Source organism: Pseudomonas sp. Y3 TE3536 (assembly GCF_053629175.1).
Genome location: NZ_JBRJHU010000001.1, coordinates 6,237,966 through 6,293,775, shown reverse-complemented (window position 1 = coordinate 6,293,775; position 55,810 = coordinate 6,237,966). Strand labels below are relative to the sequence as shown.

Genomic DNA, 55,810 nt, shown 5'->3' with positions numbered 1-55,810 from the left:
CAGCGCCGGCTACAGCCGACAAGGCAACATTTATGCTGGCGACACCATGAACAGCAACGGCGGCAGCAATGTCGATCTGATCTCCAGCCTGTATGGCCACGAGACCAACGTGATGCAGCGCAACACCTACGACCTGACCCACCTGGGCGATTTCGCCTGGGGCACCAGCAAGACCACGCTGGCCTACGAGTACGTGCGCAACTGGCGCCTCAACGAAGGCTTGGCCGGGGGCCCGGAAGGCGCGATCAACGACAGCGGCGCCGCCATGTCGCGGCTGCGCAATACTCGTCTGAGCAGCGAAGTTAACCTGCCATTCGCCATGGGCAGCACCGAGCATGTATTGACCCTGGGTGGCGAGTACCTGTACGAGTCGCTCAACGATCAAGGCTCGTTCCGCCCGCAGAGTTTTGACCCCAGTGGTGGTGGCAACGACGCGATCAGCGGCTTCGACCGCAGCAACTCGAAGATGACCGCCAAGAGCTACGCGCTGTTCGTCGAAGACAACATCATTGTCGGCGACACCACCGTCACCCCAGGCCTGCGCTTTGACCACCACGAGACCTTCGGCGACAACTTCAGCCCCAGCCTTAACCTGTCGCACAAGCTGACCGAGGCGCTGTCGGTCAAGGGCGGTATCGCCCGCGCCTACAAGGTGCCGAACCTGTATCAGTCCAACCCCAACTACCTGCTCTACAGCCGTGGTAACGGTTGCAGCGTGCAGCAGACCAACTCGGGTGGTTGCTACCTACAGGGCAACGCCGACCTCAAGCCAGAAATCAGCGTCAACAAAGAGATCGGCCTGCTGTACGACCGTGGCACCTGGCGCACCAGCGCGACTTACTTCCGCAACGATTACAAGAACAAGATCATCGGCGACACCGATGTGCTCTACACCATCAACAGCGGCCGCCGCGTGACGCAGTGGGAGAACGCTGGCGAAGCGCGCGTGGAAGGGATCGAGGGCAACTTCTTCATCGAGCTGAGCCCGACCCTGGACTGGAACACCAACCTGACCTGGATGCTCGACAATGACAACCGCGAGACGGGCGAGCCGCTGTCGGTGATCCCAGAGTACACGGTCAATACCACCCTCGACTGGCGCGCCACCGACAAACTGTCGTTCCAGGTGGCAGGCACTTACTTCGGCAAGCAGAAGTCGCCGACCTACAACTACCGCACCCAGGAAAGCTACGACCAGGAGGCGCAGCAGGATGTCGAAGCCTACGGCCTGGTGGACGTGAGCACAGGGTACAAGTTCAACGCCAACTATGACGTGCGGGTGGGGGTGAACAACGTGTTCGATAAGCAGATCCTGCGCGGTGGCAATGCCAGCAGCTCGGGCGCCAACACTTACAACCAGCCGGGTCGGGCGGTGTTTGCTTCGTTGAATATCACCTTCTGATCCCGGGGCCGCGGTGCGGCCCAATCCCCCTGTAGGAGCAGCCTTGTGCTGCGAAGCGGTCGATGAAAGCCTCGCGAATCTTCGCAGCTATCACCGGCCTCTTCGCAGCACAAGGCTGCTCCTACAGGGCGATCGGCATGCGCAGCAGCCCACCCAAGACCCTCGAGGAGCTTCCGATGATCCAAGCCCCCGCCTGGCTGCAGATCTTCTCCCGCAGCACCGCGGCATTGCTGGGCGGTTACGCGTTCAGCTACGCCGCCAGTGCCTGCCTGGCCCGGTTGCTGCCGCTGTCGTCCGCCGACGCGGTCATTGTCGCGACCCTGCCAGCCTTCATCTTCTATACCGGCGCAATCCTCTGGGCCTTTGCCAGCCGTGATGCCGTGCGTGCCTGGGCGCCGCTGGTGCTTGCTGCACCGCTGGCACTGATCGGCTTCTGGCCGCAGGCACTGAGGTGGCTGGCATGAAGAATACCTTCACCCAATCGATGGCCTGGTTGCACACCTGGGCCGGGCTGATTTTCGGCTGGCTGCTGTTTGCCATCTTCGTCACCGGCACCCTGGCGGTGTTCGACAAGGAGCTCAATCACTGGATGCAGCCGGAGGTCCCGGCAACCGAGGTGTCCCAGGCCGACGCCGCTCGGCGGGCCGTTGCCTATCTGCAAGCCCACGAACCGAAGGCCGGCAACTGGGGCATCAGCCTGCCCACCGAGCGTTCGCCCGGGTTGCGGGTGTCCACCGGCGAACGTCGCCATGGCGGTGGCGTGCAGCTCGACCCGCGTACCGGCGAGGCCATCGAGGTGCGTGACAGTGTCGGCGGCAACTTCTTTTTCCGCTTCCATTTCACCCTCGACTTGCCGCGCAACTGGGGCATCTTCGTGGTCGGTGCGCTGGCGTTGGTGATGCTGGCGGCACTGGTCACGGGCATCGTGATCCACAAAAAGATCTTCAAGGAGTTCTTCACCTTCCGGCCCAACAAGGGCCAGCGCTCATGGCTGGACTTTCACAATGCCAGCGCCGTGCTGTTGCTGCCGTTCCACCTGATGATCACCTACACCGGTTTGGTGATCTTCATGCTCATCTACATCCCGGCAGGGGTCGATGCATTGTTCGAAGGCGACAGCCGCGCGTACTTCCAGGCGCAGGGCAATGCCCGACTGGAGCAGCCACGGCAACTGGCCAGGCAGCCGGGCGAACTGGTTGATGTGGCGCCGTTGCTGGCCCAGGCCGAGGCGCGGCTGGGGCCGATTGGCGGCTTGAACATCCGCAACCCCAACACCGCAGGCGCGCGTATTGAAATCCGCCCCGAGCTGGGCAACCGGATCGCCCTCGCCAAAGGCCAGGCGATGGTCTTCGATGGCGTCAGCGGCGAGCTGCTTAGCGATGTGCCTGAGTGGCGTGCGGCCCCGCTGACCCAGCGGGTGATGGTCGGTTTGCACTTTGCCCAGTTCGGCGGCTACCCGATGCGTTGGCTGTACTTCATTTGCGGGGTGGTCAGTTGCGTGATGATCGCCAGTGGGCTGGTGCTGTTTTGCGTCAAGCGTGGGCGCAAATATGCCAGCGCCACGGCGCAGCCTTCGGCGCGGCGCTGGTACCGGGTAGCCGAAGTGTGCAATGTCGGCTTCGTCAGCGGGTTGTTACTGGCCTGCGTGGCCCTGCTGTGGGCCAGCCGCTTGTTGCCGGTTGAGCTCGTGCAACGGGAAAGCTGGGAGGTGCGCGTGTTCTTTGGCACGTGGCTGCTGGCGCTGCTGCACGCGGGGGTGAGGCCGGCACGGCGCGCCTGGGTCGAGCAATTGCTGTTGGTGGCGCTGCTGTGCATCGGCTTGGCCGCGTTGGGTGGCATGGCTGACGCGATGCGCCTGGGTGTGGTGGCGTGTGCGATGGTGTTGGGCGTGTTGCTGGGGCTGGTGGCTTGGCGGGTACGTCAGGCTGCGTGGGCGCCGCAGAAGACCAGGGCAGGGCGAAGCGTGGAGGCGGGCGCATGATGATGTGGGTTACAGGCGGTATGTTGTTTGCCTACGTCGGGATGCTCGCGTTGTGCCAGGGCTTGGAGCGGCATTACAAGCAAGTCTGGAATCGGCCCTGCCCACGTGGCCTACGCCTGGGGTTGCGAGGGGCAGGGTGGCTGGCGCTGCTGGTCAGCCTGCTGCTGTGCGCCCAGGCCTGGGGTTGGGCCATGGGGCCGGTGGCGTGGTTCGGGGCGCTGTCGCTGGCAGGGATGCTGCTGGTGATGCTATTGCCCTACTGGCCGCGGCTGGCCGTCGGCTTGTCGGCGGCAGTGCCGGTGTGGGGTGTGATGTTGCTGCTGGCTTGATCCGCACAGGCCAGGCGCATTTCGTCGCGCAAAAAAAGTGGCGGCATGCTAAACCATCCGCTCCCGCCTGCCATGAAGAGAGCACCGGTGAAAGCCGTTCGCCTGACCCTCGTTTGCCATGCCCTGACCCACGCGCAGAAGACCGGCTGCCTGCCCCGGCCGGAGGACGGCATCCTGGCGCTTGAGCAACCGCCCGTGTCAGCTGGGCCTGCCGTGCAGGTGCTGAGTGCGCCGGAGCGGCGGGCCTGTGAGACAGCAGCATTTTTATCGGCGCAAGCACGGGTCGAACCGGCATTGGCGGATTGCGACCTGGGGTGTTGGCAAGGCTTGTCGCTCAAGCAGTTGCAGGCAGCCCATCCACAGGCGTTGTCCGAATGGCTGGAAAACCCCGACAGCACACCGCATGGCGGCGAATCGTTCGCCCAGCTGTGCCAGCGCGTAGCGGTTTGGCTGGCGGCGTTCGACACGCCGGGTGAATGGCTGGCGGTGACTCACCCCATGGTCATCCGCGCCGTACTGGTTCAGCTATTGGGGTGTCCGATGAGCGCCCATCAGCGCATTGATGTGCTGCCGCTATCGTGCCTTGAACTCAGCTTCGCCGGGCAGTGGCGTCTGCGTCTGGGTTGATAGCGGTGGTGGTCAGAAGGCCAGTTTGTAGCCGATCAGCAACAGCATCGCGGCCAGGCACGGGCGCAGCACGCGGTCGGAAATCCGCCCGGTAAGGTGGCTGCCCATGTAGATACCCGGCAGCGAACCGAGCAGCAGGTAGCCCAACAGCGACCAGTCCATGTTGCCCATGCCGGCGTGGCCCAGGCCCGCGACCAGGGTCAGCGGTACCGCGTGGGCGATTTCGGTGCCGACCAGGCGGCGGGTCACCAGGAACGGATAAAGCAGGAACAAGGCCACGGTGCCCAATGCGCCAGCGCCGATGGAGGTCAGGGTGACCATGACGCCCAGCACGACGCCGGTGAGCACGGTCAGCGTGTTCAGGCTGCGGTCACTGAGGTGATAGTGGTCACCGGCATGACGGCTGGCGAATGCCTGCAGGCGCGATTTGAACAGAATGGCCAGTGCGGTGAGGATCAACACCACGGCCAGGCCTTGTTTGATGATGGCGTTGAGCGCCGAGGTGTCGGTATGCAGGGTGCTGAGGAACCACAGGGTGAGTGCGGCGGCGGGCACGCTGCCCAGGCTCAGCAGGCCGGTGATTTTCCAGTCGATGTTCTTGTTGCGGGCATGCACCCAGACGCCACTGGCCTTGGTGATGGCGGCATAGAGCAGGTCGGTGCCGACAGCAGTGGCCGGGTTGATGCCAAACCACAAAAGAATAGGGGTCATCAGCGAGCCGCCACCTACGCCGGTCATACCGACGATGAAACCCACGACCAGCCCGGCAAGGGTGAAACCGAAAGAACCTACATCCATACGCTACTCGACTGCCCAACTTTGCCCGTTATCGGATGGAAGCCAGCATATAGAATTTTTAATAGCCAAATAGACTAGTTCGTTATTAGGTTATAACTGCGTGGTGCCTGTGCGGCACCGCTCAGCGGTCCGTCATGACCACCATCACCTGCGCATCATCGCCGTCTTCGCTTTCCGACAGGTAGATATGCCCCACCTGGCTATTGAAGTAGGCCGTCTCCTGCGGGCCGATGCTGACGGCTTCACCCGTCTCGAACTCGATGCGCACACGCCCGCTGAGCACCAGTGCAAACTCTTGGCCTGGGTGGCGGATAAAGTCGTCGAACTGCCCGCGTTCGCGGGCGATGATGCGGGCATAGGCGGGTGTCATGCGCCGCTCGGGGAATGCACCGGCGATCGGGTGGTAGTCGTAGGTACCCGTCGCGTAGCCCGCCACCGCGGCCAGTGAATCCACCACCACGGTGACCGGCACCGGCGTATCCGCCGTGCCGCTGGCACGGAACAACTGCGCGATATCGACATTCAGCGCGCGGGCAGCGGCGGCCAGTTTTTCGTAACTCACCGATACCTGGGCAAGCTCCATTTTCGACAAGGTCGACACCGGCACGCCGCTGGCTTCGGACAATTGCTTGAGGGTCAATTGGCGCGCCTTGCGCACTTGGCGCAGGCGCCTGCCGACGGCGGCGCGGTCTAGCAAGGGCAGTGCATCGGGACGGTCATCGGGCATTCGGGGCACTCGGCATACGGCGTTGGTCGGGCATATTACCTTGGACCCTTGCGCATTTCTAAATTCTCATATATTAGAATTCTCATAAATGATAATTATCGAAGCAGGAGCGTGCATGAACCCGATCTACGACACCCTGATCATCGGCGCAGGCATTGCCGGCGCCTCCTTGGGTTATCGCCTGGCTGGCCAGCAACGGGTGCTGCTGCTCGAGCGCGAGTCACAGCCGGGCTATCACTCGACCGGGCGCTCGGCGGCCATGTTCATGGAGGCCTACGGCACGCCGCAGATTCAGGCACTGACCCGTGCCAGCCGAGCGTTCTACGAAGCGCCGCCCGCAGGCTTCTGCGAACACCCTTTGCTTGAGCCGCGCGGCTGCCTCTATGTCGCCAGCCATGAACAACAGCAACTGCTCGAACAGACCCATGCGCAGAACCTGGCCAATGGCACCGAAGTCAGCCTGCTCGACCGCGACGCGGCGCTGGCGCTGGTGCCGAGCCTGCGGCCCGAGGTCGTGGCCGGCGCGGTGCTGGAGCCAGGCGCCATGGACTTGGATGTACACGCGCTGCACCAAGGGTTTTTGCGCAGCTATCGGGCTGCCGGGGGTGAACTGCGCTGCAACGCGGAATTGGCCAAGGCCCGCTTGCTCGATGGGGTATGGCAGGTGGAATTGAGCGATGGCAGCTGTGTCCAGGCTCATCAACTGGTCAATGCGGCAGGTGCCTGGGCCGACCGCGTCGCCGAGCAATGCGGCGTGGCGCCCATCGGCCTGCAGCCGTGCCGCCGCAGCGCGTTTACTTTCCCCGGCCCCGCCGAGCAGGACTTCGCCCGCTGGCCAGCGGTGATTGGCGTTGACGAGAGCTTCTATTTCAAGCCCGACGCCGGGCAACTGCTCGGCTCGCCCGCCAACGCCGACCCGGTCGAACCCCAGGATGCCGCGCCCGAAGAGCTCGATGTGGCGTTGGGCATCTACAACATCGAAGCCATGACTACGCTGACTATCCGCCGCCCAAGCCACAGTTGGGCCGGTTTGCGTTCGTTTGTTGCCGATGGCGACCTGGTGATTGGTTTCGATGCGCGCATGCCTGCGTTTTTCTGGCTGGCGGCGCAAGGTGGCTATGGCATCCAGTCGGCCGCGGGTGCTTCGCGCCTGGCGGCTGACCTGCTGCTCGGCCAGCCGCTGTGCCCTAGCCTTGTCAGCCAGGGGGTGGCGCCTGAACGCTTGTCCCCGGCACGTTTCCAGCAACCCTGAAAGGAGCTTTTTATGAGCAATGAAATCCAGCGTTTTCCCAGCAGCCTGCCATTTCCGTTTTCCCGTGGGGTAAAAGCCGGCGGCTTCCTGTTTCTGTCTGGCCAAGTACCGATGAGTGCCGGCGGCGAAGTGGTGCGGGGTGATATCCAGACCCAGACCCGGGCAGCCTGCGAACGCATCGTCGAGAGCCTGGAGGCGTGCGGGGCACGCTTCGACCAAGTGGTGAAAGCCACGGTGTGGCTGTCGGACATGAGCCACTTCGCCGGCTTCAACGAGGTTTACAAGGAATTCTTCGGCGCCGCCTTGCCGGTTCGTTCGACGGTGGCCTCGGCGTTGGCGCTGGGGGTGGATGTGGAGATCGAGGTGCAGGCGTTTATCGGTCAAGCGTAACCGTTCACTGATCCAGCAGGAAATTGTAGGCGCCGCCTTGTGCTGCGTAAGGGGATTGCCCATGGCATTGCTGTGGTGCTGCTGGCCTCTTCGCAGCACAAGGCTGCTCCTACAGGGGTTCTTTGCCGCAGTGACACACAACAACAATAAAACCAGAGGTTCACATGCAAGAGCAGCTGAAAATCGCCGGGGCCTTCGTTGGCGTGATCGTGGGGGCGGGCTTTGCTTCGGGGCGGGAACTGTTGTTGTTCTTTGTCGATTTCGGGGTGTGGGGGCTGGTCGGCGCGCTGGTCAGCGCCGCCTTGTTCACCTTCCTCGGCATGGCCCTGGCGGGCTTGGGCAACCGGCTGCGGGCCACATCGCACAAGGACGTGATACAGGCCATCTGTGGCCGTCACCTGGGCCTGTTCGTCGACTGGCTGATCACCTTCTTCATGTTCGCCGTCACCGTGGTCATGCTGGCCGGTGGGGGGGCACTGCTGGAGCAGCAGTTCGGCATCCCGGCGTTGACCGGCAGCGTGCTGATGACGGTCGTGGTGGTGGGCATCGTGTGCCTGGACGTGCGCAAGGTGATCCTGGCCATCGGCGCGATCACCCCGTTGTTGATCCTGGTGGCGTCGGCGATTGCACTGTACGCAGTGTTTACCCGCGAGCAGAGCTTTGCCGACCTCGATCACCTGGCGAGCCAGCAGCAGGCCGGTACCCGTCATTGGCTGTTGGGCGCGTTCTTGTATGTGTCCTACAACATCGTTGCCGGTGCGCCGATCCTGGCCATTCTGGGGGGCTCGGCCAAGGGCGAGAAGACTGCGGTGTGGGGCGGGTTGCTGGGCGGTGCAGCGCTCGGTGGCTTGATGTTGGTGATGAGCGCCGGGCTGTTGTCGCGCCTGGACAGTGTTGCCGATCTGCCGATGCCGATGCTGTCGATTGCCAATGAGGTATCGCCGCTGTTGGGGCTGGTGATGTGCCTGATCATTTTCGGCATGATCGTGAACACGGCGGTGGGCACTATGTTCTCGTTCCTTTCGCGGCTGTTGCCGGCGGGCACGGCGACGTTTCGCTGGGGCTCGGTGGTGACCGGGGTGGTGGCGTTTGGCTGTAGCCTGGTGGGGTTCATCAGCCTGGTGGGCGAGGTGTATCCGCTGTTTGGCTACCTGGGTTTTGTGCTGATGGCGGCGGTGTTGCTGGCCTGGGTGCGGCGGGGTAAGGCGGTAAAAGCGGTGGTGGTGTAGCGGGGTTGCTGCGCAGCTCATTCGCGGGCAAGCCCGCTCCCACAGGGGTGTGGAGAGGGCTTGCTGGCGAACGTGACAGTTAGATTCTGAAGCTGCCCACCAGCTGCTTCAATCGGCCAGCCTGTTGGGCCAGCTGATCGCAGTGCAGCAGTGTCTCGTTGAGGTTCTCGACGCCTTGCTGGTTGAGGGCGTTGATCTGGGTGATGTCCAGGTTGAGGCTCTCGACCACGGCAGTCTGCTCTTCAGTGGCAGTGGCCACCGACTGGTTCATGCCATCGATCTCGCCAATGCGCTGGGTCACGCTGGCCAGGCGCACACCGGCCTGGTTGGCCACCTGCACGGTCTGTTCGCTGGAGACCTGACTGGTGTTCATGGTATGCACCGCCTCGCGCGAGCCCACTTGCAGGCTGGTGATCATGCGATGGATCTCTTCGGCCGACTCCTGGGTGCGGTGCGCCAGGTTGCGCACCTCGTCGGCGACCACGGCGAAGCCACGGCCGGCTTCACCGGCACGCGCGGCTTCGATGGCGGCGTTGAGCGCCAGCAGGTTGGTCTGCTGGGAAATGCCTTTGATCACATCGAGGATCTTGCCGATTTCGTCGGTGCTGGCGTTGAGCGTTTCAATCTGCGCGCACGATTCGCTGATGCGCTGCGACAGGGCGGTCATGGCACTGATCGCTTCCTCGACCACTTCGCGGCCACCGTGGGCCTGCTCGCTGGCGCCGCTGGCATGCTGCGAGGCGTCGGCGGCGTTGCGCGCGATCTCTTGGGTGGCAGCGCCCAGCTCGTTGATGGCTGCCGCCACACTGTTGGTGCGCATGCTCTGTTCTTCGGAGCCGGTGATCGAAGCGTTGGAGGCGTTGACCACCTTTTCCGACAGGTCATGCACCAGTCGCGTGGCCGACGACACTTCACTGATCGAGGCATGGATGCGTTCAACGAACCGGTTGAACGACATCGCCAGTTCGCCGAACTCGTCCTTGTTCTGCACGGCCAGGCGGCGGGTGAGGTCACCTTCACCTTCAGCGATGTCGCGCATGGCACGGCCCATGGTGGTCAGCGGTTGCATCAGCACCGGGATCAACAAGCCCAGCAGGCCGGCGATGGCGGCCACGGCGATGAGCATGGCGATGATCGCCGAGGTGCGGAATTGGCTAAGGGCGGCGTAGGCCTTGTCCTTGTCGATCGACAGGCCGATGTACCACTGGGCCGACGGCAGGCCGTTGACCGGGGCAAAGGAGATCAGGCGGTCCTGGCCATTGAGGGTGACATCCTGCATGCCCGAGGCGACGCGCAGGCCACTGCCGGGGTAGATGTCCTTGAGGTTTTTCATCACCTGGTCTTTGTCCGGGCTGACGATGACCTGGCCATTGCTGTCAGCAAGGAAGGCATGGCCGATGCCGCCGAAATCGACCGAGTTGATGATTTCGACCAAGGTGTCGAGGGTCACGTCGCCGCCGACCACACCGATCAGTTCACCGTTGCCTTTGCCCTTCACGGGGGTGGCAATGGTGACCATCAAGCCGCCGACGGCGCCTTGGTAAGGTGCGGTCAAAACGGTCTGCCCGGCGCTTGCCGCGGTGCTGTACCACGGGCGTTGGCGGGGGTCGTAACCGGCGGGCATCTGCGCGTCCGGGCGCTGGGTGAATGCACCGTTGGCCTGGCCCAAGTAGGTGAACAGGAAATTACGCGTATAGGACGGTTGCTCGACCAGGCCGTTCAGGGTATCACCGGCGCCTTGCTGGCCGATGTCCTGGGCCAGGTTTTCCAGCACCAGGATGCGCCCGCTCATCCAGTTCTGCACGCTGCTGGCGGTCAGTGCGCCGGATTGCTGCACCGAGGACTCGATATTCTGGCGAATGGTGTTGCGTTGCAGGTAGTCGTTGTAAAGGGTGAACAGGGCAAAAGCCAGGACCACGACGCCGCACGCGCTGAGCAGGATCTTGTGGCGAAATTTCAGGTTCATGTTTCGAGACCTTGAGCCAATCAGGGGGGAGGGCATAGCGCACTCATGACGCGCTACGCCCTGTCGTCTGGCTATCGGCTTGAGGGGTAAAAAATTGAAACACTTAGCGAAATTTCTTTAGGCCGTTTCGACGAACGGCATTCAGCGTTTACACAGCTGTTCGATCAACAGCCGCGCCGCCTGGCGCAGCGGGTGCTGCTTGCGCCATAGGATGTGCACGGGCAACTGCAGTTCATTACGGGTATTGCGAAAATCCAGCCGCACCAGCCGCCCGGCCGCCAGCAGCGGTGCAATGCGCGAAAGCGGCAGGTCACCCCAGCCGAGGCCGGCCTCGACCATCTGCAGGGCGACGTCGAAGCTGTCGGTGGACCAGTGCGTGGCCCCGATCAGGGCGCGCGGGTCGGTCAGCGGCAGGTCGCGGCTGCGCACCAGGATCTGGCGCACATTGATCAGGTCTTCAAGATAGTGAATGCGTGCGTCGAGCAGCGCCGGATGGGTGGGTGACAGGGTAGCCACCAGCGACTCCATGCCGATGTACTGGAAGCCGCGACGGGCATCGACCTGCAGGCCGGCGAAGGCCACGCAGAGGTCGGCGCGGCCACTGTCGAGCAAGTGCAGGGCTTCTTCCTGGGGGGCGCTGAGCAGCGCGATGTCCAGCAGCGGGTAGCGCTCACCGAGCTGGGCGATGGCGCTTAATAGCGGGCGATGGTCGACGTCGGGGACCACCGCGATGGTCAGGCTGCTCTCAAGCCCCTGGGACAACTCCAGGGCATGCACCTGCAGCAGCCCGAGCTGTTCGGCGATCAACCTGGCGTGGGGTTCCAGGGCCAAGGCCTGGGCCGTGGCCCGCACTTCGCGCGGGCCACGTTCGAACAGGTTGTAGCCAAGCTCTGCCTCAAGGTTGCCGATGGCCATGCTCACGGCCGACGGCACCCGGTGCAGGGCGCGTGCGGCAGCGGAGAACGACCCGCGGTCGAGCACGGCGAGAAACAGCTGAATATTGTCGCTGGAAAAGTTCATGGCAGCCTCCTGTCAGTTGATCTGACAGCTGCTGACTTTTACTGTCAAGAAGATTGAAGCATGCTCGCCCCATCGTTTTTTGACTTTGGAGGTAAACCCAGGTGCAGGGGCTCAAACGCAAACTGGTCTATGTGACTTTCTATGAACTGATCGGGTTGTGCATGTCCACCCTCGGGCTGGCGTATCTGTCAGACACCCAGGCTTCCCACACCGGGCCATTGGCCGTGATGATCACCACCATCGCGATGCTCTGGAACCTGATTTACAACACCCTGTTCGAGCGCTGGGAGGCCCGCCAGGCCAAACGCGGGCGCAGCGTGGCCCGGCGCGTGGCGCATGCCATCGGTTTTCAACTGACGTTGGTGGTGTACCTGATTCCGCTGATTGCCTGGTGGCTGGACATGAGCCTGGTCGAGGCGTTTCTGGTGGACCTGGCGTTCATCATCCTGGTGCCGTGCTACACCTTTGCCTACAACTGGGCATTCGACCGGCTCTTCGGCTTGCCCACCTCGGCGCTGGCCACTGCCTGACAGGTTGCTGAAACGCCCCTTGTGCTGCGAAGAGGCCCGCACAAGCAACCCCTAAGGCGGCAGGCGTATCAACAAAGGCGCCTGCCGCTGTTCCGCCTGCGGCGCTATCGGCTGCTCCACCGGCCGCGGCGCACTGGCCAGCAAACTGTCCTCGACCTGCCCCGACAGGTAATACACCCCCGCCATCGCCCCGCTCTGGCGGTTCTCCATCAACTCCTGCCATTCCTGGTTCAGCGCCACGTTGAGGATCACCCGCAACTGTTCGACCATCTGCGGTTGTTCACGGCCGTGGGTGATCATGCCGTACCCGGTTGCCGCCACCGAGATCATCGCCCCAGCCACCTTGCCCACCGCAGAGGCCACGGCACTGGCGATGCCGCGTGGGGCCAGAGTGGCGCCGAGCTTCTCGCTGGCGCGGGTGGCCACCGACGACAGGCCCACGTCGGTCTGCCCCGGGCCTTTGCTGGCTTGTTGGTGCAAATGCTCACGCATGGCTTGCCAAGCCGGTTGTTGGTCCAGCGACTTGGCCCGCAGCAGTTGGTAGAGGCTGGCGTTGCGTGCAGCGGGCGGGCCCAGAGCGATGGCGGGTATCCGGTTGAGGCGCTGGCTGAATTGCTCAGCCGGTGCGTTGTAGCGGGCGATGATGCCAGGCAGTTGCTGGCCGAACAGTTGCACGTACAGTTCACAGGCGCGGTCGCGAATACCCTCGGGGTTGATCTGCTCGGCCACGGGCTCGATCACCCGTTCGTGGTACTGCTCCTGCAGGTAAAGCGCTAGGCGTTTTTCTGCAGGCTCACGGCCCTCGCCACTGTCGATCTTGTACCAGGCGACCTTGAGGGTCAGCCATTGTTGGGTCCAGTAGCCGGTGAACCAGGGGATGAAGTCGCTCTCGGTGCGTTGCTGCACCTGCTCCTTCCACACCCGCATCGAGCGGCGGGCGTAGTCGTTGGCCGACCCGGCGGCACCGACCGAGGCCTCGATCAGGTCCTGGTCGATGCGCTGCCAGGCAGCGGGGGTGAGCACGGCGGGCGGTGGCGGGGCGGGCGGGCGCTTGCTCGCACAGCCGCCGAGGGCCAGCAACAGGCACAGTAGCAGTAAGGGGGTACGCGAGCTCACGCGGCCGCCTCCCTGGGTAGAGGCTGGGGTGGTTTCTCGAGTATAGAGAGATCGCTGCCAGTAGGAGCGGCCTTGCGTCGCGAAAGGGCTGCGAAGCAGCCCCAGGATTTCAGCCTCGCCGAAACATTGCAGGGGGCCGCTTCGCAGCCCATTCGCGACGCAAGGCCGCTCCTACAACGGCGAAAAACTCAGCCCAGGTCGAGCTTGTCTTGCAGGCGGTCCAGGTGCTCGTGCATCAACGCCAGCGCTGCGGGGGCATCACCTGCCTCGACCGCATCGATGATCGCCGCATGTTCTTCCCAGGCACAGTGGTCGCAGCAGGGCGACTCATAGCGGGCGATAATCAGCGAGGTCATCGGCACCAGGCCGTTGAGAAACCGCGCCAGTGGCGCGTTGGCGGCGACCTGCGCGAGCTTCAGGTGAAACTCGCCGCCCAGGCGGATGGCCGCGCAGCGCTCACCGTTTTCGTGGTGTTGGCGCTCCCGCTCGACCAGCAGGCGCAACTGGCGGATCTGCGCCGGCCGGGCGCGTTGCGCGGCGAGGGTGATCAAGGTGGTTTCGGCCAGGCGCCTGGCACTGAGCACCTGGCGCGCCTGGTCGGGGTCGGGTGCCGCCAGGTGCGCGGTGTGGCTGGGGCGCTGAACCACCACCTGTTGGTCCGACAGGCGGCCGAGCACCCGGCGTATCACCGTGCGGCTGACACCAAAGGCATGGCCCAAGGCCTGCTCGGGCAGCAGTGCACCCGGCGGCAAGCGCTGTTCAAGGATTGCGTCGAACAGCCGTGGGTAGATCTGGTCGGCCGACAGGCGAGTCTCGCCGGCGGCGAGCAAGGCAGGCAGGCGGGGGGCGGCGTGGGCGCAGGCGGTCATGGTCGCTCTCCTGGGTCAAGGGCGGGGGTGTTCGTCCGGGATGTTCAGTTGGATGCCCATGCGCTGGCCTTCGGCAAGGATGTGCTGGCGCATCTGGGCGCTGGCCTCGGCGCTGTTGCGTTCGCGGATGGCGCGCACCACGGCATCGTTTTCCTTCAGCCGTGCGGCCAGGTGTTCGGGCGAGTTGCGCAGCATGTCGGCGCTCTGCTTGAGGGCGTTGCTGGTCTGCTGCACCACGCTTTGGAAGATCGGGTTGGTGGTCAGGGCGAACAGCGCCTCATGCAAGGCGATGTAGGCTTTGACCCCGGCTTCGCTGTCATCGGCCTCCAGCGCTTCGCGCATGTCCATCAGCGTCAGGCGCAATTGGCCGATGTCGTGGCTGTTGGCCGATTGCGCGACCAGGCCGACGATGAAGGGCTCGAGGGTGTAGCGCAGCTCCAGTACATCGGCCAGGCTGGCCGACGCGCTGGTGTCGATGCCCGGCTCCAGCAGGGCAGCATCGGCATCCAGCACCAGCACGCCTTTACCGGGCAGCGCGCGCACCAGGCCCAGGGTTTCCAGCACGGTGACGGCTTCGCGCAGGCTGGGGCGGCTGATGCCCAGTTGTTCGGCCAGTTCGCGCTGGCCAGGCAGCATGTCGCCGGAGCGCCACTGGCCTCGGGCCAGGGCTTGGCGGAGTTTTTCCACCACTGAGTTGACGACGGTCGATGAGCTGATCACGGTTCGCTCCTGGAAGGGCCGGCGTCATCGCCGGCCGCGTTCGATCAGAATTCCTGTTGATGGATGTTGGGCTGCTTGCGGGGCGTGTGGGCAAAACCTGGTTTGCCAGCGAGTACGTTTTGCGCGCGCTCCAGGTCGATGTCCTTCTCCCAGCGCGCGATGGCCACGGTGGCCACGCAGTTGCCGATCAGGTTGGTCAGTGCCCGGCCGATACCCATGAACCAGTCCACTGCCAGCACCAGCACCAGGCCCACCACCGGAATGGCCGGCACGGCGGTCAGGGTGGCGGCGAGGATCACCAGCGCCGAGCCTGGGATGCCATGAGCGCCCTTGGAAGTCACCAGCGAGACCAGCAAGATGGTCAACAGGTCGGTCATCTCCAGTGGCGTGCCGGTGGCGTTGGCGATGAACACGATGGCCAGGGTCAGGTAGATGGAGAAACCGTCGAGGTTGAACGAGTAGCCAGTCGGGATCACCAGGCCGACGGTGGAGGTACCAATGCCCAAGTGCTCGAGCTTGCGCATGATCTGCGGCAGCACGGCGTCGGAAGAGGCGGTGCCGAGGACGATGGTCAGCTCTTCACGCAGGTATTTGATCAGGGGCAGCAGTTTCAGGCCCGACAGGCGCATGACGGTACCGAGGACAATCAGCACGAAGCCGGCGCAGGTTAGGTAGAACAGCGCTACCAGGCCACCCAGGTGCTGCAGCGACTCGAGGCCATACTTGCTGGTGGTGAAAGCGATTGCGCCGAACACACCAATGGGCGCCAGGCGTACGATCATGCCCATGATGCGGAAGATCACGTGGCTAAGTTCGTTGATCAGCCGCGAAATACCTGCCGCCGAGTCGCCCACCAGGTTCAGCGCGCTGCCGAACAGCACCGAGAACAGCAGCACCTGCAGGATGTTGTTGTCAGCAAAGGCGCCGATCACCGACGTCGGGATCAGGTCCATGAAGAATGCGGTGGCGCCATGGATGTGCTGGCCGCGCTCGGCCAAGCTGCTGGCGTCGGCGCTGGACAACTGGTCCAGGTGGATGTTGGCACCGCTGCCAATGCCGCTGCTGAAGGCGAACACCAGGCCGATCACCAAGGCGATGGTGGTCAGTACTTCGAAGTAGATGACTGATTTCAGGCCGATCCGCCCGACCTTTTTCAAGTCGCCGGCACCGGAGATACCGCTGACCACCACACAGAAGACGATCAAGCCGATGAGCATCTTGATCAGCTTGATAAAGCCGTCACCGAGGGGTTTGAGTTGCAGGGAGACTTCGGGGAAGCTGAGGCCGCAGGCAATGCCGAGGGCAAGGCCCAGCACGACTTGCAGGAAGATCGAACGCGAGCACCATTTGAGCATGGGAGTGATCTCTGGTCGGTGTCCTTGCTTCGATGCCGCGAGGGTCAAAGAGCGCAGGACTTAATTATTGTGGTCTTACCGGTTTGTTCAGCGCGAGGCCATAAAAGCGCGAAAAATCCTACATTGCAAGTGATTTTGGCCTTACCGGTCTGACCAGTTGTGGGGCAATTGGCCCTGCCAGGCTCTAATTCGGTGCATGCCATTTATCGGGGCTGAACAGCGCCCCCAGGTAAACCGATGAATCAGGTCAGGGCTTGGCCAACGCCTGGTCCACTGCTGCAATCAGCTTGCCAAGATCTTTGGGCGGGGCGTTGTGGATGACACCGAACAGATAGGCGCGCTGTTCCTCTTCGTCGTCCGGTTCGGCGAAGAAGTCCTTGGGTTTGACACCCAGTACGCCTGCGAAGGCCATGAGCGCATCGACGCTGGGGGTATAGGCGCCGGTCTCGAAACGGCTGATGGTCTTAGGGTCGAAGCCGGTTCGCTCGGCGAATTGTGCCTGGGTCAGACCCGCCAGCTTGCGGTAGCGGCGCAGGGCAAAACCCAGAGCTGATCTCGTCATCACTTAATTCCCATTTAGAATCAAGAACTTAACGATATCTATCCGCATGGCGCAACGCCATGATCGATCACCTTTATTTGATTTATGTGATGAATTTCGTAGAATTCGCGGCTTGACCGGACAGTCATCGTCGAGTTTCCAGTGTCATTCGGCCTCATGCCGGTATGGCTGGAAGCGCATGTGCACATTGGAGCGGATCGCTGCGTATCGGTTCCGATGGTCGTCGATGGGCAGGGTGCCGGTTCGTCAGTGAATGGAGTCTCATCGTGCGTCTCAATCTCCCGGTAACCCCGGTCGAGCAACGTTTCCCCTCGGGTCAGCGGCTGATTTCCGCCACCGACACCGCCAGCCACATTACCTACTGCAACCCCGAATTTGCCGCCATCAGCGGTTACAGCGAGGCCGAGTTGATCGGCAGCCCGCACAACCTGGTGCGCCACCCCGACATGCCGCCAGCGGTGTACGCATTGATGTGGCGCTACCTCAAAGCCGGCAAAAGCTGGATGGGCATCGTCAAGAACCGCTGCCGCAATGGCGACTTCTACTGGGTCAATGCCTACGTCACGCCGATCCTTGAAGACGGCCGGGTGATCGGCTACGAATCGGTACGGGTCTGCCCGACCCGCGAACAAGTCAGCCGTGCCGAGGCCCTGTATGCGCGACTGCGCCAGGGCCAGGCGCCGCTGTCGTACGGCCGCCGCCTGGCGTTGCTGGGCCAGGCCATGGCCTTGCCGCTGCTGGGTGGTGTGTTGGCGGTGGGCGCCAACCAGTTCTGGCCAGGCTGGCCAGGGCAGGGCCTAACCCTTGCGTTGTTCGCGGCCTATGGCCTGTGGATGCGCAACGACCTGGGCCGCCAGTTGCGGCGGGTTATCCAGGGCGCCGAAGGCACCTTCGCCGACCCCACCGCTGCGCTGACCTACAGCGACCTGCCGGGCGCTGCCGGGCAACTGCAGCTGATCTTGATCGGGGAAGAGGCGCGCCTGAAAACCGCGTTGACCCGGCTCAGCGACCTGGCCACGCAGATGGCGGTAGCCGCGCACGATGCCGGGCGTCTGTCGCGCGGTACCGAAACGGCCCTGCTGGAGCAGCGCGCCGAAACCGACCTGAGCGCAACCGCGATGACCGAGATGACCGCCTCGATCGGCGAGGTGGTCAACCATGTGCAACTCACCGCCGCCGAGGCGCATACCGCGCACCTGCTGGCCGAGCAGGGCAGCCGCGTGGCCGATGCCAGTGGCACGGCGATTCGCGCCCTGGCCGGCACCGTGGACCAGATCAACCAGGCGGTCACTCACCTGGCTGGTCAGACCGGTGCCATCGCCGAGGCGGCGGGGATGATCCGGGGCATTGCCGAGCAAACCAACCTGCTGGCGCTCAATGCCGCCATCGAGGCCGCCCGTGCCGGTGAGCAGGGCCGTGGCTTTGCCGTGGTGGCTGATGAGGTGCGGGCGCTGGCCGACAAGACCCGGCAGTCGACGTTGCATATCCAGGCCATCATCGATGGCCTGCGCAGCGGTGCCGAAGAAGCCGTGGCCATTGCCAGCCAAGGCATTCAGGGCGCCGAGCAGGGCGTTGCCCAGGTGCAGGAGGCCCAACAGGCGCTGCACGGTATTCGTGAAGCGGTGCAACGCATCAGCGGCATGAGCCAGCAGATGGCCACAGCCTCGCAGCAGCAGTCTGCCGTGGCTGAAGAGGTGTCGCGGCAGATCAACGGTGTGGCGGGCATTGCCCAGCACAGCGCCCATAGCGCCAACGCGGCCGCCTCGCGCGGTGCCGAGCTGGAGGAGGTGTGCGCCGGATTGCGCGCCCTCGTGGAGCGCTTCAACCGTTAGGGCAGGATGCTTATGGACGATAACTATCGCGCGGCCGTGGACGCGGCCGCGATCTTTTCCGAAACCGACCTGCGTGGCTGCATCACGTACGTCAACCAGCAGTTCTGCAGCATCTCCGGTTACAGCCGCGACGAACTGCTGGGCGCCAACCACCGCATTCTGAATTCCGGCCTGCACGAGCCGGAATTCTTCCTCGGCATGTGGCGGGCGCTGACGGCGGGCAAGGTGTGGAAGGGCGAGATCTGCAACCGCGCCAAGGACGGTTCGTTGTACTGGGTCGACAGCACCATGGTGCCACTGGTCGACCCGCTGACCGGCAAGGTGCGCAAGTATGTGTCGATCCGCTTCGACGTCACCGAGAAGCGCCAATTGCTGCATACCTTGCAATGGCGGGTGGGGCACGATGTGCTGACCGGGCTGCCCAACCGCGCCTACCTGTCCGACCTGCTCAACCAGGCACTGGCGTTCTCGCGCCGTGAAGACATCCCGCTGGCGGTTTGCATGCTCGACCTGGATGGTTTCAAGGCGGTCAATGATGGCTACGGGCATGCCACCGGCGACCTGTTGCTGGTCGAAGTGGCGCAGCGCCTGAAGGGCATCTTGCGCGGGGGGGATGCCGTGGCCCGGTTGTCGGGTGACGAGTTTGTGCTGATCCTGCGCAATGTCAGCGACGACCGCCAGTTGCATGCAGCCCTGCGCCGGGTGCTGCGGGCGCTGGCGGCCACCTATGTGGTGCGCGAGCACACCCTCTCGCTGAGCGCCAGTATTGGCGTCACGCTGTACCCGCTCGACGATGAGGACGCCGATACCCTGGTGCGTCACGCCGACCAGGCCATGTATGTGGCCAAGCAGCGTGGGCGCAACCGTTACCACCTGTTCGATGTGTCCCAGGAGCAGGAACTCAAGGCCACCCACCAAACCGTGACACGGGTGCGTCGGGCACTGCGCAATCGCGAGCTGTGCCTGTATTACCAGCCCAAGGTCAACCTGCGCAGCGGCGAGGTGCTGGGTTTCGAGGCGTTGCTGCGCTGGCAACGGCCGGGCCGTGGCCTGGTGCCGCCGGGCGAGTTCCTGCCGTTGGTGGAACAGACCGACCTGATCATCGAAATTGGCGAATGGGTCATCCACCAGGCGCTGAGCCAGTTGCAGGCCTGGCAAGGGCAGAGGCAGCCGTGGTCGGTGAGTGTCAACATTGCTGCGCGCCATTTGCAGCGCAGTGATTTCGTCGAACGCCTGGAACAGTTGCTGGCGGAGCACCCCGGGGTTGACCCGGCCCGGCTGGACCTGGAAATCGTCGAGTCGGTGGCCATCGACAACCTGCAGCATGTCAGCCAGTGCCTGGATGCTTGCCGGGCCTTGGGCGTGCGCTTTTCGCTGGACGATTTCGGCACCGGCTATTCGTCGCTGAGCTACCTCAAGCGCTTGCCGACCCAGACCATCAAGATCGACAAGTCGTTCGTGCGCGACATTCTCCATGACCAGGATGACCTGGCCCTGACCGGGGCGGTGATCGGGCTGGCGCGTGCGTTTGGCCGCGAGGTGGTTGCCGAAGGCCTGGAGAGTGTCGAGCATGGGCGGGTGCTGATGGCACTGGGTTGCGAGCTGGCGCAGGGGTACTTCATTGCCAGGCCGATGCCGGCGAGTGAAGTGCTGGCCTGGGCGCAGGGGTATCGGCAGCCTGAGCAATGGCGCAGCGGTAAAGGCTGAAGTCGAAGCGCTTGCAGCCGAATCGGCTGCGGGCGACACGCCCTGCAGGGGGCCTGCCACCCGCTGTACGTCAGCCGGCCTGGAACAGAGCCTGGGTCAACTGCCGGTAGAGCTGGTCTCGCGCCTGCTGGCGCGTGCTGAGCAGCAGGCGGCCAGCCAGCGCGTAAAGCTCGTCTTCGCCTCTGTAGCGCCCCGACACCAGGTCGATGCGCTGCAAGGTGCCCTCCACCCGCCATGCCAGCCCCGGTACGGTGTGGGTCTCGCGCTCCAGCGCGGTGATAAACGCCAACGGAACAGCGGGCCCGCGGTAGGCCCCGGGCGCGGTGGTGGGTTCACTCAACTCGGTGTAGTACTCCGAGGCGGCCTCCCAGTCACGTGCGAGCGTTTCGAATGGCTCAGGCCGTAGCCGCCGAACCCAGGCGCGCCAGAAGGGTTGCTCGCTCGCCCAGCGTGCCAGGAAGGCAGCATCCGCCTCGGCCTCAACTGCCTGGGCCAGGCGTTGCAGGGTGGCCTCGCTCAGTTGCGCCAGGTAGCCGAAGGCGATCTGCCCAGGTTGTTCGGGCAGGCCCAGGCGTTCGCGCAGGGCGATGCGTGCGACCAGGGCGATTTCAATTTCGTCGGGCGGGGTTTGCGGGTCGCTCAGGTGCGCATCGCTCAAGTCGTCTTCCGCCACCAGGGCCGGTGCGGCCTGGCGTTCGCTGTCGTTTTGCGCATCGCTCAAGGCCTGCCGGCGTGCCCGGCGAGCGTTGTACAGGGCGCCTATGCGTTCATCCAGGCGGCCCTGGCGGGCCAGGCCAGTGGCGACGGACACAGCGACCGCTTCGTCGGTGGCGCCGGGGTGCGCGGCGGCCACGCTACGCCATACCGACACCTGCGTTTCGACCCGCTGGAACAGCAGGCTGGCCTGGTCCACGCAGGCCTCGGCTGCGTCGTTGATCTCGGTGAGTACTTGCTCACGCAGCTCGGCGAGGCCCCAGCCCGCGTCACCGACGTCTTCGCGGGTGAGTGTGCGCAGTACATGCACGATGCGCTCACGCGTGCGCACCGGGTTAGCCAGGTACTCCGGCGTTTGCGCCATGCGTTCGGTCAGGCGGTACACGGGCGCCCACTCAGCGTCTTCGGCATTGGCCTCGCGGTGTGCCTCAAGCTCGGGGGGCAGTTCGATCACCCAGGCCTCGTCCTCCAGGGCTTCCATGTCAGGGATGGCCGTCAGGCCTGCGCCGAACAGGCTGCGTTGGGCCTGCTCACTGAAAGGGTTGTCGTCGAAGTCGTAATAGGTGCCTTCATCCCCGTTGCGTATCGCTTCAGCGAACGCCGTGTCGTGCAATTCGGGTGCATCGACCAACCGGTTGCCACTGAGGTCGAGCGAGCGCAGCACGAGTGGGCGTTGATTCATCAAGCCTGGCAGGCCTTCGGGCCATTGGGTGATACCGACGCGGTCGAGGTCGAGGGTATGCAAGTGCTGCCAGCCGGTCACGTCGGGTGTCAATTGCAGTGGGTTATCCCCTAAGCGCAGCGAGTGCAGCTGGTTGAGGCGGCCCAGCGCCGCGCGGCTTTCTGCGGTGAGGGTGATCTCGCATGAGCCCAGGCTCAATTCGGTCAGCGCGGGCCAGCCTTGTAACGCATCGAAGTGTTCGGCTTGCAGCGCGAGCCTGTTCAAGTCGGCCCTCAGCGCGTACAGGTGCTGCAACTGGCCGAGCCGCTGCAGAGCGGCGACAGGCAGGCTCTCCAGGCCGCCAGAGAGGTTGAGCCGCTGCAGGCGGGGCAGGCGTGTCAGTAGATCGATATTGTGTGCTTCCTGCAAAGCCACGATGTTGCACTGCAGGTCCAGGGTTTCCAGCTCGCTCATCTGGGCCAGGGCGCCAGGCAGCAAACGCAGCCTGTTGTTGGCCAGGTCCAGGTTACGCACGCCAGGGAAGGCCTGCAGGAAGCCATCGAGGTTGATCGCTTCGCCATGGGGTGAGTCGACGACAGTCAGCCACCGGACGTGCTCCAGGCGCGTGGGTAAGGTCGGCAAGGCGCCCAGGTCCTGGGCTTCCAGTACCAGGTCCAGCTGATCGGCCTCCACGCCCTCCCTGCGCCAGGCCTGGCGTATGCGCCGTGCGGCCTCCGTCCGCGCAGCGGTGCGTTGTTCGAGGGTGTCCACCGCCAGGCCTTCTGTGTCATTTACCCAGCCATCCAGTGTGGTGTTCAGGCGCTGGTACGCTTCGCGCAACTGTTCGAGCAGCCGGGTAAAGGCGCCTGGGCTTTCACCGGCCTCCAGGCGCAAGCGCTGGCGCAGCCACTCGCGGTCACCGGGGTGGCGGCTGGGGTACAGTGTGTCGAACAGCTCGTCGTCATTCAGCCAGCCCCGGCCACGGCCGCTGAGGGGGTAGCCGACACGGCCGCCCGGCGCGAGCCGTGTGGGCCGCCGATACAGGGTGCGCACAGGCGCCATACCTAATTGCTTGGCGGCGTACGTGCGATTGCCGGCGGCCTGTTCGAACAGGGCGTCACGCAAGGGCAGAGGGTCATGTATCTGCAAGCCCAGGGCGATGCGCTCGCTGTCAGGCAGGGCGTTGAGAATGGCCTGGTAGAGCGTCGTGTGGCTGGCCAGCGGTTGGCCGTGTTCGTCGTAGGGTTGGTAGCCCCGATCATCGCGCACCACGGTTTTGCCGGCTCGTCCCTGGGCGTCAGTGCCCTGCAGTCGTGGGCCTTGCAGGTTGCCCTCTCGCAATTCGAGGTGTACCTCGCCCGTCCAACCCGGTAGCCGTCGCAGAAAACCCACGGCCAGGGCATCACGGTCCTGCACCGGGCCGCTGTGCTGATAAAAGCGCAGCAGCGCGCGGTCGAGGCGTGCTTCGTGCTGGTAGGCGCGGGCTGTTTCGGCTACCGAGAGCGGCAATCGGCCCCTTCGTTGGCCAAGGGCCAGGTCCTTGGTACGGGTATTGGCAAGGATCTCGGCCTTGGCTCTGCGGCTAAGGGACGGGAAGTCCCGGCCAAGCAGCAGCGTGATGGCGTCGGTGCTGGCCGCTGTGGGGGTATCGGTGGCGCCCAGTGCTTGCAAACAGTCGAGCAGCAGGGCGGGGGTGGCTTCCTGATCGACCACCACGCGGCGCACGGCTGCTTCGCTGAAACCACTGCAGCGCAGTGCGCGCAGCAGGGTTTCATCACTCACCGCCGGGCCGCTGTTGGCGATGCGCCGCAGCAGTTTGGCCGCGTCCCACGCCAAGGGCTGTTCGTGCTCCAGCAACCACGGCACCTGGCCATTGCCGAGCAGGCGAGGGGCGCGTTGATGGCCTTTCGCGTGTGCCAGCTGCCAGCGACTGTCGGGGGCTTTTTCCAGCGGCATGGCCTTGCCCTCCAGGTTGATCCACGGTTGGCCCTGCCAGTGGTGCAAGCCATCCGCTCCAGGGGTGCCTGGCGGCCAGGGCGCCTCGCGGGTGAAGGGGCGCAGGTCGCCGTGCCACAGGCGCTGGCCTGTTCTGCCGGGGAGGCGTGTCCAGTTTTCAAGGGGGCCTGCCAGCTGGCCCGCACTGTGCACGGCACCCAGTGCCGCAACCTGCAGCAGGCTGTTGAGCACACCGAACAGATGGCTGATGGCGGCCTCGGTTTTGCCTTCGTTCAGCGCATGGACGCCTTCGAGGAACTCGCCCACGATTTGCGCCCCGCCGACCACCAGCATCACCTCGCCCAAGGCGGGCACGAAAAAGCTGGCCACATTCAGTACAGTCAGCCCCACACCCAGCCAACCGAGCAGCCGGGCAGTTTGCGCCGCCGCGTCGAACTGCGCCGTGGGCACAGCCAGTGTCACGGCATCTGCCAAGGTGGTTTGCACCTGGTTGCTGGCCCTGGCGGTGAAGCATTCGCCGGGCCACGGCGTGAAGTCCAGTGGCAGGCGGGCGTTCTTGTCCAGGGTTTCTTGCCACAGGTCGTGGGGCGAGGGGAACAGCCGGTTGATCCAGTTGAATGACTCACCTTTCTCCAGTGTAGGTGGGGTCGGGTGCAGCGCTGCGTAGGGGTAGCGCGGGTAGAGTGTGTGCCTTAGTCGCGCGGCGAAGGCGGGTTGCTGCGCGTGGCTGACAAAGCGTTTGAAATACACACGAAAAGGCTCCTCCCATAGCCGCTTCGTGAGTGCTGTGCCGACGGCCTGCAAGGACGAGTACTGGTGCAGGGCGCCTTGGGTGTCCCCAGGCAGGTAAAGCAGGCACGGCTCGGTCTGCCCGTGTGGCTCGAGTCGCAGCAGCAGGGCGCCACTCAGCGGGAAACCGAGCAGGCTCAGGTAGCCACATTGCAGGCGCATCGCCCCACTGAGCGTCTGTACCTCGCGCGCGCCGGCAAGCGCGGCCTCGCCCAAGGCTTCGCCGCGGCTGTCGATGTGCCCTTGCAGCCGCGCTGATAACAATTCGACCGCGAAGGCGGCACGGTCCTGCTCACCCAGCAACGCGCGAAAATCAGCAGTGTCGACGTGCTCGCGCAGGTGGTCAAGGTAGCGCTGGCCAAGGTCGAGGCGCCGTACGCCTTTCACGAATCGCACGGTGTCGAGCTGTTCCAGTTCAGGCGCATCCTGGTTGGCATAGAGGCGTACCGGCGTGTCCGCTTGCAGATTCTGCAGGGCAGCTTCCAGCCAGGACCGACTGCGCAGGTGGCCCGTGGTGCGCTCGGTCAACACGGTGGTATCGAGTGGAGGCAGCGACACCCCGGGGTACCAGTGTGCGAGCGCGCCCTTCAACAACGGTCGGCAGAACGCCTCTACCGATTGCAGCGGGGCAAGGGCCTTCTGCAGTGCACGTGTGGCGCGGTGGCTGTGCAGCAGGTGGGTTTTCAGGGCCTGGCGCTGATGCGGGGAAGTCTGGCGAAGCCAGCCGGGCAGGCGCTGTTGAATCAGGGCTACGTGATGGGGGTGCAAATGGCTCATGGGCTGCTCCTGACAGGTTGGAGCAGCGAGGGTAATGACCCGCATTAGCCCGGCTTCAGTATGCTGATAGCACCTTCAGCGCCCACCCTGCAGGTGGGCGGGTTCGAGCCCCTGTTCACGCAAGCGTTTGTACAGGGTGGTGCGGCTGATGCCGAGCAGGCGTGCCAGCGATGAGATGTTGCCGCCGCAGCTGTGCAGCAGGTTGGCCAGGTCCGTGGCAGGGGCGGGTGGCGAGCATGCGCGAGGTGTGCCGGCCTGGGCAAGGAAACACGCTGAAAAGTGTTCGGTGCCGATGGGCTGGCTGCCAGCGAGGGCCAGCGCCACCTGCACTACGCTGTTGAGCTGGCGCAGGTTACCTGGCCAGGGGTGGTGCAACAGCAGGTCGAGTATGTGCGGGAGCAGTTGCCGGGGTTGCCCGGGGGCGAGATGCCGGGCGTGCACCTGCTCGATCAGCGCGTGCCGATCACTTCGCTCGCGCAAGGCGGGCAACACCAGGGTCAGCCCGGCCACGCGGTAGTAGAGGTCTTCGCGAAACTGCCCGTTGCGCACGGCTTCGGCCAGGTCGCGGTTGCTGGCCGAAACCACGCGGATGTCCACGGTCACCGGCTCGCCGCTGCCCAATGGCTGGATGCTGCGCGATTGCAACACGCGCAGCAGCCGGGCTTGGGTCGGCAGCGGCATGTCGCCGATTTCGTCGAGAAACAAGATGCCGTGGTCGGCCTTGCGGATCAGCCCGGGGTTGCCCTTGTGGTGGGCGCCGGTAAAGGCCCCTTTGTCATAGCCGAACAGCTCCGACTCGACCAGCTCGGCGGGGATCGCCGCGCAGTTGACTGCAATCAGCGGCTGCCCGGCGCGGCGGCTGGCGCGGTGCAGGGCCTCGACGAAGACTTCCTTGCCAACCCCGGTTTCGCCTTGGATCAACACCGGGATGTCTTTTTCCAGTAACAGGCTGGCCTGGGCCAAGGCGTTGTCCAGGCGTGGGTCGATAGGGCCAGGGGCCGGGCGTTTGGGGCCGTGGCGCGGCGCTTGCCACTGGCAGTGGAAGCGGTGGCGCCCGGCGGCTTGCAAGGCGAAGGGCTGTTGCGGCGGCTGGGCTAGCAACTGCTGCAACGGGACTTGAAACAGTTGCTCGAGGTTTTGCCGCAGCGGGTTGTCGCCGAGCAGGCTGTCGGCCCGGTGATTGGCCGCAATGACCTGGCCGCGCTCATCGAACACCAGCAAGCCCGCCCAGGGGCTGTCGAGGTTGTCGGAGGCGCTGTTGAACAGCAGTTGGGCGTGGTGGTCGGCATGCTGCGCCAGTATCAAACGGTTCTCCAGGCTCTGGCCCATCATCCGTACCAGGCCGAGCGTCTGGCTGGCAGGCAAGTACCCGTCGCTGGCCACATCGAGCGCGCCGATCAACTGCCGTTCACCATCGAACACCGGCGCCGCAGCGCTGCACAGGTAGCGGTTCTGGCGCAGGAAGTGTTCATCCTGGCCCACATGAATTGCCTCGGCGCAGACCAGCGCCGTGCCGAGTGCGTTGGTGCCGACGCCGCGCTCGTGCCAGTGTGCGCCGGCACTGAAGCCGTGGCGCTGGCGCGGGTCGACGAAGCGCCGCGAACCCCAGCTGTCGAGCAGGCAGCCACCGGCGTCGGCCAGCATCACCAGGTAGCTGGCGTTGCCCAGCAGGTGTGCGTATTGCGGCAGCACCTCATCGCGTGTCAGGCGCAGCAGGGCCTGGCGGCGCTCCAGCAGGGCGCTCAGTTCGGCCGGCGGCAGGCAATCGAAATCGGGTGGGCTTTGCGGTTGCAGGCCGTGGTCGCGACAACGCGCCCAGGATGCCTGGATCAATTGGGCATGCGGCGAAGCGGATGCGGCCATGGGCCTGTCCTGTGTGATTGTTGTTATCAGCCGACCGCTGTTCAGTGTCGTCCACCGTTGTTCATTGTCAAACCTGCGCGTGTTCAGTTGTCCAGCGAATGTGTTCAGCTGTGAACAGGCCATGGCTGACCTTGCGCGGTGAGGGCGCGCGGCAGAGCGTTCAGGCCGGGCTGGCACGAAACTCGCTCTGCCCAGCGGACAACAATCCTAAAAAGGCCACGCCATGTCCTTGGTGCTGGAGCAGGTCAGCCGCAGTGTCGATAACCAGGCCTGCATCGTCGATGCGTCCCTGCGTTTCGAGCCGGGTTCGTTCAACGTTTTGCTCGGCCGCACCCTGGCCGGCAAGACCAGCCTGATGCGCCTGATGGCCGGGCTCGACCGCCCGGACCTGGGCCGTGTGCTGCTGGACGGCAACGATGTCACCGGGGTGCCGGTGCGCCTGCGTAACGTATCGATGGTGTATCAGCAGTTCATCAACTACCCGACCTTGAGCGTGTACGAAAACATCGCCTCGCCCCTGCGCCAGGCGCGCCTGGCCGAATCGGAAATTCGCCGGCGGGTGCAGGAAACCGCCGAGATGCTGCGCATCGAAGCCTACCTGCAGCGGTTGCCGCTGGAGCTGTCCGGCGGCCAGCAGCAACGCACGGCGATGGCCCGGGCGCTGGTCAAGGACGCCTCGCTGATCCTGTTCGATGAGCCCTTGGTCAACCTCGATTACAAGCTGCGTGAAGGCCTGCGCCAGGAGCTGCGGGCGTTGTTTGCGGCGCGTAATTGCATTGCCGTGTACGCCACCACCGAACCCAACGAAGCGCTGGCGCTGGGCGGCACCACGACGATCCTGCATGAGGGGCGCATCGTGCAGAGCGGCCCGACCGCTGCGGTCTATCAGCAGCCCAGCAGCGTGCTGGCCGCCGAGCTGTTTTCCGAGCCGCCGATCAACCTGGTGCCTGGGCGCATCGCCGGCAACGAGGTGAGCCTGGCGCAGGCGGTGCACTTTGCCCGCAATGCCGACCTGCAGCGCCTGGGCGAGGGGGACTACCGCTTTGGCGTGCGCCCCAGCCACATCACCCTGGTGCCGACCCATGATGATGACCTGGAGCTGGCGGTGCTGGTGGAGCTGGCCGAGATCAGTGGCTCGGAAACCTTCCTCCACGTGCGCAATGAACACTGGCGGATGACCCTGCACCTGCCGGGTGTGCACGAGTACCAGGTGGACACCCCGATCCGCGTGTTCATCCCCACGCACAAGCTGTTTGTCTTCGACGCTGCCGGGGCCTTGGTGCAGGCTCCAGGCGCGCGTCAGGCGAGGAGTCGCTGATGGCCGAGATCCGCCTGCGCCAGCTGGCGCACAGTTACAGCCGTCAACCGACCTCGGAGGCGGACTACGCCCTACACGCGCTGGAGCATGTGTGGGAGCAAGGCGGCGCCTATGCCTTACTCGGGCCTTCGGGGTGCGGTAAGTCGACCTTGCTCAACATCATTTCGGGGCTGCTTACTCCCTCCCATGGCGACGTGCTGTTCGACGGCAAGCCCGTGAACGCGCTGTCGCCGCAGGCGCGCAACATCGCCCAGGTGTTTCAGTTTCCGGTGGTGTACGACACCATGACGGTGTTCGACAACCTGGCCTTCCCCCTGCGAAACCAGGGCGTGGACGAGGGCAGGGTGCGTGCCCGGGTCGAAGAGATCGCCGAGGTACTCGACCTGTCCGCTGTACTGAAAAAGAAGGCGCGCAACCTCAGCGCCGACGAGAAGCAAAAGGTTTCGATGGGCCGTGGCCTGGTGCGCGATGACGTCTCGGCGATCCTCTTCGACGAGCCGTTGACGGTGATCGACCCGCACCTGAAGTGGAAGCTGCGGCGCAAGCTCAAGCAGATCCATGAGCAGTTCAACATCACCATGATCTACGTCACCCACGACCAGTTGGAGGCTTCGACCTTCGCTGACAAGATCGCGGTGATGCACGGCGGGCGCATCGTCCAGTTCGGCACCCCGCGCGAATTGTTCGAGCGCCCGCGGCACACCTTTGTCGGCTACTTCATTGGCAGCCCCGGCATGAACTTCATCGACGTGCGTGCCGAGGCCGATGGCGTCGGTTTTGATGGCTTGCACCTGACGCTGCCCGAGGGCCTGCGCGAACGCTTGGCGGCAACCGCAGGCGGGCGCCTGCAAGTGGGCATCCGGCCGGAGTTCGTGCAGCTTTGGGACAGCCCGCTCGACAACGCGTTTGCCGTGCAGGTGCTGGATATCGAAGACCTTGGCACCTACCGCATCGTCACCTTCCAGCTCGGCAGCGCCACGCTCAAGGCGCGCCTGGGCGAGGATCGCCCGCTGCCGGCGGGGCAGGCCTGGGTCACCCTGCCGAGCCAGTGGCTGATGCTGTATGTCGACGATGTACTGCTGGAGGCCGGGCCATGAACAAGGTGCGCAACAACAAGGCGTGGTGGTTGGTACTGCCGGTGTTCGTGCTGGTGGCGTTCAGCGCCGTGGTGCCGATGATGACCGTGGTCAACTATTCGGTGCAGGACATCTTCGACCAGTCCAACCGCTATTTCGTCGGCGCCGACTGGTACCGCCAGGTGTTGCGCGACCCGGCCTTGCACGATGCCTTGCTGCGCCAGTTCATCTATTCCGGCTGCGTGCTGCTGATCGAAATTCCATTGGGCATCGCCATCGCCTTGACGATGCCGACCAAGGGGCGCATGGCTTCGATCTGCCTGATCGTGATGGCTATTCCGCTGCTCATTCCCTGGAACGTGGTCGGCACCATCTGGCAGATCTTCGGCCGCGCCGACATCGGCCTGCTCGGTGCCACGCTGGCCAAGCTTGGGGTCAACTACAACTATGCCGGCGACCCGTTCGATGCTTGGCTCACGGTGCTGGTGATGGACGTCTGGCACTGGACGTCGCTGGTGGCGCTGCTGTGTTATTCGGGCCTGCGCGCCATCCCGGATGTCTATTACCAGGCTGCCCGCATCGACCGGGCTTCGGCCTGGGCAGTGTTCCGCCATATCCAGCTGCCAAAGCTGAAGAACGTGCTGCTGATTGCGGTGATGTTGCGTTTCATGGACAGCTTCATGATCTACACCGAGCCGTTCGTGCTGACTGGTGGCGGGCCTGGTAACGCCACCACCTTCCTCAGCCAGACCCTCACGCGCATGGCGGTAGGGCAGTTCGACCTGGGGCCGGCCGCGGCGTTTTCGCTGGTGTACTTCCTGATCATCCTGCTGGTGTCGTGGCTGTTCTATACCGCCATGACGCACGCCGACAAGGACTAGGCCATGAGCGCGCGCAAAGCAGTGCCACTGTTGCTGTACTTCTTCTTCCTGCTGGTGCCGATCTACTGGCTGCTGAACATGTCGTTCAAGAGCAACACCGAAATCCTTGGCGGTCTGACCCTGTGGCCGCAGGCATTCACGCTGGACAACTACCGGGTGATCTTTACCGATGCGAGCTGGTACAGCGGCTATATCAACTCGCTGTACTACGTGTGCCTGAACACAGTCATTTCGCTGGCGGTGGCGTTGCCGGCGGCCTATGCCTTCTCGCGCTATCGCTTCCTCGGCGACCGTCATCTGTTTTTCTGGTTGTTGACCAACCGCATGGCACCGCCGGCGGTGTTCCTGCTGCCGTTTTTCCAGCTGTATTCCTCGATTGGCCTGTTCGACACGCACATTGCCGTGGCGCTGGCCCACTGCCTGTTCAACGTGCCGCTGGCGGTGTGGATTCTTGAAGGCTTCATGTCGGGGGTGCCGAAAGAGATCGACGAAACGGCCTACATCGACGGGTACAGCTTCCCGCGCTTCTTCGTAAAGATCTTCATCCCGCTGATCGGCTCCGGCATCGGTGTGACGGCGTTTTTCTGCTTCATGTTTTCCTGGGTCGAACTGCTGCTGGCGCGCACCCTGACTTCGGTGAACGCCAAACCTATCGCAGCGGTGATGACCCGAACCGTGTCCGCTTCGGGGATTGACTGGGGCGTGCTGGCGGCGGCCGGGGTGTTGACCATCCTGCCCGGCATGCTGGTGATCTGGTTTGTCCGCAACCATGTCGCCAAGGGCTTTGCCCTCGGCCGAGTGTGAGGAGGGGAGCACATGGAATGGATGGCCTGGACCTTGCCCACGGCGCTGTTCTTCGCGGCCGTCGGCATGCTGCTGTTGTGCATGACCCTGCTTGAACTGCGCCGCCCCTGCGTGGAGCGGCGCGGCTTCCTGCCGATCGTCACCAGCCGTGGCGACCGGTTGTTCATCGGCCTGCTGGCCAGCGCCTACCTGCACTTGCTGGTAGTCGGGGTCAGCGACTGGCCTTTGTGGGTGGCCTCGCTGCTGTCGCTGGGCTGGCTCGTGGTGGTGTTGCGCTGGGGCTGAGCGACGGCTCCGGGAATAACTCAATCGGGAGATCACAATGTTCCACAACAATCATAAACGGCGACATTTGACCCTGGCCGCGTTGCTGGTGCTGGCCAGCGTGCACGGGATGGCGTGGGCCGACCAGTACGAAGACGCGGCGAACAAGTGGATCGGCAGTGAGTTCAAACCGTCGACCCTGACCCCAGAGCAGCAGTTGGCCGAACTCAAGTGGTTCATCAAGGCCGCCGAACCGTTTCGTGGGATGAAGATCAACGTGGTGTCGGAAACCATCACCACCCATGAATACGAGTCCAAGGTGCTGGCCAAGGCATTCAGCGAGATCACCGGCATCCAGCTGACCCACGACCTGCTGCAGGAAGGCGACGTGGTGGAGAAGCTGCAGACACAGATGCAGTCGGACAAGAACATCTATGACGGCTGGGTCAACGATTCGGACCTGATCGGCACGCACTTTCGTTACGGCAAGGTCGAGTCGATCACTGACCTGATGGCCAACGAGGGCAAGGCCTACACCTCGCCGACGCTGGACTTGAAAGACTTCATCGGCATCTCCTTCACCACCGCGCCGGATGGCAAGGTCTATCAACTGCCTGACCAGCAGTTCGCCAACCTTTACTGGTTCCGTGCCGACTGGTTCGAGCGGCCTGAGCTAAAAGCCAAATTCAAGGAAAAGTACGGCTATGAACTGGGCGTGCCGGTGAACTGGTCGGCCTACGAGGACATCGCCCAATTCTTCACCGAAGACGTCAAGGAAATCGACGGCAAGCGCGTGTACGGCCACATGGACTACGGCAAGAAAGACCCCTCGCTGGGGTGGCGCTTCACCGATGCCTGGTTCTCGATGGCCGGTGGTGGCGACAAAGGCCTGCCCAATGGTTTGCCAGTGGACGAGTGGGGGATTCGCGTCGAGGACTGCCACCCGGTGGGCTCGAGCGTTACCCGAGGCGGTGACACCAACGGCCCCGCGGCGGTCTATGCGACGCAGAAGTACGTGGACTGGATGCGTGCCTACGCGCCCAAGGAAGCCCAGGGCATGACTTTCTCCGAAGCGGGCCCAGTGCCGGCCCAAGGCAACATTGCCCAGCAGATCTTCTGGTACACGGCTTTTACCGCCGACATGACCAAACCCGGCTTGCCGGTGGTCAATGCCGATGGCACGCCGAAGTGGCGCATGGCGCCGTCGCCGAAAGGGCCGTATTGGGAGGAGGGGATGAAGCTGGGCTATCAGGACACGGGGTCGTGGACCTTCTTCAAATCCACCCCGGAGAAGCAACGCCTGGCCGCCTGGTTGTATGCGCAGTTCGTAACCTCCAAGACCGTGTCGCTGAAAAAGACCATCGTCGGCCTGACGCCGATTCGTGAGTCGGACATCAACTCCCAGGCCATGACGGACCTTGCGCCCAAGCTGGGTGGGTTGGTGGAGTTCTACCGCAGCCCGGCGCGGGTGCAATGGACGCCCACCGGCACCAACGTGCCTGACTACCCGCGGCTGGCGCAGTTGTGGTGGAGCCATATCGCCGAAGTGGCCAGTGGCGAAAAGACCCCGCAGGAGGCGCTGGATGGCCTGGCCCGCGATCAGGACCGCATGATGGAACGGCTGCAGCGTTCCAACGCACAGGCGACCTGTGCACCGAAGCTCAATCCGGAAAAGGATGCCCAGTATTGGTATGACCAGCCGGGTGCGCCGAAGCCGAAGCTGGCTAACGAGAAGCCCAAGGGCGAGACGGTGAGCTACACCGAGTTGCTGAAGTCGTGGGAGGCAGCGCGCAAGTAATCGGCTGATGACCGCGTTGGCCTCTTCGCGGGGCAAGCCCGCAGGTTCATCGCTGTCTTGAAGACAGGTGCCGAACTTGTGGGAGCGGGTTTACCCGCGAAGAGGCCGGTGCAGCGAGCCTAAAACCTTCAGGCAAAAAAACGGCACCTGCAGCAGGTGCCGTTTTCATGTCACGCCTTGTTACTTATGCAGCTCTTCCGCCGCATACAGCGTGTTTTCCAGCAAGCACGCCCGGGTCATCGGCCCGACACCACCCGGCACCGGGGTGATCCAGCCCGCGCGCGGCAAGGCGGTCTCGTAGACCACATCGCCGACCAGCTTGCCGTCTTCCTGGCGGTTGATGCCCACGTCGATGACGATGGCGCCTTCCTTGACCCACTCACCCTTGACCAGCCCCGGCTTGCCGGCGGCCACGACCACCAGGTCGGCACGGCCGACGTGGCCGGCCAGGTCCTTGGTGAAGCGGTGGCAGACAGTGACGGTGCAGCCTGCCAGCAGCAGTTCCATGGCCATGGGGCGGCCGACGATGTTGGACGCGCCGACGATCACTGCGTTCATGCCGTACAGGTCCTGACCGGTGCTTTCGAGCAGGGTCATGATGCCTTTGGGCGTGCACGGGCGCAGCAGCGGGATGCGCTGGGCCAAGCGACCGATGTTGTAAGGGTGGAAGCCATCGACATCCTTGTCCGGACGAATACGCTCGAGCAGCAGCGAGGCGTCCAGGTGCGCGGGCAGCGGCAGCTGCAGCAGGATACCGTCGACAGCCGGGTCATCATTGAGGCGGTCGATCAGGTCGGTCAGGGTTTGCTGCGTGGTTTCGCTGGGCAGGTCGAACGCCTGGGAAATGAAGCCGACCTCTTCACAGTCCTTGCGCTTGTGCGAGACATAGACTTGGGAGGCGGGGTCGGTGCCGACCAGGATCACAGCCAGGCCTGGGGTGCGCAGGCCTTGCTGGCGACGCTCCACGACACGTTGAGCGATCTGCTGGCGCAGGCTGGCGGCGATCGCCTTGCCATCGATTAGGTGTGCAGTCATAGACGCGTGATTAACCATCGAGAAGGAAACAATAAAGAGGGCACATTCTCGCACGACACGGCCCGAGGGCAAAGGCGGGTGGTCGGGCAAATCCCCTAACCCCTTAAATAATTTAAATTTTTTTGAGAAAGATGTTGACGACCCTGCGCCTCGACTATAACATTCGCCGCACTTGTCGGGCACTGCCTAGCACTGGTTGGCAAAGTCGGGCAGAATGAGTGGTTTAGCGGTTCTCTGCTAAAGCATCGTTCGGTTAGGCTGATCGCTTATGCGCCCGTAGCTCAGCTGGATAGAGCATCCGCCTTCTAAGCGGATGGTCGCAGGTTCGAGTCCTGCCGGGTGCGCCATCAGGCAGCTTAGGCAAGCAAGTAGATGTACCGCAATATGGTGGGCGTAGCTCAGTTGGTAGAGCGCCGGATTGTGATTCCGGTTGTCGTGGGTTCGATTCCCATCGTCCACCCCATATTTTACAGAGGCGCCTTGATAGTATCTGGCGCCTTTGTTTTAAGCGTTACGCGGACGTGGTGAAATTGGTAGACACACTGGATTTAGGTTCCAGCGGCGCAAGCTGTAAGAGTTCGAGTCTCTTCGTCCGCACCATGCTTCTGTAAGGTTGTACCGCAACACCGCAATATGGTGGGCGTAGCTCAGTTGGTAGAGCGCCGGATTGTGATTCCGGTTGTCGTGGGTTCGATTCCCATCGTCCACCCCATATTTTTCGAAGGCGCCTTGATCGTAAGATCGGGCGCCTTTGTTTTTTGCGTTTCATGTTGGCGGGTGGGGCGTCTTTTTGTGAAGGGGCTGCCTGCAGCGGCCTCTTCGTCGTGTTTTTTGCCTGGCAGGTCAGGGGCAGGTCGTGCTCACGCCGGGGTGTGTTCCTTGTCTGGCACCAGTCGCACCTCCACACGCTGCCCAAGGGCTCTGGCTGCACTGGCCAGGGTGGCCAGTGTCATACCTGGGTCGTTCTGGTCTAATGCTCTGTCAATCGCTGTTCTGCTGGTGTGCATGCGTTCAGCCAGCGCCTTCTTGCTCATCTTTTTGGCTTTCATGGCCTCGGCTATCTGCCAGGCAATGACGCGTTTGAGTGCGGTTGCGGAAACCTCTTCTGCAAGGTCCTGCTCTGCCAGGAAGTCTTCGAAGTTGGAGCCGATGTGTGGGTTCATCTGTTATCCCTCTTTAGTGCAGCTTTACGCTGCCTGGCAGTTTCCAGGTCGATCGTGGGTGTTTTTCGGCTTTTTTTGATGAAGCCGTGGAGCAGGATCATCGTCTTTCCTGTTGTGGTGAAAAGCACGCGGGCAATGGTGTCGACGAGATTCACCCTGATCTCCCAGAGGTCTTTCTCAAGCTTTCTTACGAGTGGCATGCCGATTGGCCATCCGATTTGGACTGTTTTGATCTCGGTGCCGATCAAGTGCTTGTAAGTGCGGGGCAATGAGGTCAGCCAATCGCGTACCGGCTCGTTACCTGCTTCGGTGCGATAGAAGTGAGCCTCCAGTGGCATGATTTTCTTGTTCATGGAATAGTACCAAAAAAGGTACTCCATTCAACCTGCAGAAGCCCTCTCGCGGTATAGGCGTATTCCTACGGCCTGGTAGGCGCAGTCTCTGACGTGGGGGCTTTTGGGTGGGATCTACATGCACCCCCTTGCAATCCTCTGGTGACACCCCAATAAAAGCTGATAGATTTCAGCCGGTTGAAACACCGGCCCCGCGGTCGGCAGAGGATAACCCCATGATTGCAAAAGAAGCCCGTCAGGCCCTGGCGCTGCAGCGCTTCGCCGAAGCCAATCCGCAACTGCTCGAAGAAATCCGCGAGTTGGATGCGCGTGAGCAAGCTCAGCAGATCGAGTGGGCGTTCGAAGATGCGGCGCAGGAGCAGGGCGTCGAGCCTTGGGAGCTGGCGCTGCAACTGATCGCCGAAAGCCCCGAGCAACTGCAGGCCATGCGCCTGGAGACCCATCGCGAGGTCGCTGAGGCGCTGGGCATGGCGTGGGAAGAGTACTGCCAGTTCAACGAGATCGACCCTCAATAAAGGAAGCGATTTCGTAGGCTGCAGTTGTTTGACAAGTTATTACGGCTGCGCGTCGCCAAAGGCGTTGCGCAGCCTCAATTGAAAGGGGCTCGGCGGTAAGCCGTGCGGGCCTTGCAAGTTAATCGACCGGCGTGGTTTCCCGTCGTCCCGAGTGGGGTGACTTCTGCTGCGCGACTCACTAGAATGCTTGCCCTTGATTCTGGAGTCGGGCTAACGCCGGCTAACGTCTGTGCAACGAGGAATATCCATGCAAGTTTCTGTTGAAAACACTTCCGCTCTCGAGCGCCGCATGACCATCGCCGTCCCGGCCGAGCGCGTCGAGACCGAAGTCAACAAGCGTCTGCAACAGACTGCCCGTCGTGCCAAGGTTGCAGGCTTCCGTCCTGGCAAGGTACCGATGAGCGTGATCCGTCAGCGTTTCGAAGCTGACGCCCGTCAGGAAGTGTTCGGTGATCTGGTCCAGTCTTCGTTCTACGAAGCCGTGGTCGAGCAGAAGCTGAACCCGGCCGGCGCTCCAGCCGTCGAGCCGAAGTCCTTCGAAAAGGGCAAGGACCTGGAATTCGTCGCAATCTTCGAAGTGTTCCCAGAGTTCACCGTTGCTGGCCTGGAGTCGATCAACGTCGAGCGCCTGAGCGCCGAAGTGGCTGATGCCGACCTGGACAACATGCTGGAAGTCCTGCGCAAGCAGAACACCCGCTTCGAAGAAGTTGATCGCGCCGCGCAGAACGACGACCAGGTCAACATCGACTTCGTCGGCAAGGTCGACGGTGAAGTGTTCGCTGGCGGTTCGGCCAAGGGCACCCAACTGGTTCTGGGCTCCGGCCGCATGATCCCAGGCTTCGAAGAAGGCCTGGTTGGCGCCAAGGCTGGCGAAGAGCGCGTTGTCAACGTGACCTTCCCAGAGGACTATCAGAACCTGGACCTGGCCGGCAAGGCCGCTGAGTTCACCATCACCGTCAACAGCGTTTCGGCCCCTGCGCTGCCTGAGCTGAACGAAGCCTTCTTCGCTCAGTTCGGCATCAAGGAATCGACCCTGGAAGGCTTCCGCGCCGAAGTTCGCAAGAACATGGAGCGTGAACTGCGTCAGGCAATCAAGGCCAAGGTCAAGAACCAGGTCATGGACGGTCTGCTGGCTGCCAACCCGATCGAAGTGCCAAAAGCCCTGCTGGAAAACGAAGTCAACCGTCTGCGCGTGCAGGCTGTTCAGCAGTTCGGTGGCAACATCAAGCCTGAGCAACTGCCGGCTGAGCTGTTCGAAGAGCAAGCCAAGCGCCGTGTGGTCCTGGGCCTGATCGTCGCTGAAGTGGTCAAGCAGTTCGAACTGAAGCCAGACGAAGGCAAGGTTCGCGAAATGATCGAAGAAATGGCTTCGGCTTACCAAGAGCCTGAGCAGGTCATCTCCTGGTACTACAAGAACGACCAGCAACTGAACGAAGTCCGTTCGGTTGTGCTGGAAGAACAAGTTGTAGATACTGTTCTGCAGAAAGCGACTGTGACCGACAAGTCGGTCTCGTACGAAGAAGCCGTAAAACCAGCCCAGGCACCTGCCGAAGCCGAGTAATACGCTACTCTCGTAGGAAACCCCCACAAGCCAGCCTTCGCGCTGGCTTGTGCGTATTCAAGCCATGACTATTTGGGAGTGAGCGCAGGACATGTCCCGCAATTCTTATATTCAGCAGAGCTCTGACATCCAGGCCGCAGGCGGCCTGGTCCCGATGGTTATCGAGCAGTCCGCCCGTGGCGAGCGCGCTTACGACATCTACTCGCGCCTGTTGAAGGAGCGTGTGATTTTCCTGGTTGGCCCGGTAGAGGATTACATGGCCAACCTCGTCGTAGCGCAGATGCTGTTCCTCGAAGCGGAAAACCCGGACAAGGATATCCATCTGTACATCAACTCGCCGGGTGGCTCGGTCACCGCTGGCATGTCGATCTACGACACCATGCAGTTCATCAAGCCGGACGTTTCGACCATCTGCATCGGCCAGGCCTGCAGCATGGGCGCGTTCCTGCTGACTGCCGGTGCCAAAGGCAAGCGTCACTGCCTGCCGAACTCGCGCGTGATGATTCACCAACCGCTGGGCGGCTTCCAGGGCCAGGCTACCGATATCGAGATCCATGCCCAGGAAATCCTCAATATCAAGGCGCGTCTGAACGAGCTGCTGGCCTACCACACTGGCCAGGATCTGGAGACCATCAAGCGCGACACCGAGCGTGACAACTTCATGAGCGCCTCGCGCGCGGCCGAGTACGGCCTGATCGACTCGGTATACGACAAGCGGCAACTGGCCTCCTGATCCCAGGGGCCAGAGCAGGTGGGTGCCGAAAGCGCCTACCTGCGGACTTGAAAAAGCCCGCAATTGCCTTCATCTTGTGTTGCAAGCCTACCGGATTGGATCGATCGAATGACTGACACCCGTAACGGCGAGGACAGCGGCAAATTGCTCTATTGCTCCTTCTGCGGCAAAAGCCAGCACGAAGTGCGCAAATTGATTGCCGGGCCCTCGGTATTTATCTGCGACGAGTGCGTCGACCTGTGCAACGACATCATCCGTGAGGAGGTGCAGGAAGCCCAGGCCGAGAGCAGCGCGCACAAATTGCCTTCGCCGAAAGAAATCAGCGGCATCCTGGACCAGTACGTGATTGGTCAGGAGCGCGCCAAGAAGGTGCTGGCCGTAGCGGTATACAACCACTACAAGCGCCTTAACCAGCGTGACAAGAAGGGCGACGAAGTCGAACTCGGCAAGAGTAACATCCTGCTCATCGGGCCTACTGGCTCGGGCAAGACCCTGCTCGCCGAAACCCTTGCACGCCTGTTGAACGTACCGTTCACCATTGCCGATGCCACCACCCTGACCGAAGCCGGTTATGTGGGTGAGGACGTCGAGAACATCATTCAGAAACTGCTGCAGAAGTGCGACTACGACGTGGAAAAGGCCCAGATGGGCATTGTCTACATCGACGAAATCGACAAGATTTCGCGCAAGTCGGACAACCCGTCCATCACCCGTGACGTCTCGGGCGAAGGCGTGCAGCAGGCGCTGTTGAAGCTGATCGAAGGCACCGTTGCTTCGGTTCCACCGCAAGGTGGGCGCAAGCACCCGCAACAGGAATTCCTGCAGGTTGATACCCGCAACATCCTGTTCATTTGCGGTGGCGCGTTCTCTGGCCTGGAAAAGGTCATCCAGAACCGCTCCACCAAGGGTGGCATCGGCTTCAGTGCAGAAGTACGTAGCAAGGAAGAAGGCAAGAAAGTTGGCGAGTCCTTGCGTGAAGTCGAGCCGGACGATCTGGTCAAGTTTGGCCTGATCCCAGAGTTCGTCGGCCGTTTGCCAGTACTGGCGACGCTCGATGAGCTGGACGAGGCTGCGTTGATGCAGATCCTCACCGAGCCGAAAAACGCACTGACCAAGCAGTATGCCAAGCTGTTCGAGATGGAAAGCGTCGACCTCGAGTTCCGCAGCGATGCGCTCAAGGCCGTTGCTCGCAAGGCTCTGGAGCGCAAGACGGGCGCCCGTGGCCTGCGTTCCATCCTCGAAGGCGTGCTGCTCGACACCATGTACGAGATTCCTTCGCAGAAGGATGTCAGCAAGGTGGTGATCGATGAGAGCGTCATCGAAGGGACTTCGCAGCCGCTGATGATCTACGAGAACAGCGAGCCGCAAGCCAAGGCCGCACCCGACGCCTGATTCAGGTGATGCTTGGGTGATGGTTGCAAGCAAGAAAGGGGCCTACGGGCCCCTTTCTGCTTTTCCTGCGCAAGCGCTTGTAATTTCCCAAGCGTGCCCCCACATTAGGTCCAAGCATCATTTCCACCGGTTTCCGGCCATCAAGGCCGCTGTTAGAGGCGAAATCATGAAGACCACCCTCGACTTGCCTCTTTTGCCATTGCGCGATGTCGTTGTTTACCCGCACATGGTCATCCCGCTGTTTGTGGGGCGCGAAAAATCCATTGAAGCCCTAGAGGCCGCGATGACGGGCGAGAAGCAGATTCTGCTGCTGGCCCAGAAAAACCCAGCCGATGACGATCCAGGCGAAGATGCCTTGTACCGAGTCGGCACCGTTGCCACCGTACTGCAATTGCTGAAGCTGCCTGATGGCACCGTCAAGGTGCTGGTAGAGGGCGAGCAGCGTGGCGCGGTAGAGCGCTTCACGGAAGTGGAAGGGCACATCCGTGCCGAAGTCTCCCTGATCGACGAAGTCGACGCCGCCGAGCGCGAGTCGGAGGTCTTCGTGCGCACGTTGCTGTCGCAGTTCGAACAGTACGTGCAACTGGGCAAAAAAGTCCCTGCCGAAGTACTGTCCTCGTTGAACAGCATCGAAGAGCCTGGGCGCCTGGTCGACACCATGGCCGCGCACATGGCGCTGAAAATCGAGCAGAAGCAGGAAATCCTCGAGATTGTCGACCTGGCGACACGCGTCGAGCACGTGTTGGCGTTGCTGGATGCCGAAATCGACCTGTTGCAGGTCGAGAAGCGCATCCGTGGTCGGGTCAAGAAGCAGATGGAGCGCAGCCAGCGCGAGTACTACCTGAATGAGCAGATGAAGGCCATTCAGAAAGAGCTCGGCGATGGCGACGAAGGCCACAACGAAGTCGAAGAGCTGAAAAAGCGCATCGAAGCCGCTGGCCTGCCCAAAGATGCCCTGACCAAGGCCCAGGCCGAGCTGAACAAGCTCAAGCAGATGTCGCCGATGTCGGCCGAGGCTACGGTGGTTCGCTCCTACCTCGACTGGCTCGTGCAGGTGCCGTGGAAGGCCCAGAGCAAGGTGCGCCTGGACCTGACCAAGGCCGAGGAAATCCTCGATGCCGACCACTATGGCCTGGAAGAGGTCAAGGAACGCATTCTCGAATACCTTGCCGTGCAAAAGCGCGTCAAGAAAATCCGTGGCCCGGTGCTGTGCCTGGTCGGCCCGCCTGGCGTCGGTAAAACCTCGCTGGCCGAGTCGATTGCCGCTGCTACCAACCGCAAGTTCGTGCGCATGGCCCTCGGCGGTGTGCGTGACGAGGCCGAGATTCGTGGCCACCGTCGCACCTACATTGGCTCCATGCCAGGCCGTCTGATCCAGAAGATGACCAAGGTAGGCGTGCGTAACCCGCTGTTCCTGCTCGACGAAATCGACAAGATGGGCAGTGACATGCGTGGCGACCCTGCCTCGGCGCTGCTCGAAGTGCTCGACCCTGAGCAGAACCACAACTTCAACGACCACTACCTGGAAGTCGACTACGACCTCTCGGACGTGATGTTCCTGTGCACCTCCAACTCGATGAACATCCCGCCAGCGCTGCTGGACCGGATGGAAGTCATCCGTCTGCCGGGCTACACCGAAGACGAGAAGATCAACATCGCAGTCAAGTACCTGGTGCCCAAGCAGGTCAAAGCCAACGGCTTGAAGAAGGAAGAGCTCGAGGTCGATATCTCGGCGATCCGCGACATTATCCGCTACTACACCCGCGAAGCCGGTGTGCGGGGCCTGGAGCGGCAAATTGCCAAGGTCTGCCGCAAGGTGGTCAAGGAACATACCGGCCAAAAGCAGGTCAAGGTCAAGGTGTCCAGCGAGCAGCTCGAGCACCTGCTGGGCGTGCGCAAGTTCCGCTACGGCCTCGCCGAGCAGCAGGACCAGATCGGTCAGGTAACCGGCCTGGCATGGACCCAAGTGGGCGGCGAGTTGCTGACCATCGAGGCCGTGGTCATCCCTGGCAAGGGCCAGCTGATCAAGACCGGTTCCCTGGGCGATGTCATGGTCGAGTCGATCACTGCCGCGCAGACCGTGGTACGCAGCCGCGCCCGCAGCCTGGGCATCGCAGCCGACTTCCACGAGAAGCACGATGTGCACATCCACATGCCTGAAGGTGCTACGCCGAAGGATGGCCCGAGTGCCGGTGTTGGCATGTGCACCGCACTGGTGTCGGCGCTGACGCAGATTCCGGTGCGTGCCGATGTGGCCATGACCGGCGAGATCACCCTGCGTGGCCAGGTGCTGGCCATTGGCGGCTTGAAGGAAAAACTGCTGGCGGCACACCGTGGTGGTATCAAGACGGTGATCATTCCCGAGGAGAATGTTCGCGATCTGAAGGAGATTCCGGAAAATATCAAACAGGATCTTCAGATCAAACCGGTCAAATGGATTGACGAAGTCCTGCAAATTGCGCTGCAATACGCCCCGGAGCCCTTGCCAGATGTGGCTCCGGAGATTGTCGCGAAGGAAGAGAAGCGCGACAGCGACGCGAAGGAAAGAATCAGCACGCATTAGTAGTTTTTGGCTGGGGGGCTTTCCTTGACAGTTTTTTCGGGGCCTTGCTATAAAGCGGCACGCTATTGTTATCAGGCCACCCAGCACTCGTTTGATACGCTTTTCATTACATACTTAGAAACAAACTCAATAGAGAAATAAGGGGACTTAGAGTGAACAAGTCGGAACTGATTGACGCTATCGCTGCATCGGCTGACATTTCCAAAGCTACCGCAGGTAAGGCTCTGGACGCTGTGATCGACTCCGTAACGGGTGCCCTGAAAGCAGGCGACGACGTCGTTCTGGTTGGCTTTGGCACCTTCTCGGTCAAGGAGCGCGCCGAGCGCACCGGCCGCAACCCGCAAACCGGCAACGCCATCAAAATCGCTGCTGCCAAGGTTCCAGGTTTCAAGGCTGGCAAAGGCCTGAAAGACGCCGTCAACTAAGTCGTCTCTTTCAGCCGGGCCCGGCTTCGCCAGGTCCGAGCACGTTAAGGCGGGTCGCAAACGTTCCCGCCTGACACGTTTGCTAAGAAAAGGCGCATCCTCGGATGCGCCTTTCTTTTATCAGGATTCTACCCACGCTCCGCGGTTGTCGACGCAGTGGTACAGCCGTTTCTGGGGGACGCATGCTGCAAAATATCAGGGACAATTCACAAGGTTGGATTGCCAAGACCATCATCGGCCTAATCGTCGTGTTGATGGCGTTGACCGGCTTCGAGGCCATTTTCCAGGCTGCCAGCCATAGCCAGGACGCCGCCAAGGTGAACGGCCAGACCATCAGCCAGAACGAGCTGAGCCAAGCGGCCGACATGCAGCGCCGCCAGCTGATGCAACAGCTGGGCAAGGATTTCGACCCTGCACTGCTGGATGACAAGCTGCTGCGTGATGAGGCGCTCAAAGGCCTGATCACCCGCAAGCTGTTGTTGCAAGGTGCTGAAGATGCCAAGTTCGCCTTCTCCGAGGCCGCGCTGGATCAAGTGATCCTGCAAACCCCGGAATTCCAGGTTGACGGCAAGTTCAACGCCGATCGTTTCGACCAGGTCATTCGCCAGATGGGCTACGGCCGCCTGCAATTCCGCGACATGCTCGCCGAAGAAATGCTCATTGGCCAATTGCGTACCGGCCTTGCCGGCAGCAGCTTCGTCACTGACAAGCAGGTCGAGGCGTTTGCACGCCTTGAGAAGCAGACCCGTGATTTCGCCTCCCTGACCTTCAAGGCCGACCCGGCCGCGGTCAAGGTCAGCGAAGAAGAGGTCAAGGCGCACTACGAGAAGCATGCCAAGGAATTCATGTCGCCCGACCAGGTGGTCATCGATTACATCGAGCTGAAAAAGTCGGTGTTCTTCGACCAGGTCAAGGTCAGCGACGACGAACTCAAGGCCCAGTACGAGAAAGAAATCGCCAACCTCGCCGAGCAGCGCCATGCGGCGCACATTCTCATCGAGGTCAACGACAAGGTCACCGACGCCCAGGCCAAGGCCCGTGCCGAAGAGATCGAGCAGCGCCTGGCCAAGGGTGAAAACTTCGCCGCACTGGCCAAGGAGTTCTCCCAGGACCCAGGTTCGGCCAACAGCGGTGGTGACCTTGGCTTCGCCGGCCCGGGCGTGTACGACCCAGCCTTCGAAGATGCTTTGTACAAGCTGAAGGATGGCCAGGTATCGGCCCCGGTTCGCACCGAGTTCGGTTACCACCTGATCAAGCTGCTGGGTGTCGAGGCGCCGGAAGTACCGAGCTTTGCCAGCCTGAAAGACAAGCTCACCCGTGACCTGAAGATCCCGCTGGTGGAACAGCGCTACGTCGACGCCAGCAAGCAGTTGCAGGATGCCGCGTACGAGGCGTCTGACCTGGCTCAGCCGGCACAGGACCTGAACCTGAAGGTGCACACCTCCGCAGCCTTCGGCCGTGAGGGTGGCGAAGGTATCACCGCCAACCGTGCAGTGGTCCAGGCGGCGTTCTCGGAAGAAGTGCTGGAAGAGGGTGCCAACAGCACCGCCATCGAGCTCGATCCGGAAACCACCGTGGTGCTGCGCGTCAAGGAGCACCGCAAGCCAGAACAACTGCCGCTGGAAGCCGTGGCCAAGAACATCAGCGAACACCTGGCCAAGGAGAAGGCGACTGCCGAGCTCAAGACCAAGGCGGACAAGCTGATTGCCGGCCTGCGTGATGGTTCTGTTGCCGCTGGCAGCGTCCATGAAGGGCAGGGCTGGAAAGCCTACGAGGCGGTGACCCGCGGTGAGGAGGGTATCGACCCGGCCGAACTGCAGGCCGTGTTCCGCCTGGGCAAGCCGCAAGCCAAGGACAAGCCGGTATACAGCAGCGTGGTCCTGGGCGATGGCAGCCTGGTTGTCTTGCAGCTCAAAGGTGTCAACGAAGGCGCCGCCGCCACCGACGAAGAGAAGCAGCAGATTCGCCGCTACCTCGCGTCGCGTGCCGGCCAGCAAGACTTTGCGGCTTACCGCAAGCAGCTCGAAGCCAATGCTGATATCACCCGTTACTGAGTGATCACTGCATGACAAGACAGGCCGCATAATGCGGCCTGTCTTGTTTCTGGCCTTTTGTACGAGCGGTCTCCTAGCGCTTCACCCCTTCGTAGTTGTCCAGCGTGTCCCGCGCAATCTCCCGCCCCAGGGCGATCAGCTCGGGGGCCTTGTAGAACTCGAAGAACCGGCACACCCGCTTCGGTACGTTGATCAACACATCTGGCGGGTAACCGGCGATCTTGTACTGCGCCAACGACGTCTGCATCACCTCGAAGCTCTGGTTGATCAGGTCCAGCAGCGAAGCCGGCCCCACGTTGTCGATGATGAACGAGCCGGTGGCCGACTTGGGTGCGCCTTCGCGCTCGGGCGCGGCTGCGGGCTGCTGGCCTTCCGGGTCGGCGACATCCGCCAGCCATGGGCTGGGTGGGGCCAGGCCTTCGGCAACGATTTCCTGTTCGATACGTATCAGTTCTTCCGCCGGCTTGCGCCGGAACGGAAGGCGCGAACCCAGTGAGCTAAGTAGCGAATCGAAGCGCATCTTGAAGGCTGCCGGGCGTTCGATCACCGGCAACTGGTACTGCTTCTGGTTGGTGGCGTTGAGGTTGACCGCGATGATGAGGTCGCAGTGGCTGGACACCACCGGCACGATCGGCAGCGGGTTGAGAATGCCGCCATCGACCAGCATGCGGTTGCCCTGCATCACTGGGGTGAACAGGCTAGGGATCGCCGCCGAAGCGCGCATGGCCTGGTGCAGGCAACCTTCCTGAAACCAGATTTCCTGCTGGTGGGTGAGGTCGGTGGCTACGGCGGTGTAGGGAATGCGCAACTGTTCGATGTTGATGTCGCCGACGATTTTGCGGATCTGTCCGAAAACCTTGTCACCGCGGATCGCACCGAGGCGAAAGCTGACGTCGACCAGGCGCAGTACATCCAGATAGTCGAGGCTTTCGATCCAGTTGCGATACTCGTCGAGTTTGCCGGCGGCGTAGATGCCGCCAATCACTGCCCCCATGGAGCAGCCGGCAATGCAGGCAATGTCGTAGCCACGCCGCTCTATTTCTTCGATCACCCCGATATGTGCATACCCTCGTGCACCCCCCGACCCCAACACCAGCGCCACGCGTTTACTCATGATTATCCCTCAGCCTGTGCAACCATGGTTTAACAATGCACCCATTGCTGCCTGTGCTTCAATGTAGACCGCGCTGATCTACGCTAAGCAAAGCCCACACGCGGGCACTTTTTGCTTGCCCATGCGTCGAACAGCCACTCTTTTGACTTTGAGGAATTACCGATGAAAGCCTGGATCTGCCTTCCACTGATTGCCCTGGCCCTTGCTGGCTGTGCGGGCAAGACGGCCTACCGTGACAGCTGCGCGACCCAGCTGGATGCCGCCTGGAAGGAGCTCGACCTGGCCAAGGCCGAAGGGTTTGCCGGTACTGTCAGTTATTCGAAGGCGTTGTCGCTGCTGACGGGGGCCAAGACCCAGCAGCAGTTCGAAGGTTTTGAAGGGTGTACCAAGAAGGCCGAGAAGGCGCGTTTCTACATTCGTGAGTCGCGCGCTGGCCGCTGACCGAGGAGCGTCCCATGTCTGCCATGCTCGATCATGTCGTGTCACAAATCCTGGCCTTGCAAGTGCGCCTGCTGGCCTGCCGCGAGCGGCTTGCCGCGGATACCGACAGCGAGGCACTGCACGACCTGCGCATCGCTGTACGGCGCTTGCGCAGCCTGCTGCGGCCGCTGCGGGGGTTGCCGGGTGTCGAACAGCTGGAGGGCGCTGCCAAGTCCCTGGGCACATTGACGACGCCGTTGCGTGACCGGGAGGTGCTGGCGGCCGAGTTGGTCGAGCGGGGCTTGGTCGAGGCCGGGCAGCGGCGGCTGGCAGGGCGGGGCAAGGCCTTTGCCAGTGTCGCCGGTAGCCCGCAACTGACCCGTCTGCTGGCGATCGTGGATGCGTTTCCGTTGTTCCTGCGTGCGGCGGATCGCGAGGGCCTGGCGGATGCGCTGGAAAAACGCGTCGACAAACGCCTGGTTCAGCAATGGCGCAAGCTGCGTAAGGCGCTGGCAGACCCGGCCCACGATCGGCATCGGCTGCGGCTGTTGATCAAGCGTGCACGCTACGGTGATGAGGCGTATCCGCAGCTTGAGCATGCCGGAAAAAAACTGCAACGCCTGCTGAAAAAGGCTCAGGGCGACCTGGGCACTTGGCATGACCGCCTGCAATGGTTGCTGCAAGCGCGCGAGCACGCCGACCTGGCGCCGTGCAAGATCGACTGGGAGCAAGAGCTGCATGAGGCGGAGCGTCAATCCGACCTCACGCTGGAGGCTTTGCAGGTGGCGTTGAAGCAGCGATAGCCCGGCATATGACCGATTTAGGGCCTGATCGGTGTAGGCGGGCTGGTTAGTATGTTTCGATGCAGGGCGCGTGCAGTACGTGCCCACGGATCGATACGCTGCAGGAGCCTACGTGCGATGAACTTCACTGAACTGCTCGACGCCGTGCGAGCGAATGCTGAATCGGTAACCGTCCCCCCGACATGGGCCCAGGGCCGCGCGGCCTTCGGCGGGTTGATGGCTGCCATGGTCTATGAAGCAATGCGCCTGAAATTGACCGATGACCGCCCTGTACGCTCCTTGGCCATCAGCTTCGTGGCGCCTGCGGCGGCGGATGTACCGATTCGTTTCGAAGTCGACGTGCTGCGTGAAGGCAAGGCTGTCAGTACCTTGCTTGGCCGAGCGGTGCAGGAAGGGCAGGTGGTGACGCTGGTACAGGGCAACTTCGGTGCAGGCCGCCCCTCGGTGGTCGACATCCCGGCGCAACCGGCGTTTGCCATGAAGCCGCTGGAGCAAGCCGCCCCAGAACTGCCTTACATCAAAGGCGTGACCCCGGAATTCATGCGCCATGTGGCCCTTCGCTGGGCGGTGGGCGGGCTGCCGTTCAGTGGCAACGATTCACGGCAGATGGGCGGCTGGGTACGCTTGCGCAACATCGCCGACGAAGCGTTGAACGTGTCTCACCTGCTGGCTTTGGTAGATGCTTGGCCACCGAGCCTGTTGCCGCACCTGAAACAGCCGGCAGCCGGCAGTACGCTGACTTGGACCATCGAATTTATCCAGCCCACGCCAAAGCTGTCGACGCTGGACTGGTGCCGGTATTGCGTCGAGACCGAGTACGCGCGTGATGGTTATGGGCATGCCGCCGCCGCGCTCTGGTCGGAAAAGGGCGAGTTACTGGCGCTAAGCCGTCAAACGGTAACAGTTTTCGCCTAGAGGTCCTCTTCAGCCTTCAGTGGCGATGCTTGTGCCGTTCGCGCCAGGCCCGCCACCAGGCACCGCTCAGTACAAAGCGCGGAAAGGTGATGAACTGTTCCGTCAGCAGGCGCTGTACGGCGTCCTTGCGGTTGGCAAACGGCTCGGGTTGTTGAGCTTCCAGTCGATGCCCGTGTCGTTGCAGGCCCAGGCCAGCGATTAGAGAAATGATGCCAACGGCAATCTGACCCAGGTCCAGGGCAAACAGGCCGGACAGCACCAGCAGCACACCGAGAATGAACAGAGGTACGGCAATCAGGTGCAGCGCCAGGTTGGTCGGGTGGCGATGGTTATGGTGATAGCCACGCCATTGCCAGGCGGGCAGATTGGGCAGGCGTTTGCTCATGGGCATTTCCTCTCGGTCATGCCCAAAGCTTAGTGCGGCCCAGGGGAGGGGGCCAATCGAGCCTGGCTATCGTGACACGCTAAAGTGACTATAGCTTGAGCTGGCCTATGGCCTTGTTCAGCTCGCCAGCAAGGGTCGCTAATTCGTTGCTGGTGGTGGCCGAGCCGACGGTCTGTTGCACGGTGTGTTCGGTGACATCACGGATGCTCACCACCGCCCGGTTCATTTCTTCGGCCACCTGGCTCTGCTCTTCGGCAGCCACGGCGATTTGGGTATTGCTTTCGCGCATCTGCGCCACTGCACCGGTAATCTCGGCCAGCGCCTCACCGGCTGCCTGGGCCTGTTTAACGCAATCGTCGGCCTTGTACGAGCTTTCCTGCATGAACTCCACTGCATCGCGGGTGCCGGACTGAAGCGCGGAGACCATGGTGGTGATCTCGTCGGTCGAGGTCTGCACGCGTTTGGCCAGGTTGCGTACTTCATCGGCGACCACCGCGAAGCCGCGGCCCAAGTCACCCGCGCGTGCTGCTTCGATGGCGGCGTTCAGTGCCAGCAGGTTGGTTTGCTCGGCAATGCTGTGGATCACCCCCACCACGCCGTTGATCTTCTGGCTGTCCTCGGCCAGTTGGCGGATCATCTCGGCGGTCTGCTGCACGCCGCTGGACAGCCCGGCAATCGAATCCTGTACGCGGCTGACCACTTCCTGGCCGCTGCCGGCGAGCGTATCGGCCGTCTGCGACAGGTCGCGGGTAGCGCCGGCATGCTGGGCAATGTGGTGCACCGTGGCCGACATCTCGTTGATGGCCGTGGCGGCCTGGTCGGTTTCACTTTGCTGGCCGAGCATGCCGTGGCGCACGTCGTTCATGCTAGACGCCAGGCGCGCTGCACCGGCGTCGAGTTGCGCGGCGGTGAGGGCCACGGTGCTGACCACACGGTGGTAGGTCGACTGCATGGCATTGAAGGCCCCGGCCATCTGGCCGACTTCGTCGCCACATGCCAACGGCACCCGCGCCGACAGGTCGCCGGTCTTCTCCACGTGCAGCATGACGTCCTTGAGGGTGTTGAGCTGGCTGAGCAGGAAGCGGATCAGCAACTGCGAAGCACCGAGCATGGCCAGCATCAGGATCAGTACGCACACGGCGTAGTTGGTGAAACGTTCGAAGAACACCTGGCGCACGCTTGGCGACTGGGCCAGTACACCAACCTGCTGGTCGCCGTGTTGCAGCACCTGGGCGCCGCGCAGCGGGTTGTCGCCCAGCAGCCACGCGGCGGGCAGGTCGACCCAGCCCTGGGCGTTGCGCAGGGCTTCGATCGGTTCGCCAGCAAAACTCGGCGTCTGGCCCGGCAACCAGCTGATGACATTGGCTTGCCGGGGCAGCGCTTGCCCGGCAGGCCAGGCGGACAACAGCTGGGCTTGTGCCGCAGCTTGCGCCTGGGCCGCGTCGGCGCGGGCGCGTTGCTCCAGGTGCACGGCGTAGAGCACCAGCAGCAAGGTCGTGACAAAGGCCACCGCGTTGACGGCCCAGAACTTGTACTTCAGGGAAACATTGCTAAGCCAGGCACCCATGGGCAGGTCTTCTCTGAGTTGAGCGGAAACAATATTGGCAAGGTGCCATCATTGTGCCTGCACCCGACAGAGGCATTCTTGATATGTATCAAGAAAAAACAGGGCAGGGGTTAATGCCAGTCAGTTAAGCTTCATCCGCCTTAATTGGGGCTCCAGCTCCTACAGGTGAGCGAGATTCTCAAGAAATACGCTACATCTGTAGGAGCTGGCTTGTCGGGGCGCCGAACCGCTGCGATGGGCCGCGCAGGGGCCCCCTAGGCCCTAACTGACTGGCATTAGGGCTGGGGCCAGCTTAGGCTAGCCGAAAGAATGCCCGTGCAGCCGCCGTCGTATGGGCTGCCGTGTGCTCCACGGGCTCGCCCCGGTGCAACGCCACTTCCCTCAGCACCTCCGGCAGAAACGCCGGTTCGTTACGGCCGTTTTTCGGCTTGGGCCTCAGGCTGCGCGGCAGCAGGTAGGGCGCATCGCTCTCGAGCATCAGGCGGCCTTCCGGGATGTTGCCGACCAGGGGATGCAGGTGCGTTCCGCGGCGTTCATCGCAGATCCAGCCGGTTATGCCGATGTGCAGGTCCATGTCCAGATAGGCGAACAATGCTTCACGCTCGCCGGTAAAACAGTGCACCACGGCACCGCTCAGGTGGTCGCGGTAGCCCTTGAGGATGGCCAGTAAGCGCTCGCTGGCATCACGTTCGTGCAGAAACACCGGCAAGCCCAGTTCGGCAGCCAGCGCCAGTTGAGCTTCCAAGGCCTTTTCCTGCAGCGGGCGAGGGGAGAAGTCGCGGTTGAAGTCCAAGCCGCATTCGCCCACTGCCCGTACCCGTTGCTCATTCAGCAATTGGCGCAGCTGACGCTCGCTGTTGGCATCCCAGGATTTGGCATCGTGAGGGTGCACGCCAGCGGTGGCGAACAGGTGTTCAGCGCTTGCATCCAGCTGCTGGCACAGCTCCAGCGCCTGCTCGCTGACCGCCAGGCTGGTGCCCGTCAGGACCATCTGCGCCACGCCTGCCTCGATGGCGCGCTCGACGATGGCCGCCTGTTGGTCGTGGAAACTGCTGTTGGTCAGGTTGACGCCGATATCGATCAGTTGCATGGTGCTATCTCGTGCCGCGGGGCGGCCAGCATAGCAAAATCCGCGTTTCTCGGAAAAAACCAAGAACTTCATGCTGTTGCCGTGGTCTTCTGCCGTCATTTATCACGAAGCGGCGATGCCACATGAACGCCGCCCACCGACCTCGGACACGCTTTCGCATGCTGCGATACCTGCTGACCTTCCTGCTGATGCTTGGGCTGACCACTGCCGGTGCTGCCCACGCACGCCTGCCAGGGCCGCAGCAGAATATCCCGCCCAGCAAGCTGCGGGACCTGCAGCAGATCCGTAGCAGCAAGGTGCTGCGGGTGTTGGTCAATCAAAGCCGCAACAGCTCTGGCGAGGTCAAGGGCGAGCCGGTCGGCATCGAATACTATCGCTTGCGTGCGCTTGAGCATTACCTGAATGCCCGGGCTGGCGATGGGCAGCAGATTCAGTTGAAACTCATCCCCCGCGCCAAAGAGCAGTTGCTGGGTGCCCTGCAGCGCGGCGAAGGGGACTTGGCTGCCCCAGGTGAACTGCTCGACCCGGTGGTGGTGCGGGGCGTCAGCAGTAGCGCGCCGGTGCTCGACCAGGTGCCGCTGATGCTGGTCGGGCGCAAAGGCGAGCGCAGCTTCAGCCATGTCGAGCAGTTGTCGGGGCGTACGGTCGCCTTGACCAGTGCCAGTGCCGCCGGGCCTTTGATCCAGCAGGTGAACCAGCAATTGGCCTTGCGCAAGCGTGCGCCGATCAAGGTGGAGTGGGTCGACTCGACCCTGGCGGTGGAAGACGTGCTGGAAATGGTCCAGGCCGGTATCTATCACCTGACAGTGGTCGAGCGCCCGATTGCCCTGCGTTGGGCCAGGGTGATGCCGCGTCTGCGCCTGGACAGCCGTGTGCACCTGGGGGCGCCGCAAGCCATGCGTTGGTACGTGGGGCGCGACGCGCCGCAGCTGCTGGCCAGCGTCGATCGCTTTCTGCAGGGTTACCGCGCACCGGATAACCAGGATGCCGCGTTCGAGCGCATCTACCGTCGCCAGTACCGCGTACACAACCCCTTGGCGAGCAAGGATCGGCAGCGGCTGAGCGCAGTGCGTGCGGTGCTGCAGAAGCATGGCGAGGCGCAGCAGATCGACTGGCTCAACCTGGCCGCGCTCGCCTTCAAGGAATCGACACTCAACCCATCGGCCCGCGGCACGGGCGGCGCCCATGGCCTGATGCAGATTACCCCGTCGGCCGCGCAACGGGTCGGGGTGAGCAATACCGCCACGGTCGATGGCAACGTCCAAGCCAGTGCCCGCTACCTGGCGCTGATCCGGCGCAAGTTCTTTGCCAGTGCCCAGATCAACGAGCGAGAGCGCATGGCGTTTGTGCTGGCGGCCTATAACCTGGGGCCTGAACGGGTCCAGGCGATGCGTGCCGAAGCCCGCCGTCGGGGGCTCAACGGCAACCAGTGGTTCTTCCAGACCGAGCGCATTGCGATGGAGCAGGTGGGCATGGGGCCAGTCAACTTCGTCAACAGTGTCAACAAGTACTTCCTGGCGTTCAACCGTGAGCGTGCTGTTCTGGAGCGAGTAGCCAAGCGCTGACAAATCGATTTTGTCGATTGTTATGTTGGGGTTTTTGCGATTTTCATATTCATTGAATTGATTATGATGGCGCCATTCCAACACAACTTCCCGGATTCAAGGACGCCACATCATGAACACCACCTCCCTCAACGCAGTGATCGCAACCCGTGCAGGCGCTGGCCTCAGCGTGATCCGTATCCTGGTCGGCATCATCTTCATGGCGCATGGCGCGCAGAAGCTGTTCGGCCTGTTTGGCGGCTATGGCCTGGAGGGCACCGGCCAGTGGATGGAAAGCATCGGGCTGGCACCGGGTTACCTGATGGCCTTGCTGTCTGGCAGCGCCGAGTTCTTCGGCGGCCTGGCCCTGGTGATCGGCCTGCTGGCACGCCCAGCGGCCCTGGCGCTGACGGTCACCCTGGTGGTGGCGATCTTTTCGGTGCACATCGGCAACGGCCTGTTCATGGCCAACAACGGTTATGAATTTGCCCTGGCGCTGCTGGCCGGCACCCTGGCGGTGATGATCGAAGGTGCAGGTCGCTTCTCCCTCGACCGCCTGATCGCCCGCTGACAGGCCCCGGGCCTCAAGCTGCATCGTGCAGCTTGAGGCTTGAATCTTTGCGCTTGTAGCTCTAGCATACCGCCTGCGCCGATTTAAACAGCTACTTGCGGGGCGCAGGAGAGGCCCCCTCCGGGTCATCCGAAATACCGCTAAAGCGCTGGTTCGGTGACGCCTCCCACCGCTGCCCAGCGGGATTCGCGAGGCGGAGAGAAGCACCATGAGTTGCCCACGTAGCCCACGTACTAGCGTCTGTTTGAGCCCGTTGCCTGCAAACGAGGCCTCCCGCACACCGCGCATCCTGCTCGGTGGCCAGCATCAGCCTACCCTTTTGCGTCATCTCGAAGGCCTTTCACGTCGCAAGGGCCAGGCGCGTGCCTTTCTAATCCAGTTCACCGAAACCTGCTGCCATCTCGCGCAGTACGGCAACGACCGTTTCGACTTGGCGGTCATTCAGGCCCCGGCCTCTGCCGAGGCCGCCGAAGTCATTGGCCATCTCACCCGCATCGCTCGTCAAGGCCTGATCACCCGCCGTTGAGGAGAACGCAGTTGAGCACCAACATCATCACCACCGAAGGCCATGAGGCCCTGAAAAAAGAGCTGGATCACCTGTGGCGTGTCTACCGCCCCGAGATCACCCAGAAGGTGACCTGGGCGGCATCGCTGGGTGATCGCAGCGAGAATGCCGATTACCAATACAACAAGAAGCTGTTGCGCGAGATCGACCGCCGGGTCCGGTACCTGCGCAAGCGCCTTGAGGATGTAAAGGTCGTGGCGTATTCGCCAGAGCAGGAAGGGAAGGTGTTTTTCGGTGCCTGGGTCGAGATCGAGAACGACGAGGGCGAGACCAAGAAGTTTCGCATTGTCGGGTATGACGAGATCTATGGGCGTAACGACTACATCTCGATCGACTCACCCATGGCCCGTGCCTTGCTCAAAAAGGAGGAGGGCGACGAGGTGGTGGTGCAGACCCCGACCGGCGACGCGGCCTGGTACGTCAACAGCATCAGCTACGTGTAGGAACGGCCCTAGGGGTATAACGCGGTCGATGTGGGAGCCGCCTTGTGCCGCGATGGGCCGCAGAGCGGCCCCAGCATTCTTAAGTGAACAGCATTACGCTCCTGTAGCGGTTTTTTCACCCCTCCCGCAACACCGTCAACGGGCTGGCATTGAGCGCCCGCCGCGTGCCGAGCACCCCAGCACCCCCCACCAGCACTGCCCCCGCCAGGGGTAACACGAGCAGCCACGGGTGCGGGTTCCATTGCAGGTCGAAGGCATAGCGGTACAGCACCAGCGTGATCAACTCGCAACCCAGTGCAGCCAGCAACCCGCTGGCTGCGCCCAGCAGGCCAAACTCGATACGTCTTGCCTTGACCAGCAATGGCCGTGCCGCGCCCAGTGCCCGCAGCAGGGCGCCTTGGCGAATGCGTTCGTCCAGTGTTGCCTGCAAGCCGGCGAACAGCACCGCCAAGCCTGCCGCCAAGACGAACAGCAGTACGTACTCGACCGCCAGGGTGACCTGAGCAAGGATGCTGCGCAGCTGATCCAGCAACGCGTCAACCTGCAGGATGGTCACCGCCGGGAAAGCCCGTGACAGCGCGACCACATCCAGGTCATGGCCTGGGGCCAGATAGAAGCTGGTGAGGTAAGTCGTGGGCAACCCCTGCAGCGTGCCAGGCTGGAAGATCATGTAGAAGTTCGGCTGGAAGCTGTCCCAGTGCACACTGCGCAGGCTGCTGACCCGGGCCTGGCGTTGCTGGCCACCGATGTCGAAGGTCAGCAGGTCACCCAGTTGCAGCTTCAGGCTCGTGGCCAGTTCGGCTTCCACCGAAACGCCCGGTATCTCGTCGCCCGACGGCAGTGCCTGCCACCATTCGCCTGCCGTCAGTGCATTGCCATTGGGCAGTTCGGCGGCCCAGGTCAGGCTGAGGTCGCGTTGCACGGCGCGCTCGCCGGCGGAGTCTTTGCTGACGATCTGCTGCACCGGTTGCTGGTTGATCTGGATCAGGCGGCCGGGCGTTACCGGGTACAGCGGTGCCGAGGCCGCATTGACCTGCTGCAGGTGTTGAGCGAAGGGCTCACGATCATCCGGCAGGATGTTCAGGGCGAAGTGGTTGGGTGCATCCTTGGGCAATTGTGCCTGCCAGGTGTCGAGCAGCTCGGCACGCAGCAATGCGACCAGCGCCATGGCCAGCAGAATCAGGCCAAAAGCCAGGGCCTGGCCAGCGGCAGCCAACGGATGGCGCAACAATTGCCCGAGCCCAAGGCGCCAGGCCAGCGGGGCACCGACCAACAGTTGGCGCAAG

The 55,810-nt window shown here is 62.7% G+C and carries 50 protein-coding genes, 4 tRNA genes and 1 pseudogene (2 of these 55 only partly in view); 36 read left to right on the top strand and 19 right to left on the bottom strand.

The window, feature by feature from the left end:
* From AB7M33_RS28130 to AB7M33_RS28110, 5 genes are all read left to right on the top strand, one after another.
* Positions 1-1,402: the 3' portion of a TonB-dependent siderophore receptor gene (locus tag AB7M33_RS28130; RefSeq protein WP_454244179.1), read on the top strand. It extends 839 nt beyond the left edge of the window; 1,402 of the gene's 2,241 nt are visible here — the last part of the coding sequence; the start codon falls outside the window, past its left edge; its stop codon occupies positions 1,400-1,402.
* A 176-nt stretch (positions 1,403-1,578) separates the two neighbouring features.
* On the top strand, positions 1,579-1,866 hold the full coding sequence (locus AB7M33_RS28125) for a hypothetical protein (protein WP_027593983.1): 288 nt from the start codon (positions 1,579-1,581) through the stop codon (positions 1,864-1,866).
* Complete coding sequence (locus tag AB7M33_RS28120) at positions 1,863-3,383, top strand: PepSY-associated TM helix domain-containing protein (protein ID WP_454244178.1); 1,521 nt, start codon at positions 1,863-1,865, stop codon at positions 3,381-3,383. The genes AB7M33_RS28125 and AB7M33_RS28120 overlap by 4 nt, the downstream gene beginning before the upstream one ends.
* A complete protein-coding gene (locus AB7M33_RS28115) occupies positions 3,380-3,712 on the top strand; it encodes a DUF3325 domain-containing protein (RefSeq protein WP_454244177.1) in 333 nt (110 codons plus the stop codon). Before AB7M33_RS28120 ends, AB7M33_RS28115 begins: the two co-directional genes overlap by 4 nt.
* A gap of 87 nt (positions 3,713-3,799) precedes the next feature.
* Entirely contained in the window at positions 3,800-4,339 is a 540-nt protein-coding gene (locus tag AB7M33_RS28110) for a histidine phosphatase family protein (RefSeq protein WP_454244176.1), read from the top strand.
* Between the two features lie 12 nt (positions 4,340-4,351).
* On the opposite strand, the gene AB7M33_RS28105 is transcribed toward AB7M33_RS28110, so the two are convergent.
* On the bottom strand, positions 4,352-5,137 hold the full coding sequence (locus AB7M33_RS28105; RefSeq protein ID WP_027593979.1) for a sulfite exporter TauE/SafE family protein: 786 nt from the start codon (positions 5,135-5,137) through the stop codon (positions 4,352-4,354).
* 121 nt (positions 5,138-5,258) lie between these two features.
* Positions 5,259-5,864, bottom strand: coding sequence for a helix-turn-helix domain-containing protein (locus AB7M33_RS28100; RefSeq protein WP_454244175.1), 606 nt, complete (start codon positions 5,862-5,864; stop codon positions 5,259-5,261).
* A 115-nt stretch (positions 5,865-5,979) separates the two neighbouring features.
* Between AB7M33_RS28100 and AB7M33_RS28095 the strand changes: the two genes are divergently transcribed.
* The 3 genes from AB7M33_RS28095 (at position 5,980) to AB7M33_RS28085 (ending at position 8,735) form a co-directional block, all read left to right on the top strand.
* Entirely contained in the window at positions 5,980-7,116 is a 1,137-nt protein-coding gene (locus tag AB7M33_RS28095; protein ID WP_454244174.1) for an NAD(P)/FAD-dependent oxidoreductase, read from the top strand.
* Positions 7,117-7,128: 12 nt separating this feature from the next.
* The gene (locus AB7M33_RS28090) at positions 7,129-7,506 is read left to right on the top strand and encodes a RidA family protein (RefSeq protein WP_454244173.1); all 378 of its coding nucleotides are present in this window, start codon (positions 7,129-7,131) and stop codon (positions 7,504-7,506) included.
* A gap of 164 nt (positions 7,507-7,670) precedes the next feature.
* Positions 7,671-8,735 (top strand): YkvI family membrane protein, encoded by a 1,065-nt coding sequence (locus tag AB7M33_RS28085; RefSeq protein WP_099429949.1) that lies wholly within the window; start codon positions 7,671-7,673, stop codon positions 8,733-8,735.
* A 79-nt stretch (positions 8,736-8,814) separates the two neighbouring features.
* Here the strand turns inward: AB7M33_RS28085 and mcpA are convergent, their stop codons facing one another.
* The gene (gene mcpA / locus AB7M33_RS28080; protein WP_027593974.1) at positions 8,815-10,701 is read right to left on the bottom strand and encodes a methyl-accepting chemotaxis protein McpA; all 1,887 of its coding nucleotides are present in this window, start codon (positions 10,699-10,701) and stop codon (positions 8,815-8,817) included.
* A gap of 141 nt (positions 10,702-10,842) precedes the next feature.
* Positions 10,843-11,721, bottom strand: coding sequence for a LysR family transcriptional regulator (locus tag AB7M33_RS28075; protein ID WP_454244172.1), 879 nt, complete (start codon positions 11,719-11,721; stop codon positions 10,843-10,845).
* 101 nt (positions 11,722-11,822) lie between these two features.
* Between AB7M33_RS28075 and AB7M33_RS28070 the strand changes: the two genes are divergently transcribed.
* Positions 11,823-12,251: a PACE efflux transporter gene (locus AB7M33_RS28070; RefSeq protein WP_027593972.1), complete on the top strand. Its 429-nt coding sequence runs from the start codon at positions 11,823-11,825 to the stop codon at positions 12,249-12,251.
* Between the two features lie 51 nt (positions 12,252-12,302).
* Here AB7M33_RS28070 and AB7M33_RS28065 read toward each other — a convergent pair whose 3' ends face one another.
* The 5 genes from AB7M33_RS28065 to AB7M33_RS28045 all read right to left on the bottom strand — a co-directional run bounded on the left by AB7M33_RS28065 (position 12,303) and on the right by AB7M33_RS28045 (position 16,873).
* The gene (locus tag AB7M33_RS28065; RefSeq protein WP_454244171.1) at positions 12,303-13,367 is read right to left on the bottom strand and encodes a hypothetical protein; all 1,065 of its coding nucleotides are present in this window, start codon (positions 13,365-13,367) and stop codon (positions 12,303-12,305) included.
* A 188-nt stretch (positions 13,368-13,555) separates the two neighbouring features.
* A complete protein-coding gene (locus AB7M33_RS28060; RefSeq protein ID WP_027593970.1) occupies positions 13,556-14,236 on the bottom strand; it encodes a GntR family transcriptional regulator in 681 nt (226 codons plus the stop codon).
* A 15-nt stretch (positions 14,237-14,251) separates the two neighbouring features.
* A complete protein-coding gene (locus AB7M33_RS28055) occupies positions 14,252-14,956 on the bottom strand; it encodes a FadR/GntR family transcriptional regulator (protein WP_099429946.1) in 705 nt (234 codons plus the stop codon).
* 44 nt (positions 14,957-15,000) lie between these two features.
* On the bottom strand, positions 15,001-16,311 hold the full coding sequence (locus tag AB7M33_RS28050; RefSeq protein ID WP_099429945.1) for a C4-dicarboxylate transporter DctA: 1,311 nt from the start codon (positions 16,309-16,311) through the stop codon (positions 15,001-15,003).
* A gap of 247 nt (positions 16,312-16,558) precedes the next feature.
* On the bottom strand, positions 16,559-16,873 hold the full coding sequence (locus tag AB7M33_RS28045; protein ID WP_027593967.1) for a helix-turn-helix domain-containing protein: 315 nt from the start codon (positions 16,871-16,873) through the stop codon (positions 16,559-16,561).
* 164 nt (positions 16,874-17,037) lie between these two features.
* Between AB7M33_RS28045 and AB7M33_RS28040 the strand changes: the two are divergent.
* From AB7M33_RS28040 to AB7M33_RS28030, 3 genes and pseudogenes are all read left to right on the top strand, one after another.
* Positions 17,038-17,469: pseudogene (locus AB7M33_RS28040) on the top strand (PAS domain-containing protein); the annotation flags it as partial.
* A gap of 126 nt (positions 17,470-17,595) precedes the next feature.
* Positions 17,596-18,705 carry a methyl-accepting chemotaxis protein gene (locus tag AB7M33_RS28035; RefSeq protein ID WP_408981370.1) on the top strand — a complete coding sequence of 370 codons (1,110 nt, stop codon included), beginning with the start codon at positions 17,596-17,598 and terminating at the stop codon, positions 18,703-18,705.
* Between the two features lie 12 nt (positions 18,706-18,717).
* Complete coding sequence (locus AB7M33_RS28030) at positions 18,718-20,412, top strand: putative bifunctional diguanylate cyclase/phosphodiesterase (protein ID WP_454244170.1); 1,695 nt, start codon at positions 18,718-18,720, stop codon at positions 20,410-20,412.
* Between the two features lie 70 nt (positions 20,413-20,482).
* Here the strand turns inward: AB7M33_RS28030 and AB7M33_RS28025 are convergent, their stop codons facing one another.
* Both AB7M33_RS28025 and AB7M33_RS28020 read right to left on the bottom strand, forming a co-directional pair.
* Complete coding sequence (locus AB7M33_RS28025) at positions 20,483-25,309, bottom strand: dermonecrotic toxin domain-containing protein (RefSeq protein WP_454244169.1); 4,827 nt, start codon at positions 25,307-25,309, stop codon at positions 20,483-20,485.
* A gap of 75 nt (positions 25,310-25,384) precedes the next feature.
* Positions 25,385-27,172, bottom strand: a complete 1,788-nt coding sequence (locus AB7M33_RS28020) for a sigma-54-dependent Fis family transcriptional regulator (RefSeq protein ID WP_454244168.1) — start codon at positions 27,170-27,172, stop codon at positions 25,385-25,387.
* A 223-nt stretch (positions 27,173-27,395) separates the two neighbouring features.
* Here AB7M33_RS28020 and AB7M33_RS28015 point away from each other — a divergent pair, with 223 nt between their 5' ends.
* Genes AB7M33_RS28015 through AB7M33_RS27990 form a run of 6 tightly spaced genes read left to right on the top strand, consistent with a single transcriptional unit; the run spans position 27,396 to position 33,313 of the window.
* Positions 27,396-28,490 (top strand): ABC transporter ATP-binding protein, encoded by a 1,095-nt coding sequence (locus AB7M33_RS28015; protein WP_454244167.1) that lies wholly within the window; start codon positions 27,396-27,398, stop codon positions 28,488-28,490.
* Entirely contained in the window at positions 28,490-29,587 is a 1,098-nt protein-coding gene (locus AB7M33_RS28010; protein WP_265968924.1) for an ABC transporter ATP-binding protein, read from the top strand. Before AB7M33_RS28015 ends, AB7M33_RS28010 begins: the two co-directional genes overlap by 1 nt.
* Entirely contained in the window at positions 29,584-30,447 is an 864-nt protein-coding gene (locus AB7M33_RS28005; RefSeq protein ID WP_027593961.1) for a carbohydrate ABC transporter permease, read from the top strand. The genes AB7M33_RS28010 and AB7M33_RS28005 overlap by 4 nt, the downstream gene beginning before the upstream one ends.
* Positions 30,448-30,450: 3 nt before the next feature.
* Positions 30,451-31,251, top strand: coding sequence for a carbohydrate ABC transporter permease (locus tag AB7M33_RS28000; RefSeq protein WP_027593960.1), 801 nt, complete (start codon positions 30,451-30,453; stop codon positions 31,249-31,251).
* A 12-nt stretch (positions 31,252-31,263) separates the two neighbouring features.
* On the top strand, positions 31,264-31,536 hold the full coding sequence (locus AB7M33_RS27995; protein ID WP_027593959.1) for a DUF2160 domain-containing protein: 273 nt from the start codon (positions 31,264-31,266) through the stop codon (positions 31,534-31,536).
* Between the two features lie 37 nt (positions 31,537-31,573).
* Complete coding sequence (locus AB7M33_RS27990) at positions 31,574-33,313, top strand: ABC transporter substrate-binding protein (protein ID WP_027593958.1); 1,740 nt, start codon at positions 31,574-31,576, stop codon at positions 33,311-33,313.
* 180 nt (positions 33,314-33,493) lie between these two features.
* On the opposite strand, the gene folD is transcribed toward AB7M33_RS27990, so the two are convergent.
* Positions 33,494-34,348 carry a bifunctional methylenetetrahydrofolate dehydrogenase/methenyltetrahydrofolate cyclohydrolase FolD gene (gene folD, locus AB7M33_RS27985; protein WP_027593957.1) on the bottom strand — a complete coding sequence of 285 codons (855 nt, stop codon included), beginning with the start codon at positions 34,346-34,348 and terminating at the stop codon, positions 33,494-33,496.
* Positions 34,349-34,618: 270 nt separating this feature from the next.
* On the opposite strand from folD, the gene AB7M33_RS27980 reads away from it, so the two are divergent.
* The 4 genes from AB7M33_RS27980 to AB7M33_RS27965 all read left to right on the top strand — a co-directional run bounded on the left by AB7M33_RS27980 (position 34,619) and on the right by AB7M33_RS27965 (position 35,060).
* A tRNA-Arg gene (locus AB7M33_RS27980) sits at positions 34,619-34,695 on the top strand.
* 40 nt (positions 34,696-34,735) lie between these two features.
* Positions 34,736-34,811: transfer RNA gene (locus AB7M33_RS27975), tRNA-His, on the top strand.
* 52 nt (positions 34,812-34,863) lie between these two features.
* Positions 34,864-34,948 (top strand) — tRNA-Leu (locus tag AB7M33_RS27970).
* A gap of 36 nt (positions 34,949-34,984) precedes the next feature.
* Positions 34,985-35,060: transfer RNA gene (locus AB7M33_RS27965), tRNA-His, on the top strand.
* A 148-nt stretch (positions 35,061-35,208) separates the two neighbouring features.
* Here AB7M33_RS27965 and AB7M33_RS27960 read toward each other — a convergent pair.
* Positions 35,209-35,511: an XRE family transcriptional regulator gene (locus AB7M33_RS27960; protein ID WP_027593956.1), complete on the bottom strand. Its 303-nt coding sequence runs from the start codon at positions 35,509-35,511 to the stop codon at positions 35,209-35,211.
* Positions 35,508-35,864: a type II toxin-antitoxin system RelE/ParE family toxin gene (locus AB7M33_RS27955; protein ID WP_454244166.1), complete on the bottom strand. Its 357-nt coding sequence runs from the start codon at positions 35,862-35,864 to the stop codon at positions 35,508-35,510. The genes AB7M33_RS27960 and AB7M33_RS27955 overlap by 4 nt, the downstream gene beginning before the upstream one ends.
* Positions 35,865-36,079: 215 nt before the next feature.
* On the opposite strand from AB7M33_RS27955, the gene AB7M33_RS27950 reads away from it, so the two are divergent.
* The 7 genes from AB7M33_RS27950 (at position 36,080) to AB7M33_RS27920 (ending at position 45,107) form a co-directional block, all read left to right on the top strand.
* Positions 36,080-36,379, top strand: a complete 300-nt coding sequence (locus tag AB7M33_RS27950; RefSeq protein ID WP_238210583.1) for a DUF6388 family protein — start codon at positions 36,080-36,082, stop codon at positions 36,377-36,379.
* Between the two features lie 247 nt (positions 36,380-36,626).
* Complete coding sequence (gene tig / locus AB7M33_RS27945) at positions 36,627-37,940, top strand: trigger factor (RefSeq protein WP_085273229.1); 1,314 nt, start codon at positions 36,627-36,629, stop codon at positions 37,938-37,940.
* A gap of 91 nt (positions 37,941-38,031) precedes the next feature.
* Entirely contained in the window at positions 38,032-38,673 is a 642-nt protein-coding gene (clpP, locus tag AB7M33_RS27940) for an ATP-dependent Clp endopeptidase proteolytic subunit ClpP (protein WP_027593952.1), read from the top strand.
* A gap of 108 nt (positions 38,674-38,781) precedes the next feature.
* Positions 38,782-40,065: an ATP-dependent Clp protease ATP-binding subunit ClpX gene (gene clpX / locus AB7M33_RS27935; RefSeq protein WP_033699106.1), complete on the top strand. Its 1,284-nt coding sequence runs from the start codon at positions 38,782-38,784 to the stop codon at positions 40,063-40,065.
* A 166-nt stretch (positions 40,066-40,231) separates the two neighbouring features.
* On the top strand, positions 40,232-42,628 hold the full coding sequence (lon, locus tag AB7M33_RS27930) for an endopeptidase La (RefSeq protein WP_027593950.1): 2,397 nt from the start codon (positions 40,232-40,234) through the stop codon (positions 42,626-42,628).
* 152 nt (positions 42,629-42,780) lie between these two features.
* Entirely contained in the window at positions 42,781-43,053 is a 273-nt protein-coding gene (locus tag AB7M33_RS27925; protein ID WP_027593949.1) for an HU family DNA-binding protein, read from the top strand.
* A 182-nt stretch (positions 43,054-43,235) separates the two neighbouring features.
* A complete protein-coding gene (locus AB7M33_RS27920; protein ID WP_186679025.1) occupies positions 43,236-45,107 on the top strand; it encodes a SurA N-terminal domain-containing protein in 1,872 nt (623 codons plus the stop codon).
* A gap of 73 nt (positions 45,108-45,180) precedes the next feature.
* On the opposite strand, the gene AB7M33_RS27915 is transcribed toward AB7M33_RS27920, so the two are convergent.
* Positions 45,181-46,221: a patatin-like phospholipase family protein gene (locus AB7M33_RS27915; RefSeq protein WP_027593947.1), complete on the bottom strand. Its 1,041-nt coding sequence runs from the start codon at positions 46,219-46,221 to the stop codon at positions 45,181-45,183.
* A gap of 162 nt (positions 46,222-46,383) precedes the next feature.
* Here AB7M33_RS27915 and AB7M33_RS27910 point away from each other — a divergent pair, with 162 nt between their 5' ends.
* The 3 genes from AB7M33_RS27910 (at position 46,384) to AB7M33_RS27900 (ending at position 48,359) form a co-directional block, all read left to right on the top strand.
* Positions 46,384-46,662 carry a hypothetical protein gene (locus AB7M33_RS27910; RefSeq protein ID WP_027593946.1) on the top strand — a complete coding sequence of 93 codons (279 nt, stop codon included), beginning with the start codon at positions 46,384-46,386 and terminating at the stop codon, positions 46,660-46,662.
* Between the two features lie 14 nt (positions 46,663-46,676).
* Positions 46,677-47,444, top strand: a complete 768-nt coding sequence (locus AB7M33_RS27905) for a CHAD domain-containing protein (protein ID WP_454244165.1) — start codon at positions 46,677-46,679, stop codon at positions 47,442-47,444.
* A 117-nt stretch (positions 47,445-47,561) separates the two neighbouring features.
* Positions 47,562-48,359 (top strand): acyl-CoA thioesterase, encoded by a 798-nt coding sequence (locus AB7M33_RS27900; protein WP_454244164.1) that lies wholly within the window; start codon positions 47,562-47,564, stop codon positions 48,357-48,359.
* A gap of 16 nt (positions 48,360-48,375) precedes the next feature.
* On the opposite strand, the gene AB7M33_RS27895 is transcribed toward AB7M33_RS27900, so the two are convergent.
* The 3 genes from AB7M33_RS27895 to AB7M33_RS27885 all read right to left on the bottom strand — a co-directional run bounded on the left by AB7M33_RS27895 (position 48,376) and on the right by AB7M33_RS27885 (position 51,401).
* The gene (locus tag AB7M33_RS27895; RefSeq protein WP_099453475.1) at positions 48,376-48,744 is read right to left on the bottom strand and encodes an Mpo1-like protein; all 369 of its coding nucleotides are present in this window, start codon (positions 48,742-48,744) and stop codon (positions 48,376-48,378) included.
* A gap of 88 nt (positions 48,745-48,832) precedes the next feature.
* Complete coding sequence (locus tag AB7M33_RS27890; RefSeq protein WP_454244163.1) at positions 48,833-50,311, bottom strand: methyl-accepting chemotaxis protein; 1,479 nt, start codon at positions 50,309-50,311, stop codon at positions 48,833-48,835.
* Between the two features lie 292 nt (positions 50,312-50,603).
* Positions 50,604-51,401, bottom strand: coding sequence for a TatD family hydrolase (locus AB7M33_RS27885; RefSeq protein ID WP_274887040.1), 798 nt, complete (start codon positions 51,399-51,401; stop codon positions 50,604-50,606).
* A gap of 158 nt (positions 51,402-51,559) precedes the next feature.
* Between AB7M33_RS27885 and AB7M33_RS27880 the strand changes: the two genes are divergently transcribed.
* The 4 genes from AB7M33_RS27880 (at position 51,560) to greB (ending at position 54,524) form a co-directional block, all read left to right on the top strand.
* Entirely contained in the window at positions 51,560-52,966 is a 1,407-nt protein-coding gene (locus AB7M33_RS27880; protein WP_027593940.1) for an MltF family protein, read from the top strand.
* A 112-nt stretch (positions 52,967-53,078) separates the two neighbouring features.
* Positions 53,079-53,516 carry a DoxX family protein gene (locus tag AB7M33_RS27875; protein WP_085273231.1) on the top strand — a complete coding sequence of 146 codons (438 nt, stop codon included), beginning with the start codon at positions 53,079-53,081 and terminating at the stop codon, positions 53,514-53,516.
* Positions 53,517-53,724: 208 nt separating this feature from the next.
* Complete coding sequence (locus AB7M33_RS27870) at positions 53,725-54,042, top strand: hypothetical protein (RefSeq protein ID WP_027593938.1); 318 nt, start codon at positions 53,725-53,727, stop codon at positions 54,040-54,042.
* 11 nt (positions 54,043-54,053) lie between these two features.
* Positions 54,054-54,524 carry a transcription elongation factor GreB gene (gene greB, locus AB7M33_RS27865; protein ID WP_099429931.1) on the top strand — a complete coding sequence of 157 codons (471 nt, stop codon included), beginning with the start codon at positions 54,054-54,056 and terminating at the stop codon, positions 54,522-54,524.
* Between the two features lie 115 nt (positions 54,525-54,639).
* Here the strand turns inward: greB and AB7M33_RS27860 are convergent, their stop codons facing one another.
* A protein-coding gene (locus tag AB7M33_RS27860) for an ABC transporter permease (protein ID WP_099429930.1) crosses the window boundary here: on the bottom strand, positions 54,640-55,810 show its end. It continues 1,337 nt past the right edge of the window; only the last 1,171 of its 2,508 coding nucleotides appear in the window; the start codon falls outside the window, past its right edge; the stop codon is at positions 54,640-54,642.

Excerpts from the sequence above, each read along its gene's own strand:
- AB7M33_RS28035 (WP_408981370.1), top strand. The coding sequence starts at position 17,596 with ATGGCCTTGCCGCTGCTGGGTGGTGTGTTGGCGGTGGGCGCCAACCAG.
- AB7M33_RS28045 (WP_027593967.1), bottom strand. The coding sequence starts at position 16,873 with ATGACGAGATCAGCTCTGGGTTTTGCCCTGCGCCGCTACCGCAAGCTG.
- AB7M33_RS28060 (WP_027593970.1), bottom strand. The coding sequence starts at position 14,236 with ATGACCGCCTGCGCCCACGCCGCCCCCCGCCTGCCTGCCTTGCTCGCC.
- AB7M33_RS27910 (WP_027593946.1), top strand. The coding sequence starts at position 46,384 with ATGAAAGCCTGGATCTGCCTTCCACTGATTGCCCTGGCCCTTGCTGGC.
- AB7M33_RS27885 (WP_274887040.1), bottom strand. The coding sequence starts at position 51,401 with ATGCAACTGATCGATATCGGCGTCAACCTGACCAACAGCAGTTTCCAC.
- AB7M33_RS27920 (WP_186679025.1), top strand. The coding sequence starts at position 43,236 with ATGCTGCAAAATATCAGGGACAATTCACAAGGTTGGATTGCCAAGACC.
- AB7M33_RS27905 (WP_454244165.1), top strand. The coding sequence starts at position 46,677 with ATGTCTGCCATGCTCGATCATGTCGTGTCACAAATCCTGGCCTTGCAA.
- AB7M33_RS27955 (WP_454244166.1), bottom strand. The coding sequence starts at position 35,864 with ATGAACAAGAAAATCATGCCACTGGAGGCTCACTTCTATCGCACCGAA.
- AB7M33_RS28090 (WP_454244173.1), top strand. The coding sequence starts at position 7,129 with ATGAGCAATGAAATCCAGCGTTTTCCCAGCAGCCTGCCATTTCCGTTT.
- AB7M33_RS28100 (WP_454244175.1), bottom strand. The coding sequence starts at position 5,864 with ATGCCCGATGACCGTCCCGATGCACTGCCCTTGCTAGACCGCGCCGCC.
- AB7M33_RS28125 (WP_027593983.1), top strand. The coding sequence starts at position 1,579 with ATGATCCAAGCCCCCGCCTGGCTGCAGATCTTCTCCCGCAGCACCGCG.
- AB7M33_RS28050 (WP_099429945.1), bottom strand. The coding sequence starts at position 16,311 with ATGCTCAAATGGTGCTCGCGTTCGATCTTCCTGCAAGTCGTGCTGGGC.
- AB7M33_RS28010 (WP_265968924.1), top strand. The coding sequence starts at position 28,490 with ATGGCCGAGATCCGCCTGCGCCAGCTGGCGCACAGTTACAGCCGTCAA.
- AB7M33_RS27995 (WP_027593959.1), top strand. The coding sequence starts at position 31,264 with ATGGAATGGATGGCCTGGACCTTGCCCACGGCGCTGTTCTTCGCGGCC.
- AB7M33_RS28105 (WP_027593979.1), bottom strand. The coding sequence starts at position 5,137 with ATGGATGTAGGTTCTTTCGGTTTCACCCTTGCCGGGCTGGTCGTGGGT.
- AB7M33_RS27990 (WP_027593958.1), top strand. The coding sequence starts at position 31,574 with ATGTTCCACAACAATCATAAACGGCGACATTTGACCCTGGCCGCGTTG.
- AB7M33_RS28115 (WP_454244177.1), top strand. The coding sequence starts at position 3,380 with ATGATGATGTGGGTTACAGGCGGTATGTTGTTTGCCTACGTCGGGATG.
- AB7M33_RS27870 (WP_027593938.1), top strand. The coding sequence starts at position 53,725 with ATGAGTTGCCCACGTAGCCCACGTACTAGCGTCTGTTTGAGCCCGTTG.
- AB7M33_RS28000 (WP_027593960.1), top strand. The coding sequence starts at position 30,451 with ATGAGCGCGCGCAAAGCAGTGCCACTGTTGCTGTACTTCTTCTTCCTG.
- folD (WP_027593957.1), bottom strand. The coding sequence starts at position 34,348 with ATGACTGCACACCTAATCGATGGCAAGGCGATCGCCGCCAGCCTGCGC.
- AB7M33_RS27890 (WP_454244163.1), bottom strand. The coding sequence starts at position 50,311 with ATGGGTGCCTGGCTTAGCAATGTTTCCCTGAAGTACAAGTTCTGGGCC.
- AB7M33_RS27960 (WP_027593956.1), bottom strand. The coding sequence starts at position 35,511 with ATGAACCCACACATCGGCTCCAACTTCGAAGACTTCCTGGCAGAGCAG.
- AB7M33_RS27875 (WP_085273231.1), top strand. The coding sequence starts at position 53,079 with ATGAACACCACCTCCCTCAACGCAGTGATCGCAACCCGTGCAGGCGCT.
- AB7M33_RS27880 (WP_027593940.1), top strand. The coding sequence starts at position 51,560 with ATGCTGCGATACCTGCTGACCTTCCTGCTGATGCTTGGGCTGACCACT.
- AB7M33_RS28095 (WP_454244174.1), top strand. The coding sequence starts at position 5,980 with ATGAACCCGATCTACGACACCCTGATCATCGGCGCAGGCATTGCCGGC.
- AB7M33_RS28085 (WP_099429949.1), top strand. The coding sequence starts at position 7,671 with ATGCAAGAGCAGCTGAAAATCGCCGGGGCCTTCGTTGGCGTGATCGTG.
- clpP (WP_027593952.1), top strand. The coding sequence starts at position 38,032 with ATGTCCCGCAATTCTTATATTCAGCAGAGCTCTGACATCCAGGCCGCA.
- tig (WP_085273229.1), top strand. The coding sequence starts at position 36,627 with ATGCAAGTTTCTGTTGAAAACACTTCCGCTCTCGAGCGCCGCATGACC.
- AB7M33_RS28015 (WP_454244167.1), top strand. The coding sequence starts at position 27,396 with ATGTCCTTGGTGCTGGAGCAGGTCAGCCGCAGTGTCGATAACCAGGCC.
- AB7M33_RS28005 (WP_027593961.1), top strand. The coding sequence starts at position 29,584 with ATGAACAAGGTGCGCAACAACAAGGCGTGGTGGTTGGTACTGCCGGTG.
- mcpA (WP_027593974.1), bottom strand. The coding sequence starts at position 10,701 with ATGAACCTGAAATTTCGCCACAAGATCCTGCTCAGCGCGTGCGGCGTC.
- AB7M33_RS27915 (WP_027593947.1), bottom strand. The coding sequence starts at position 46,221 with ATGAGTAAACGCGTGGCGCTGGTGTTGGGGTCGGGGGGTGCACGAGGG.
- AB7M33_RS28075 (WP_454244172.1), bottom strand. The coding sequence starts at position 11,721 with ATGAACTTTTCCAGCGACAATATTCAGCTGTTTCTCGCCGTGCTCGAC.
- AB7M33_RS28025 (WP_454244169.1), bottom strand. The coding sequence starts at position 25,309 with ATGAGCCATTTGCACCCCCATCACGTAGCCCTGATTCAACAGCGCCTG.
- AB7M33_RS28120 (WP_454244178.1), top strand. The coding sequence starts at position 1,863 with ATGAAGAATACCTTCACCCAATCGATGGCCTGGTTGCACACCTGGGCC.
- AB7M33_RS28020 (WP_454244168.1), bottom strand. The coding sequence starts at position 27,172 with ATGGCCGCATCCGCTTCGCCGCATGCCCAATTGATCCAGGCATCCTGG.
- lon (WP_027593950.1), top strand. The coding sequence starts at position 40,232 with ATGAAGACCACCCTCGACTTGCCTCTTTTGCCATTGCGCGATGTCGTT.
- AB7M33_RS27895 (WP_099453475.1), bottom strand. The coding sequence starts at position 48,744 with ATGAGCAAACGCCTGCCCAATCTGCCCGCCTGGCAATGGCGTGGCTAT.
- AB7M33_RS27900 (WP_454244164.1), top strand. The coding sequence starts at position 47,562 with ATGAACTTCACTGAACTGCTCGACGCCGTGCGAGCGAATGCTGAATCG.
- clpX (WP_033699106.1), top strand. The coding sequence starts at position 38,782 with ATGACTGACACCCGTAACGGCGAGGACAGCGGCAAATTGCTCTATTGC.
- AB7M33_RS27950 (WP_238210583.1), top strand. The coding sequence starts at position 36,080 with ATGATTGCAAAAGAAGCCCGTCAGGCCCTGGCGCTGCAGCGCTTCGCC.
- AB7M33_RS28030 (WP_454244170.1), top strand. The coding sequence starts at position 18,718 with ATGGACGATAACTATCGCGCGGCCGTGGACGCGGCCGCGATCTTTTCC.